This window comes from Lacisediminihabitans sp. FW035 (assembly GCF_054880895.1).
In genome coordinates this window covers 676,323-732,595 of record NZ_CM142187.1, presented here as the reverse complement: position 1 = coordinate 732,595, position 56,273 = coordinate 676,323, and the positions used below count along the sequence as shown (strand labels likewise).

At 67.3% G+C, this 56,273-nt stretch carries 52 protein-coding genes and 1 riboswitch (2 of these 53 cut by a window edge); of the genes, 26 read left to right on the top strand and 26 right to left on the bottom strand.

Features of this window, described 5'->3' with window-relative positions:
* Positions 1 to 220, top strand: partial view of a GtrA family protein gene (locus tag ACVXZ4_RS03595; protein WP_461796868.1) — the final stretch only. The gene continues 335 nt to the left of window position 1, outside the view; only the last 220 of its 555 coding nucleotides appear in the window; the start codon falls outside the window, past its left edge; the stop codon is at positions 218 to 220.
* Positions 221 to 222: 2 nt separating this feature from the next.
* On the opposite strand, the gene ACVXZ4_RS03590 is transcribed toward ACVXZ4_RS03595, so the two are convergent.
* Genes ACVXZ4_RS03590 through ACVXZ4_RS03580 form a run of 3 tightly spaced genes read right to left on the bottom strand, consistent with a single transcriptional unit; the run spans position 223 to position 2,935 of the window.
* A complete protein-coding gene (locus tag ACVXZ4_RS03590; protein WP_461796867.1) occupies positions 223 to 1,530 on the bottom strand; it encodes a UDP-glucose dehydrogenase family protein in 1,308 nt (435 codons plus the stop codon).
* 37 nt (positions 1,531 to 1,567) lie between these two features.
* A complete protein-coding gene (locus ACVXZ4_RS03585; protein ID WP_461796866.1) occupies positions 1,568 to 2,119 on the bottom strand; it encodes a PH domain-containing protein in 552 nt (183 codons plus the stop codon).
* A gap of 3 nt (positions 2,120 to 2,122) precedes the next feature.
* Entirely contained in the window at positions 2,123 to 2,935 is an 813-nt protein-coding gene (locus ACVXZ4_RS03580) for a biotin--[acetyl-CoA-carboxylase] ligase (protein WP_461796865.1), read from the bottom strand.
* A 640-nt stretch (positions 2,936 to 3,575) separates the two neighbouring features.
* On the opposite strand from ACVXZ4_RS03580, the gene ACVXZ4_RS03575 reads away from it, so the two are divergent.
* The gene (locus ACVXZ4_RS03575) at positions 3,576 to 5,177 is read left to right on the top strand and encodes an acyl-CoA carboxylase subunit beta (protein ID WP_461796864.1); all 1,602 of its coding nucleotides are present in this window, start codon (positions 3,576 to 3,578) and stop codon (positions 5,175 to 5,177) included.
* The gene (locus tag ACVXZ4_RS03570; RefSeq protein WP_461796863.1) at positions 5,174 to 5,422 is read left to right on the top strand and encodes an acyl-CoA carboxylase subunit epsilon; all 249 of its coding nucleotides are present in this window, start codon (positions 5,174 to 5,176) and stop codon (positions 5,420 to 5,422) included. Before ACVXZ4_RS03575 ends, ACVXZ4_RS03570 begins: the two co-directional genes overlap by 4 nt.
* Positions 5,423 to 5,974: 552 nt before the next feature.
* Here the strand turns inward: ACVXZ4_RS03570 and ACVXZ4_RS03565 are convergent.
* From ACVXZ4_RS03565 to ACVXZ4_RS03555, 3 genes are all read right to left on the bottom strand, one after another.
* A complete protein-coding gene (locus ACVXZ4_RS03565; protein ID WP_461796862.1) occupies positions 5,975 to 7,024 on the bottom strand; it encodes a hypothetical protein in 1,050 nt (349 codons plus the stop codon).
* On the bottom strand, positions 7,021 to 8,226 hold the full coding sequence (locus ACVXZ4_RS03560) for an ATP-binding protein (protein WP_461796861.1): 1,206 nt from the start codon (positions 8,224 to 8,226) through the stop codon (positions 7,021 to 7,023). The genes ACVXZ4_RS03565 and ACVXZ4_RS03560 overlap by 4 nt, the downstream gene beginning before the upstream one ends.
* A gap of 76 nt (positions 8,227 to 8,302) precedes the next feature.
* A complete protein-coding gene (locus ACVXZ4_RS03555; RefSeq protein ID WP_461796860.1) occupies positions 8,303 to 9,007 on the bottom strand; it encodes a response regulator transcription factor in 705 nt (234 codons plus the stop codon).
* Between the two features lie 108 nt (positions 9,008 to 9,115).
* Here ACVXZ4_RS03555 and ACVXZ4_RS03550 point away from each other — a divergent pair, with 108 nt between their 5' ends.
* Positions 9,116 to 11,017 carry a DUF2207 domain-containing protein gene (locus ACVXZ4_RS03550; protein ID WP_461796859.1) on the top strand — a complete coding sequence of 634 codons (1,902 nt, stop codon included), beginning with the start codon at positions 9,116 to 9,118 and terminating at the stop codon, positions 11,015 to 11,017.
* Positions 11,018 to 11,031: 14 nt separating this feature from the next.
* On the opposite strand, the gene ACVXZ4_RS03545 is transcribed toward ACVXZ4_RS03550, so the two are convergent.
* Positions 11,032 to 12,306: a class I SAM-dependent RNA methyltransferase gene (locus tag ACVXZ4_RS03545; protein WP_461796858.1), complete on the bottom strand. Its 1,275-nt coding sequence runs from the start codon at positions 12,304 to 12,306 to the stop codon at positions 11,032 to 11,034.
* Between the two features lie 65 nt (positions 12,307 to 12,371).
* Here ACVXZ4_RS03545 and ACVXZ4_RS03540 point away from each other — a divergent pair, with 65 nt between their 5' ends.
* Positions 12,372 to 12,983 (top strand): Maf family protein, encoded by a 612-nt coding sequence (locus tag ACVXZ4_RS03540; protein WP_461797919.1) that lies wholly within the window; start codon positions 12,372 to 12,374, stop codon positions 12,981 to 12,983.
* 87 nt (positions 12,984 to 13,070) lie between these two features.
* Positions 13,071 to 14,831 carry an acetyl/propionyl/methylcrotonyl-CoA carboxylase subunit alpha gene (locus tag ACVXZ4_RS03535; RefSeq protein WP_461796857.1) on the top strand — a complete coding sequence of 587 codons (1,761 nt, stop codon included), beginning with the start codon at positions 13,071 to 13,073 and terminating at the stop codon, positions 14,829 to 14,831.
* A 149-nt stretch (positions 14,832 to 14,980) separates the two neighbouring features.
* Here ACVXZ4_RS03535 and ACVXZ4_RS03530 read toward each other — a convergent pair whose 3' ends face one another.
* Both ACVXZ4_RS03530 and ACVXZ4_RS03525 read right to left on the bottom strand, forming a co-directional pair.
* Positions 14,981 to 15,937 carry a hypothetical protein gene (locus tag ACVXZ4_RS03530; RefSeq protein ID WP_461796856.1) on the bottom strand — a complete coding sequence of 319 codons (957 nt, stop codon included), beginning with the start codon at positions 15,935 to 15,937 and terminating at the stop codon, positions 14,981 to 14,983.
* 199 nt (positions 15,938 to 16,136) lie between these two features.
* Positions 16,137 to 17,573 carry an NAD(P)H-quinone dehydrogenase gene (locus ACVXZ4_RS03525; protein WP_461796855.1) on the bottom strand — a complete coding sequence of 479 codons (1,437 nt, stop codon included), beginning with the start codon at positions 17,571 to 17,573 and terminating at the stop codon, positions 16,137 to 16,139.
* Between the two features lie 91 nt (positions 17,574 to 17,664).
* Between ACVXZ4_RS03525 and ACVXZ4_RS03520 the strand changes: the two genes are divergently transcribed.
* Both ACVXZ4_RS03520 and ACVXZ4_RS03515 read left to right on the top strand, forming a co-directional pair.
* On the top strand, positions 17,665 to 18,486 hold the full coding sequence (locus ACVXZ4_RS03520) for a purine-nucleoside phosphorylase (protein WP_461796854.1): 822 nt from the start codon (positions 17,665 to 17,667) through the stop codon (positions 18,484 to 18,486).
* On the top strand, positions 18,486 to 20,153 hold the full coding sequence (locus ACVXZ4_RS03515; protein WP_461796853.1) for a phospho-sugar mutase: 1,668 nt from the start codon (positions 18,486 to 18,488) through the stop codon (positions 20,151 to 20,153). The genes ACVXZ4_RS03520 and ACVXZ4_RS03515 overlap by 1 nt, the downstream gene beginning before the upstream one ends.
* Here the strand turns inward: ACVXZ4_RS03515 and ACVXZ4_RS03510 are convergent.
* The 5 genes from ACVXZ4_RS03510 to ACVXZ4_RS03490 all read right to left on the bottom strand — a co-directional run bounded on the left by ACVXZ4_RS03510 (position 20,133) and on the right by ACVXZ4_RS03490 (position 23,971).
* Entirely contained in the window at positions 20,133 to 20,867 is a 735-nt protein-coding gene (locus ACVXZ4_RS03510; RefSeq protein WP_461796852.1) for an IclR family transcriptional regulator, read from the bottom strand. The two genes, ACVXZ4_RS03515 and ACVXZ4_RS03510, sit on opposite strands and share 21 nt — an antisense overlap.
* 5 nt (positions 20,868 to 20,872) lie before the next feature.
* Positions 20,873 to 22,051 (bottom strand): adenosylhomocysteinase, encoded by a 1,179-nt coding sequence (locus ACVXZ4_RS03505; protein ID WP_461796851.1) that lies wholly within the window; start codon positions 22,049 to 22,051, stop codon positions 20,873 to 20,875.
* Between the two features lie 74 nt (positions 22,052 to 22,125).
* On the bottom strand, positions 22,126 to 22,398 hold the full coding sequence (locus ACVXZ4_RS03500; RefSeq protein WP_461796850.1) for a PTS sugar transporter subunit IIB: 273 nt from the start codon (positions 22,396 to 22,398) through the stop codon (positions 22,126 to 22,128).
* Entirely contained in the window at positions 22,395 to 22,841 is a 447-nt protein-coding gene (locus tag ACVXZ4_RS03495) for a PTS sugar transporter subunit IIA (protein WP_461796849.1), read from the bottom strand. The genes ACVXZ4_RS03500 and ACVXZ4_RS03495 overlap by 4 nt, the downstream gene beginning before the upstream one ends.
* Entirely contained in the window at positions 22,841 to 23,971 is a 1,131-nt protein-coding gene (locus tag ACVXZ4_RS03490; protein WP_461796848.1) for an adenosine deaminase, read from the bottom strand. The genes ACVXZ4_RS03495 and ACVXZ4_RS03490 overlap by 1 nt, the downstream gene beginning before the upstream one ends.
* A 42-nt stretch (positions 23,972 to 24,013) precedes the next feature.
* Between ACVXZ4_RS03490 and uriH the strand changes: the two genes are divergently transcribed.
* Positions 24,014 to 24,961: a uridine-preferring nucleoside hydrolase UriH gene (uriH, locus tag ACVXZ4_RS03485; protein WP_461796847.1), complete on the top strand. Its 948-nt coding sequence runs from the start codon at positions 24,014 to 24,016 to the stop codon at positions 24,959 to 24,961.
* 137 nt (positions 24,962 to 25,098) lie between these two features.
* On the opposite strand, the gene ACVXZ4_RS03480 is transcribed toward uriH, so the two are convergent.
* From ACVXZ4_RS03480 to ACVXZ4_RS03445, 8 genes are all read right to left on the bottom strand, one after another.
* Complete coding sequence (locus ACVXZ4_RS03480; RefSeq protein ID WP_461796846.1) at positions 25,099 to 25,392, bottom strand: hypothetical protein; 294 nt, start codon at positions 25,390 to 25,392, stop codon at positions 25,099 to 25,101.
* Positions 25,392 to 26,690, bottom strand: a complete 1,299-nt coding sequence (locus ACVXZ4_RS03475; RefSeq protein WP_461796845.1) for a thymidine phosphorylase — start codon at positions 26,688 to 26,690, stop codon at positions 25,392 to 25,394. Before ACVXZ4_RS03475 ends, ACVXZ4_RS03480 begins: the two co-directional genes overlap by 1 nt.
* A gap of 36 nt (positions 26,691 to 26,726) precedes the next feature.
* Positions 26,727 to 27,134, bottom strand: coding sequence for a cytidine deaminase (locus ACVXZ4_RS03470; protein WP_461797918.1), 408 nt, complete (start codon positions 27,132 to 27,134; stop codon positions 26,727 to 26,729).
* Between the two features lie 2 nt (positions 27,135 to 27,136).
* Complete coding sequence (locus tag ACVXZ4_RS03465) at positions 27,137 to 28,432, bottom strand: ABC transporter permease (RefSeq protein WP_461796844.1); 1,296 nt, start codon at positions 28,430 to 28,432, stop codon at positions 27,137 to 27,139.
* Positions 28,429 to 29,724, bottom strand: coding sequence for an ABC transporter permease (locus tag ACVXZ4_RS03460; protein WP_461796843.1), 1,296 nt, complete (start codon positions 29,722 to 29,724; stop codon positions 28,429 to 28,431). The genes ACVXZ4_RS03465 and ACVXZ4_RS03460 overlap by 4 nt, the downstream gene beginning before the upstream one ends.
* Positions 29,721 to 31,241 carry an ABC transporter ATP-binding protein gene (locus ACVXZ4_RS03455; RefSeq protein WP_461796842.1) on the bottom strand — a complete coding sequence of 507 codons (1,521 nt, stop codon included), beginning with the start codon at positions 31,239 to 31,241 and terminating at the stop codon, positions 29,721 to 29,723. The genes ACVXZ4_RS03460 and ACVXZ4_RS03455 overlap by 4 nt, the downstream gene beginning before the upstream one ends.
* 137 nt (positions 31,242 to 31,378) lie before the next feature.
* Positions 31,379 to 32,485, bottom strand: a complete 1,107-nt coding sequence (locus ACVXZ4_RS03450) for a BMP family lipoprotein (RefSeq protein WP_461796841.1) — start codon at positions 32,483 to 32,485, stop codon at positions 31,379 to 31,381.
* Positions 32,486 to 32,661: 176 nt separating this feature from the next.
* Positions 32,662 to 33,783 carry a mannose-1-phosphate guanylyltransferase gene (locus ACVXZ4_RS03445; RefSeq protein ID WP_461796840.1) on the bottom strand — a complete coding sequence of 374 codons (1,122 nt, stop codon included), beginning with the start codon at positions 33,781 to 33,783 and terminating at the stop codon, positions 32,662 to 32,664.
* Positions 33,784 to 34,030: 247 nt separating this feature from the next.
* On the opposite strand from ACVXZ4_RS03445, the gene sdhC reads away from it, so the two are divergent.
* From sdhC to ACVXZ4_RS03425, 4 genes are read left to right on the top strand one after another with little or no spacing between them, the layout of a single operon-like run.
* Complete coding sequence (gene sdhC / locus ACVXZ4_RS03440) at positions 34,031 to 34,447, top strand: succinate dehydrogenase, cytochrome b556 subunit (RefSeq protein ID WP_461797917.1); 417 nt, start codon at positions 34,031 to 34,033, stop codon at positions 34,445 to 34,447.
* A 2-nt stretch (positions 34,448 to 34,449) separates the two neighbouring features.
* Positions 34,450 to 34,896 (top strand): succinate dehydrogenase hydrophobic membrane anchor subunit, encoded by a 447-nt coding sequence (locus ACVXZ4_RS03435; RefSeq protein WP_461796839.1) that lies wholly within the window; start codon positions 34,450 to 34,452, stop codon positions 34,894 to 34,896.
* A gap of 14 nt (positions 34,897 to 34,910) precedes the next feature.
* Positions 34,911 to 36,731 (top strand): succinate dehydrogenase flavoprotein subunit, encoded by a 1,821-nt coding sequence (sdhA, locus tag ACVXZ4_RS03430; RefSeq protein ID WP_461796838.1) that lies wholly within the window; start codon positions 34,911 to 34,913, stop codon positions 36,729 to 36,731.
* Positions 36,732 to 36,734: 3 nt separating this feature from the next.
* Entirely contained in the window at positions 36,735 to 37,490 is a 756-nt protein-coding gene (locus ACVXZ4_RS03425; protein ID WP_185202502.1) for a succinate dehydrogenase iron-sulfur subunit, read from the top strand.
* Between the two features lie 210 nt (positions 37,491 to 37,700).
* Here ACVXZ4_RS03425 and ACVXZ4_RS03420 read toward each other — a convergent pair whose 3' ends face one another.
* Positions 37,701 to 39,245: a sigma-70 family RNA polymerase sigma factor gene (locus ACVXZ4_RS03420; protein WP_461796837.1), complete on the bottom strand. Its 1,545-nt coding sequence runs from the start codon at positions 39,243 to 39,245 to the stop codon at positions 37,701 to 37,703.
* Positions 39,246 to 39,637: 392 nt separating this feature from the next.
* Positions 39,638 to 41,278 carry a phosphoenolpyruvate--protein phosphotransferase gene (gene ptsP, locus ACVXZ4_RS03415; RefSeq protein ID WP_461796836.1) on the bottom strand — a complete coding sequence of 547 codons (1,641 nt, stop codon included), beginning with the start codon at positions 41,276 to 41,278 and terminating at the stop codon, positions 39,638 to 39,640.
* Positions 41,279 to 41,361: 83 nt separating this feature from the next.
* On the opposite strand from ptsP, the gene ACVXZ4_RS03410 reads away from it, so the two are divergent.
* From ACVXZ4_RS03410 to ACVXZ4_RS03390, 5 genes are read left to right on the top strand one after another with little or no spacing between them, the layout of a single operon-like run.
* Complete coding sequence (locus tag ACVXZ4_RS03410; RefSeq protein WP_461796835.1) at positions 41,362 to 42,330, top strand: YihY/virulence factor BrkB family protein; 969 nt, start codon at positions 41,362 to 41,364, stop codon at positions 42,328 to 42,330.
* Between the two features lie 28 nt (positions 42,331 to 42,358).
* Positions 42,359 to 43,207 carry an exodeoxyribonuclease III gene (locus ACVXZ4_RS03405; protein ID WP_461796834.1) on the top strand — a complete coding sequence of 283 codons (849 nt, stop codon included), beginning with the start codon at positions 42,359 to 42,361 and terminating at the stop codon, positions 43,205 to 43,207.
* Positions 43,208 to 43,235: 28 nt separating this feature from the next.
* Entirely contained in the window at positions 43,236 to 44,243 is a 1,008-nt protein-coding gene (trpS, locus tag ACVXZ4_RS03400; RefSeq protein ID WP_461796833.1) for a tryptophan--tRNA ligase, read from the top strand.
* A gap of 2 nt (positions 44,244 to 44,245) precedes the next feature.
* Positions 44,246 to 44,800 carry a GNAT family N-acetyltransferase gene (locus tag ACVXZ4_RS03395; protein WP_461796832.1) on the top strand — a complete coding sequence of 185 codons (555 nt, stop codon included), beginning with the start codon at positions 44,246 to 44,248 and terminating at the stop codon, positions 44,798 to 44,800.
* A gap of 34 nt (positions 44,801 to 44,834) precedes the next feature.
* Entirely contained in the window at positions 44,835 to 46,631 is a 1,797-nt protein-coding gene (locus ACVXZ4_RS03390; RefSeq protein ID WP_461796831.1) for a hypothetical protein, read from the top strand.
* Between the two features lie 217 nt (positions 46,632 to 46,848).
* Here the strand turns inward: ACVXZ4_RS03390 and ACVXZ4_RS03385 are convergent, their stop codons facing one another.
* The gene (locus ACVXZ4_RS03385) at positions 46,849 to 47,739 is read right to left on the bottom strand and encodes a hypothetical protein (RefSeq protein ID WP_461796830.1); all 891 of its coding nucleotides are present in this window, start codon (positions 47,737 to 47,739) and stop codon (positions 46,849 to 46,851) included.
* A 389-nt stretch (positions 47,740 to 48,128) separates the two neighbouring features.
* Positions 48,129 to 49,835, bottom strand: coding sequence for a glycerol-3-phosphate dehydrogenase/oxidase (locus tag ACVXZ4_RS03380; protein WP_461796829.1), 1,707 nt, complete (start codon positions 49,833 to 49,835; stop codon positions 48,129 to 48,131).
* Between the two features lie 56 nt (positions 49,836 to 49,891).
* On the opposite strand from ACVXZ4_RS03380, the gene ACVXZ4_RS03375 reads away from it, so the two are divergent.
* The 8 genes from ACVXZ4_RS03375 to ACVXZ4_RS03340 all read left to right on the top strand — a co-directional run.
* Positions 49,892 to 50,863: a sugar-binding transcriptional regulator gene (locus ACVXZ4_RS03375; RefSeq protein WP_461796828.1), complete on the top strand. Its 972-nt coding sequence runs from the start codon at positions 49,892 to 49,894 to the stop codon at positions 50,861 to 50,863.
* A 69-nt stretch (positions 50,864 to 50,932) separates the two neighbouring features.
* Positions 50,933 to 51,088: riboswitch (FMN riboswitch) on the top strand.
* A 90-nt stretch (positions 51,089 to 51,178) separates the two neighbouring features.
* A complete protein-coding gene (ribD, locus tag ACVXZ4_RS03370; protein WP_461796827.1) occupies positions 51,179 to 52,243 on the top strand; it encodes a bifunctional diaminohydroxyphosphoribosylaminopyrimidine deaminase/5-amino-6-(5-phosphoribosylamino)uracil reductase RibD in 1,065 nt (354 codons plus the stop codon).
* Entirely contained in the window at positions 52,243 to 52,863 is a 621-nt protein-coding gene (locus tag ACVXZ4_RS03365; protein WP_461796826.1) for a riboflavin synthase, read from the top strand. The genes ribD and ACVXZ4_RS03365 overlap by 1 nt, the downstream gene beginning before the upstream one ends.
* Entirely contained in the window at positions 52,860 to 54,212 is a 1,353-nt protein-coding gene (gene ribB, locus ACVXZ4_RS03360) for a 3,4-dihydroxy-2-butanone-4-phosphate synthase (RefSeq protein WP_461796825.1), read from the top strand. Before ACVXZ4_RS03365 ends, ribB begins: the two co-directional genes overlap by 4 nt.
* Positions 54,209 to 54,679: a 6,7-dimethyl-8-ribityllumazine synthase gene (gene ribH / locus ACVXZ4_RS03355; RefSeq protein WP_461796824.1), complete on the top strand. Its 471-nt coding sequence runs from the start codon at positions 54,209 to 54,211 to the stop codon at positions 54,677 to 54,679. Before ribB ends, ribH begins: the two co-directional genes overlap by 4 nt.
* Before the next feature lie 34 nt (positions 54,680 to 54,713).
* On the top strand, positions 54,714 to 54,860 hold the full coding sequence (locus ACVXZ4_RS03350) for a hypothetical protein (protein WP_461796823.1): 147 nt from the start codon (positions 54,714 to 54,716) through the stop codon (positions 54,858 to 54,860).
* 1 nt (position 54,861) lies between these two features.
* A complete protein-coding gene (locus ACVXZ4_RS03345) occupies positions 54,862 to 55,296 on the top strand; it encodes a hypothetical protein (RefSeq protein WP_461796822.1) in 435 nt (144 codons plus the stop codon).
* 90 nt (positions 55,297 to 55,386) lie between these two features.
* A protein-coding gene (locus ACVXZ4_RS03340) for an MFS transporter (RefSeq protein WP_461796821.1) crosses the window boundary here: on the top strand, positions 55,387 to 56,273 show its 5' portion. It continues 388 nt past the right edge of the window; only the first 887 of its 1,275 coding nucleotides appear in the window; the start codon lies at positions 55,387 to 55,389; the stop codon falls past the right edge of the window.

Below are 56,273 nucleotides of genomic sequence, written 5' to 3'. Positions count from 1 at the left end.
GCACTACCTGCTCGGCTTCACGTCTCTGCTCGCCGACAACATCTCCTCGAACCTCGTCGGGCTCGTGCTCGGCACGTCGTTCCGCTTCCTGCTCTATCGCTTCTGGGTCTACGGTCATCACCGGGCCGACGGCCTCACCGCGCGCGAGCACAAGGCCGAGGCCGCGCGCCTGGCTATCTTCGAAGACGAGCAGAGCGCGAGCGAGGCCGCCGCGAACTGACGCTACGGTCTGCCGAGCGCCCGGTAGGTCCAGCCCGCTGCCCGCCAGGCGACCGGGTCGAGGCAGTTGCGCCCGTCGAGGATCGCCTTCGTTCCGACCAGCTCGCCGAAGGCCAGCGGATCGAGGTCGCGGTATTCGCGCCACTCCGTCAACAGCAGCACGGCATCCGCCCCGGCCGCTGCTTCGGCAGCGGAGGTGACGTACTCCATGTCGGGGAAACGGCGTCGTGCTGTCTCCACCGCCTGGGGGTCCGTCGCGAGCACCGTCGCCCCGGATTCGACGAGTCGGAGCGCCACGTCCAGGGCCGGTGAGTCCCGCACGTCGTCGGAGTCGGGTTTGAAGGCCAGCCCGAGCACGGCGATGCGCTTTCCGACGAGCGAGCCGCCCACGACCTCCTTGGCCAGGTCGACCATGCGTTCACGCCGACGATTGTTGATCTGGTCCACCTCGCCGAGAAAGGTGAGCGCCTGGTCGACGCCGAGTTCCTTCGCGCGGGCCATGAAGCCGCGGATGTCCTTCGGCAGGCATCCGCCGCCGAAGCCGAGGCCGGCGTTCAGGAAACGGCGGCCGATCCGGGCGTCGTAGCCGATGGCATCCGCAAGCTGGGTGACGTCGGCACCGGTTGCTTCCGCGACCTCCGCCATGGCGTTGATGAACGAGATCTTCGTGGCGAGGAACGCATTCGCGGCCACCTTCACCAGCTCGGCGGTGGCGAAATCCGTCACGACCTTCGGGGTGCCGCCGGCCAGCGCCCGGGCATAGACGGCGTCGAGGGTGGCCTCTCCCCGGCCATCGCTCGCATCGAGCCCATAGACGAGGCGGTCGGGCGCGAGAGTGTCTTTCACGGCGAAACCCTCGCGCAGGAACTCCGGATTCCAGGCGAGGGTGGCGCCGGAGCCGTGGTCGGCCACGATGTCGGCGAGAGTGCGCGCCGTTCCCACCGGCACGGTCGACTTGCCCACGACGAGGTCTCCCGAGGCGAGATGCGGCAGCAGCGCGTCGATGGCCGCCATCACGAAGCGCAGGTCCGCGGCATCGCTGCCCGGGAGCTGGGGGGTGCCCACCGCGACGAAATGAACATCGGATCCGCGAACATCCGAGATATTGGTGCTGAACCGCAGTCGCCCGGTGGCGACGGCGCGCGACAGCAGTTCCGGAAGGCCCGGCTCGTAGAAGGGCGGCGTGCCCGCATTCAGGAGGGCGATCTTCTCCGGATCGACGTCGATGCCGACGACTTCGTGGCCCAGCTCGGTCATGCACGCGGCGTGCACGGCGCCAAGGTAGCCGCAGCCGATCACAGATATCTTCATGATTCCCCTCGGGTAGGTGAGACAAACGATACTGAACTCAGCGCTGTCCCCACGCGGTCGTCTCGTCGCTCGGCGCCGGGTCCCGGCCCGGTCGGGAGGCCTCGGCTTGGCGTCGAGCCGCGATCGGGTTGAGGCTCTTCTCCATGAGGTCGTGCAGCGCGGCTTGCACCAGGTCGGCGCCCGGCACATCCTTCAATACGACTGGTTGGTCGAGACCCGTGTTGATGAGGATGTTGCCACTGCGGAACATGCTCTGCAGCCCGTTCTGGCGCACCGTCACGTCGTAGCCCCGACTGTGCAGCAGCTCCTGCCTGATGCGGATGAAGAAGCCGGTGCGCAGGATGATGCGGCGGGTGGTGATGACATAGCGCTTGCCGAGCCAGGCCACGAGCGGCAGCAGCCAGAGCAGAACGACGAGGAGCGCGGCCCCAGCGAGGAGCGCGATGTTCTCCCAGGCCTGCGGGAAACTGCCCTGGAAGTAGCCGACCGCTGCCGCGATAAGGATGAGCGCGACGCTCGGCCAGAACAGCACGCGGCCGTGCGGGCGGAGCCGGGCAACCACCCGTTCGCTATCCTGTGTGTCGCTCATCACCTATTCATACCGCAGATGCGTCACGTCACCGGCGGCGACAGCCATTACCCGGCCATCCGACGACCGCTTGACCGAGAGCCGTCCGCTGAAGTCGATGCCGATCGCTGTGCCGAGGAGGTCGTCGCCGGCCGGGAGCAGCACCCTCACCTGGCTGCCGAGGGTGCTGCAGAGGTCGCGCAGCTGCTCGGCGATGCCGCTGGACTCCGGGTCCGCGCCGAAACGCAGGAAAGCCGCGGTGAGCCGACCGAGCTCCGTGAGGTACCCGGCGAGCACGCGATCGGCGAGTTCGGCATCCGGCACGATCGGATCGTTGAGGGTGAGGGATGTCGAGGTCTCGGTCGGCAGATCCGCTTGGGCGATCGTGAGATTGACCCCGGCGCCCATCACGACGGCGCGGCCCCCCGGCAGCAGCTCGGCGAGCAGTCCCGATACCTTGAGGCCGTCGACCTGCACATCATTCGGCCATTTGAGTCGCACCGAATGCGTCGGCACGAGGGGGGCGATCGCGGTGGTCATGGCGATGCCCGCGATGAGGGGCAGCCAGCCGTAGTGGTCGAGCTCGAGGGGTTCCCCCGCGGGAAGTCGCGGGCGTAACAGCACCGAGATCGCCAGGGTCTGCCCGGGGGGAGCCACCCAGGAACGGCCGAGGCGACCGCGGCCATCGGTCTGGCTTCCCGTGACGAGCACCGAGAAGTCCGGCCAGCTCTCCGCATCAGCCCCGGATGCCCGGGCCACGAGCTCGGTGTTCGTCGAGCCGCATTCGTCGAGGATCTCGAGGCGGGCGGCCACTGCGGTGCTCAGGGGAAGCTGCATCCAACAAGGGTACGGGCAGGGCGATGTCGCTGGCCGGGCCCCGTGCGAAAGCGGCACCCCTGCAAACACCCGTTCCGTGCGGAGCACCGCGGCGGCCTCTGTTCGCCCGTGGCCGGGTTGCCGGGTTGCCCGTTCGCCCGTTCACGGGTTGCCCGTTCGCGGGTTGCCCGTTCGCCCGTGGCCCGTGGCCGGGTATCCCGTTCACGGATCAGGAGTTTCGGGGCGGATGCGGCGTGTCGATGGTCCTCCGCACGGGGTGTCGCCCGTGCTTCCTGATCCGCGAACCCGGTCTTCGGATTTCGTGGGCGCGAGGACACGATGGCGGTGGCCCGGGCGCGCTCAGGGCGCTCGGCCCCGAGGCACCGCATCCGCCTCCCTGAAGTCCGCCCACCCACCGAGCGACAGCCATCTCCCGTTCGCGGATCAGGAGTTGCGGGGTGGATGCGGCGTGTCGAGGGTCCTCCGCACGGCGTGTCGCCCGTGCTTCCTGATCCGTGAACAGGGTCTTCCTCGGGTGGAGCACCCCTCGGTTACTCGAGCAGAGACTCGCACACCCGCCGACGCCGATACCGGCCATGCGCGCCAGCTTTGTAGGTATCCACCACCGGGCCGGTCAGATGGCCGACGGTAAAGTGAACGCGTGACTGCTGATACGAACGCCACGAATGACCTCTACACGACCGCGGGCAAGCTCGCCGACCTGAAAGTGCGCTATCACGAAGCCGTGACCGCCAGCGGTGAGGCGGCAATCGAGAAGCAGCATTCCAAGGGCAAGAAGACCGCGCGCGAGCGCATCGAGCAACTGCTGGACCATGGATCCTTCGTCGAGCTCGACGAATTCGTGCGCCATCGCACCCACGCGTTCGGCATGGAGAAGAAGCGGCCGTACGGCGACGCGGTCGTCACGGGCACCGGCACCATCCACGGCCGCCAGGTCGCGGTGTACAGCCAGGACTTCACCATCTTCGGCGGATCGCTCGGCGAAGTCGCCGGTGAGAAGATCATCAAGGTGATGGACCTCGCCCTCAAGACCGGTGTGCCCATCATCGGCATGCTCGACTCGGGAGGCGCCCGCATCCAGGAGGGTGTCGTCGCGCTCGGCAAGTATGGCGAGATCTTCCGCCGCAACACCGCCGCCTCGGGGGTCATCCCCCAGATTTCGATCATCATGGGACCGGCGGCCGGCGGCGCGGTCTACTCGCCCGCCCTCACCGACTTCGTGATCATGGTCGACAAGACCAGCCAGATGTTCGTCACCGGGCCCGACGTGATCAAGACCGTCACGGGCGAAGACGTGGGCATGGAGGAGCTCGGTGGCGCCCTCACCCACAACAAGATCTCCGGCGTGGCCCACTGGCTCGCCGCGGACGAGGATGACGCGCTCGACTACGCGCGCACCCTTCTGAGCTTCCTGCCCGACAACAATCTCGCCGAGCACCCCGTATACGAGAGCGATGTGGAACTCGAGACGACGGATGCCGATCGCAAGCTCAACACCGTGATCCCAGACAGCCCGAACCAGCCCTACGACATGAAGACGATCATCGAACACATCGTCGACAACGGCGACTTCCTCGAGACGCAGCCGCTCTTCGCGCCCAACATCGTCGTCGGCTTCGGGCGGGTCGAGGGGCGCGCAGTGGGCGTCGTGGCCAACCAGCCGAACGCTATGGCCGGAACCCTCAACATCGAGGCGGGAGAGAAGGCCAGCCGATTCGTGCGGTTCTGTGACGCCTTCTCGATCCCGATCCTCACGCTGGTGGACGTGCCGGGCTACCTTCCGGGCACCGACCAGGAATGGACCGGCGTCATCCGCCGCGGTGCGAAGCTGCTCTACGCCTACGCCGAGGCGACCGTGCCGCTCGTCACGGTGATCACCCGCAAGGCCTACGGCGGGGCGTACATCGTGATGGGTTCCAAGCAGCTCGGTGCCGACCTCAACTACGCCTGGCCCACGGCCGAGATCGCGGTCATGGGCGGCCAGGGCGCCGTCAACATCCTGTACCGCAACGAGATCAAGGCCGCGGAGGCAGCCGGAGAGGATGTCGCGGCGGTGCGCACGAAGCTCGCCAACGAGTACACCTACAACGTCGCATCCCCCTTCCTCGCCGCAGAGCGAGGCGAACTCGACGGCGTGATCGAGCCGGCCGCGACGCGGGTCGTGGTGATCAAAGCGCTGAGAGCCCTCAGGACGAAGAGGGCGACCCTTCCGCCCAAGAAGCACGGGAACATCCCCCTGTGACCTCCCTGCAGCCCGCCGGGGACGACGGAGACGCCGGCACGGCCCCGGAGTTCGACGTGGTCGCGGGATCGCCGACCGCGGAGGAGCTCGCGGCGGTCACCGCGGTGATCACCTCGATGATCGAGGAAGTCGAAGACGGGCGACGAGCTGAGGGACCCCGCGTGAGCGCCTGGCAGCGCAGCCAGCGGAGCATCCGCGCGCCCCTTCACCCCGGTGCCGGGGCATGGCGTTCGTTCTCCGGGTAGCCGCCTGCCGAGATTGACCCCCATTCGGGTGTGATACTTCGATATCCCTCTAATCCGGTCCTAAAAACTACGGATTCCGCAACCGATGCTGCGGAATCAGCGGTGTTGGACCATTGCGACGGTGCAATCGGTCCCTGAATGGTGAAATGTACCCCGAGATCCGTCGTGTCCCCCATTGATATATCGCCCCTGACGGGCGTCTTTTCCAATCAGGGGTACAAAACTGTCCCCCGAATGTCCCCCGAAGTGTCGACTTTGCGGCGGCCCTCTCCGGACGCATTATTGATCTTGCTAGGTGTTCCTCTTCGAGTTACACCACCAACCATGGACCGACTAGGGTAAGCGGGTTCATGGCTTGGGGGCGGGTCAGGGCAATATTCGGGTTATTGCCCTGACCCGGAGCTTGAAACGGGACCGGCCTTCGGGGGCCGGTCCCGTTTTCCATGTCCGGGGTCGTCCGATCACGCCAAGGATGAATCGCGCGACCCGCCAGAAACGGACTCCCCGCCGGGCAGGGCTCAGCCCGCGGCAGGACTCAGCCGGTGGCGGGGCTCAGACGGTAGCAGGCACTTCCGTGCGGGGGATCTCGAGCCAGAGGTCGACCCGGTCCTCTTCGTCATCGATGCCCTGGCTGCCGAGCGCGCTCGAGTGTCCGTCGTCGAGGGAGGACAGCCCGACCACGGTCACGGCGATCTCGGATCCCTCCGGCACAGTTCGGGCGATGAGCTTGCCGGTCTGGGTGTCGCGGATCGCATCGGCGAGACGATTGAGCACACGGTCGAGATCGCCATCGGCGAGATCGTCGATGCCTCCCTCGTCCAGGAGGGTGACGGTCGTGCCGTTGCGGCGCGCGATCATGATCTGCTCACGGACTCGGTCGTTGAGAAGTTTGCGCCCGCGGATCTCGTCGCGGATCGCACCCTCGAGGTAGAGGCACTCCAGCCGTTGGGCATCGGTGAGCTCTCCCCCGACCGCCACGATCTGCCGCAGCATCGGCAGCGACATGCGGCTCGTCTGCCCGAGTCGGAACTGCCGCTCCGAGACGTGCGCCTCCTGGGCGGCTCGCCACTCCACCGCCTCGCGCTCGGCGAGGGCGTACTGCCGGGTATCCCGGCCCGCCTTGGCGAGAGACAGGGAGAGGGCATGGGAGACGGCGACCCAGCCGACGCTGCCGATCACTCCATAGGCGACGAGCCCTCCCGGTCCCGCCCAGGCCACCGTCTGCACGACGAGGGCGGCCGTGCCGATCCACGCGAAGGTGTGGCGCCGACGGGTGGAGGTGATGACCATCAGGGTGCCGATGGCCGCCGTGTGCCAGGCCGCATAGGTGCCTTTGGCTGCTGCCTCGTCGAACTGGCTCGTTACGAGCAGCGGCACGACAACCGCGACGGCCACGTCGAACGCGGCTATCCAGGTGGGCATGCGCTGGGTGCGCGACAGCATGAGGCTCAACACCGTCGCGATGCCGTACAGCACCATCGCGGCGATGTACGGCCCCTTGAGCCGGGGCACATCGATCGACACGGATGCGAGCAACAGGTGATAGGCCGAGAAGATGGCGGCGAGTCCGATGATGAGAACCCGGGGAACGGAGACGATCACAGGGGCTGTCCTTCCCGCGTGGCCGCAGTGACGCCGTCGAGCCGGGTGCCCTCGACCGACGCGACGACGATGCTCGGCCAGGTGATCCAGATCACGGTACCGCGATCGATGCCGGCATCGACCTCGACCGACCCGCCGGCGCTGGTGACGCGCTCGATGATCGAGACTCGAAGACCGAGGCGCTCACTCGGCACGGTGTCGAAGGCGAAGCCCGCTCCGTCGTCGCCGATGCCGATCCGGATGCCTCCGCCCTCGGCCTCCTCGACGACGAGCCAACGGTGCACCTCGTCTCCGGCGCCGGCGTGCTGCAGGCTGTTGACCATCGCCTGCATGGCCGCCGAGTACACCGCCTCGGAAGACTGCACAGGGATGCTGCCGGACCCGACCCTGCCGGCTCGCAACTCGAAGGGCCCGGAGAGGGTCGACAGGGAATCCGTGATCCGCTGCGCAAGCTGCTGGAGAGTGACGGTGGCGTCGTCGTCCGGTGAGGCGGCCGCGGCATCCTTGAGGTGGCCCATCGCATTGCGAGCCATGCGGGTGGCGAGCTCCTTGGCCTCCGGGGTGTAGGCCCGTGCCGCCGAGAGCAGCGTGGTGAGCACGCTGTCGTGGACGATGGAGTCCACCTGCACCCGCTCGACTTCGGTGGCATGCTGTCGCACGGCATGCGCGTACCGGTCGAGGGCCGTGCCCTGCGCGTTGTCGACGGAGGCGGCCGCCTGGCGGAGAAGGGTGATCAGGATCAGCACCGCGCCACCGAGAATGATGGCGTAGGCCATGTCAAGGGACGCCGACGGGATGGTGGCGCCACCACCGGCGGGGGTGATCCGCACGATCCCGTAGATGACCGGGGTCACGAAGAGGTAGGCAGTCGCCTGCCAGGTGGTGAAGGCGATCGCTGCGGTGGACGTCGCGACGGTGCAGAGCAGCCAGAGCCAGGGTCGCTCGGTCGACAGGGAGAGAGGTTCGTCCACGACGAATGGCCAGCCCGCCAGCGCCAACAGATAGGCGAAGGACACGTAGGCGTTGACTCCCCGGACCCACCGCTTCACGAAGGAGGCGACGAGAGTCGCGACGATGCCCCCGTAGATGCCCACACCGAAGATGAGTGCCCACACCGTCTGGGCTGCTGGCAGTTGTTGGAGCACTGAGGGCACGGCCTGCAGGCCGAACACCAACCCGAAGATGGCCACCGAGCGAGACACGACAGTCTCGATCTGCGGTCGACTGATCGGATTGTGTGGTTGCCGGGCCAGCGATCCGGGCGGCGGCGACCCTCCCTTAGCGGCCATCACCACCGTCCGGGTCGAGACCCGGCAGGATGCCGTCTTCCACGGCGCGACGGAGGAGGTCGACCTTGGTGGGCGCGGGGCGACCCACCTCCACGTACTTGACGCGGATGCGATCCAGATATTCCCGGGCGGTGGAGTAGCCGATCCCGAGCTGCTGCGCTGCGAGCTTCAGAGGGAGGCCGGAGGCATAGAGATGCAGGATCTCGCGCTCCCGGCGCCCGAGCTGCGCCTTTGCGAAATCACGGTCCGCGTCGATCGCGGTCGCCCACTCGAGGTTGTTCAGTACCTCGCCGCGCGCGACGGTCTCGACGGCGGACATCACCGTCTTCGTCGCCGACGACTTGGGGATGACCCCGGCCGCCCCGGCGGCGAGCGCCTCACGAACGGAGGCCACCCGGTCGGCGATCGAGTGGATGAGCACGGCGGATCCGGTGGCCTGCACCCGCTTCACGTTCTCGGTGACGGTCGAGCCGTCGCCGAGCGACAGGTCGAGCACCACGACGTCGTTCTCGCGCCCGTCGAGATTGTCGACGAACTCCTGAACCGATGCCGCGGCGAGGATGAAGTCGAAGCCCGCATCGATACAGGCCGCCTTAAGCCCGAGCCGAACGGATTCATGGTCGTCTACGACCGACACCCGCACAGCACTCTGGTGTACGGCGGGTGTGGATTGCTCTGTTGTGGTCTGCGCCATCGTTGATCCTGTCTGCCCCCGTGGTGCTGAAAATCAGTCATTCCCCCGGTGTCCATGGTACCGGCAGCGCAGCGCCCCGAGCGCTAGAGTCGCCGCATGGGAGCGCGTGTGTCGAAAATCATCCTGGGGCTCGCCCTCTCAGCTCTCGCGCTCACGGGGTGCTCCGCCGGGGCGACGACCGGCGTCGAACACATCGCCGACTTCGGGATCAAATACACCATCGAACCGAGCGGCACCGTGCACGCCGTCGAGACGATCCGCTACGACTTCGGGGGCCAGTCGGGCAAGCACGGCATCGACCGCTACCTCGCGACGAGGTTCAGCACGGATGACGGGCAAGAGCGTGTCTACCGCTACACGAACCTCGCCGTCTCCAGCCCGAGCGGAGCGCCGGCGCTCTATTCCACCTCGGAGCAGTACTCGTTGCATATCCGGGTCGGCAATGCGCACGAGACGGTGAGCGGAACGCAGGTCTACCGCCTCAGCTACGACATCGTCGGCGCGCTCAACCGCACGACGCAGGACGACGGCACGACCCTCGACGAGTTCTACTGGAACGCGACCGGCACCTATTGGGACGTGCCGATCAGTCGGGCGAAAGTCACCGTCACCGGTCCGGCCGCAGTGAGTCGCGTCGCGTGTTTCTCCGGGGTGAACGGATCGACCGCCCCGTGCGGCGCCGCGACGATGGAGGGCACGCGTGCAACATTCACGGCGAGCGACCTGGTCGAGCAGGGCGGAGTCACCATCGATGCCGGCTTCCCGGCGGGCACCTTCGCGGCGACCGATGCAGTACTCGAGCCGCCGATGCAATCCGGCTCGCCGATCATCACGACCGGGTCGAACGATGGCCCCGACCCGTTCTGGAGCCCAGGCAACTGGGGCGTCGGGCTCGCCCTGGCCGGCGGCATCCCGGCCCTGTTCGGCCTGCTGGTGGTCGCGCGTCGGCGCGACCGGGAGTTCGTGGGCGTGACGCCCGGCGTGATCCCGGATGACCCGGCCACCGCTCCGACCGGACCGGCGCCACGCGACGAGACGATAGTCGTCTACTACGCGCCGCCCACCGGATTCCCTGTCGGCGCGGCAAACACCGTCCTGGTGAAGAAGCGCAAGACCGTGGACATCACGGCGACCCTCGTGGACCTTGCAGTGCGGGGGTATGTGCGCATCGAAGAGGTCGAGGGCGGCAACCGCCGCAAAGCCAAGGACTACCTCATCGTGGCCACCCCCGAGCGTGCGGAGGCCCGGACGGCGCGGTACGCCGCCGAGCCGTCGCTTCTGCCCCATGAGCAGCTCCTCCTCGCCAAGCTCTTCAAGGGACACGGCACCTCGGTGGCGCTCTCCACCCTCAACAACACCTTCGCGTCCGAGATGCGCACCATCGTCGCCTCGCTGGACGCCTGGATCGAGAGCCGCAAGTATTTCGTCGACAAACTCACCAGGGTGCATCCGCTGATCGGAGGCATCTTCGCCGGGTCGATCGTGCTGTTCATCGCGATGAGCTTCGTGCAGGAAGCCTGGTTCCTGATCCCGGTGGGCGGGTTCGTCGGGGCCGCTCTCGCGATGGGGTCGTCGGCCCGCGCGGCACGGCGCAGCGCCACCGGCCACGCGTTCTACCTGCAGATCGAAGGATTCCGCCAGTACATCGCGACGGCAGAGGCAGACCGCATCCGCTTCGACGAGACCGAGGATGTCTTCAGCCGCTACATGCCCTGGGCGATCGTCTTCGGCGAAGCGGACCGCTGGGCCCGGGTCTTCTCCGAACTCGCCGCCCAGGGCCGCTTCACTGCGCAGCCGGACTGGTACGTGGGCAACTCCGGCTTCTCCTCCGGCTATCTCGCCGGATCGATCGCGTCCATCGCATCGATCGGAGCCGCGGTGTCGAGCTTCAGCGAGGTCGCGAACAGTTCGATGACCTCCACCCCGTCATCGAGCGGAAGTTCGGGGTTCTCGGGCGGCGGCGGTTTCAGCGGTGGCGGAGGTGGCGGAGGAGGAGGCGGAAGCTGGTAGCCGCCGGCGGATGACTAGGCCTTCGTGAGGGTCGCGACCGCTTCCACATGGTGCGTGTTGGGGAAGAGGTCGAACGCCCGCACACGCGTGAGCGCGTAGCCTCCCGCGGCGAACAGCGCGACATCCCGGGCCAGCGCCATCGGGTCGCAGGCGACATAGACGACCTGCGCGGGATCGAGAGTGAGCAACTCGTCGACGACCCCCTTGCCTGCTCCCGCGCGAGGGGGATCGAGGATCACCGTTCCCGCGCCGAGACGGATGCGCTCCGCCGGGCTCGCGGTGGACCGCAGATTGCGCAGGAAGTTGTCGACACGGGCGGTGACGGCGGCCGCACCCACCCACTCCGAGAGGTTCTCTGCCGCGTGGTCCGTCGCGAGCGGGTCACTCTCGACGGTGGTGATGCGCAGGTGGTTACCGAAACGATCCCCGACCGCGGCGGCGAGGAGCCCGACACCGCCATAGAGGTCGAGGTTGGCGGCGCGCGGATCGAACAGGCTCGCATCGATCGCCTCCTGCACGGCGAGCGTGAGGGTCTCGGCGGCGTGGCGGTGCACCTGCCAGAAGCCGCGGGCATCCAGTCGGAACTCGCGGTCGCCGACCCTCTCGACGATGCGCTGCGGTTTCGGTCGTTCGGCCTTCTCGCCCTTCCCCCGTTCCCGACTGGGCTTGGGGGTGTTGCCGGTGAGCACGAACGGATTTCCGGCGCTCGGCACGACCACGTCCACATGGTCGAATCCGGGGAACTTCTCGTCGAGGGGCGTGATCGCCGCGACCTCCGGGGTGGCAAGTGGCAGGTCGGTGACCGCCACGACGTGGTGCGACCGGGCGGCATACGGGCCCGGCGTGCCATCAGCGGCGACATGCAGCCGCAGGCGGGTGCGCCATCCGGTGCCGTCCGCTTCGCCGGGGATCGCATCGACCGTGACGTCGCTGTCTATGCCGGCCATGCGGCTGAGCGAGTCGGCGAGCACCTGTCGCTTGAGTTCGCGCTGGTGCCCGATCTCGATGTGTCCGAACTCCGCGCCGCCGGCACGCTCGTGCGGTGCGCGATCGATGGATGCCGCAGACCAGATGTGCGGTCGGCGGTGTTCGGATGCCGTCACCACCGCCAGCGTCTCGGCGCGCCAGAAGGATTTCTTCGAGTCATCCGTGATCCGTGCGAGCACGCGCTCGCCGGGAATCGCGTCGCTCACGAAGATCACGCGGCCGTCGTGCCTGGCCACCGAGACACCCCCGTGGGCTACATTTGTTACGTCGATCTCGACCTCTGCGCCCAGCAATTCACCCATCCCTCGAGCTTGCCACAGGAGGCGCTGTGCCCGATTCACCCCGCCCCGACTCCCCACACTCCCCCGTGCGCCTGTACCTGGCGTCGACCTCGCCGGCCCGGCTGGCCACCCTTCGGGCTGCGGGAATCGAGCCGGTCGTCGTCCCGTCCCACGTCGACGAGGATGCCGCTGTCGAGGCCGCAGGCCCACTCACCCCGGTCGAGATGGTGCTCCTGCTTGCCAGGCTCAAGGCATCAGCGGTGCTCGGTGCCGACGTCGACGGATTCGTGCTCGGCGGCGACTCTGTGTTCGAGCTCGACGGCACCGTCTATGGAAAGCCGCACCTCCCCACCGTCGCACGCGAACGCTGGATGCTGCAGCGCGGCCGCACCGGCCACCTCCATTCCGGCCATTGGCTGATCGATCACCGCGGCGGAGTCGCCCGTGGCGCGGTCGGCGATGTCGCGACCGCCGGGGTGACCTTCGCCCCCGACATCTCCGACGAAGAGATCGATGCCTACATCGCCACCGGCGAGCCGCTGGAAGTCGCGGGTGCCTTCACCATCGACAGCCTCGGAGCGCCTTTCATCACGGCGGTCGACGGCGACCCGCACGCCGTCGTGGGCCTGTCGCTGTCGACCCTGAGGTCGCTCTTGCTTCGTTTCGACGTGCGGTGGCCATCGCTGTGGAACCGGTGACCTTGTGGAACCCGTCACTGAGTCGACCGTCATTTTTGTAGCCCACCACCAAAGGGCGCCAGTCTGCGCCCCATAGGCTAAAGGACTATGTCCCGCATCACGAAGGTCCTGGTCGCCAATCGCGGCGAAATCGCCGTTCGAGTCATCCGGGCCGCAAAGGACTCGGGAATCACCTCGGTGGCCGTCTACGCCGACCAGGATCGGGATGCCCGCCACGTCAAGCTCGCAGACGAGGCCTACGCACTCGACGGGGCAACGAGCGCCGACACCTACCTGCGCATCGACAAGGTGCTGTCGATCGCCCGCCGCGCCGGAGCGGATGCCGTGCACCCCGGCTATGGCTTCCTGGCCGAGAACGCCGAGTTCGCCCGTGCGGTCATCGACGCCGGGCTCACCTGGATCGGCCCGTCCCCGGATGCCATCGAGAAGCTCGGGGACAAGGTCTCTGCCCGCCACATCGCCGAGAAGGTCGGCGCACCTCTCGCCCCCGGAACCCTCAATCCGGTCTCCGGCGCGCAAGAGGTCCTCGACTTCGTCGACATCCACGGTCTCCCGGTGGCGATCAAAGCGGCCTTCGGTGGAGGCGGCCGCGGCCTCAAGGTCGCGCGCACCCGCGAGGAGATCCCCGAACTGTTCGAGTCTGCGACCCGGGAGGCCATCGCTGCCTTCGGCCGCGGAGAGTGCTTCGTCGAGAAATACCTCGACCAGCCCCGGCACGTCGAGACGCAGTGCCTCGCCGACGCTTTCGGCAAGGTCGTCGTGATCTCCACCCGCGACTGCTCCCTGCAGCGCCGACACCAGAAGCTCGTCGAGGAGGCGCCCGCGCCCTTTCTCACGGACGAACAGAACGCCCTGCTCTACTCGGCATCGAAGGCCATCCTCCAGGAGGTCGGGTACCTCGGCGCCGGCACCTGCGAATTCCTCGTCGCAAAAGACGGCACCATCTCCTTCCTCGAGGTGAACACGCGGCTCCAAGTGGAGCATCCCGTCTCCGAAGAGGTGACCGGCATCGACCTCGTTCGCGAGCAGTTCCGCCTCGCCGAGGGCGGCGCGCTCGACTACGACGACCCGGTCGCCGAAGGGCACTCCTTCGAGTTCCGTATCAACGGCGAAGACCCCGGACGCAACTTCTTCCCCGCTCCCGGCCCCGTGCAGGCGCTGCGGTTCCCCGGCGGACCGGGAGTCCGTGTCGACAGCGGGGTGACCACCGGCGATGTGATCAGCGGAGCGTTCGACTCGCTACTCGCCAAGCTCATCGTCACCGGCTCGTCGCGCGAAGACGCCCTCGAGCGCTCCCGCCGCGCGCTCGACGAGTTCGAGATCGCCGGCCTCCCCACCGTGCTGCCGTTCCACCGCAAGATCGTGCGCGACCCGGCCTTCACCTCGTCGCCGTTCTCCATCTACACCCGCTGGATCGAGACCGATTTCGTCAACGACATCGAGCCGTGGAGCGGATCCCTCGCCGACGCGGCCTCCGCCCCGGCTCGGAACACCATCGTCGTGGAAGTCGACGGCAAGCGCATCGAGGTGTCGCTTCCGGCGCGACTCGCCGCGGCATCCGGGGGCGCATCCGCAACACTCGGTGCGGCTCCCAAGCGTCGCGGGGGCGCCGGGGCCGTCGTGACCGCCACCGGCGACTCGGTGAAGGCGCCGATGCAGGCCACGATCGTGAAGCTCGCCGTCGCCGAGGGCGACTCCGTGGTGAAGGGCGACCTCATCCTCGTGCTCGAGGCGATGAAGATGGAGCAGCCCATCGCCGCCCACAAGGACGGCGTCATCGCCAATGTGAACGCCGCCGTCGGCGAGACCGTCTCTTCGGGTTACCTGCTCCTCGACATCACCTCCTGACCCTGGCGGCTCCCCTCCTGCCGCTCCCCCTCCCGTTCTACTGGGCCGCACCGCCTCCCGTTCTACTGGGCCGCACCGCCTCCCGTTTTTACGACCACTCCCCTGTTGTGACGAGTGGGTGGTCGCAAAAACGGTAGGTGGTGGTGGTGTCAGCGCACTCCGGCAGAATTCAGCAGCTGCCGAAGTCGCTGGGGAGAGAGTGCCACCTCCCAGGTCCACCGGCTCATGCCCCGCCCGCCTGCGCGGAGGTCGTCTTCGCGTTTCTTCTCGTCGAGCAGCGCCTGCTGCGGAGTGCGTCCGCGAAGGAACTCGGGATCGGAGTATTTGAAGCGACCATCGAATTCCCCGACGTGCCCGAACTCGGGCCACCAGAAGTCGACGACGTACCAGCGACCACTGGCTCCCTGCAGTTCGACCTGCAATTGCGGAGCGGTGATACCGGCGATCGACATCGAGACACGACTCATCGACTCGCCCGGCCGATCAGCACGCCCGTCGGCGAAATCGATGGCCCGACTCGCCTTTGCTCGGCCATGCGTGAGCGGGATCCGCTGAAGCTCGACGGCGAGATCTTCGAGTGTCAGGAACGTTCTCGGTACTCCGCCCGTCGGATGCAGGGTGCGCCTCAGCGCAGCGTCGAGGGTGACGACACCTTCGACGAAGGAGTTTGTCGCTGCGACGTCCACCGACGTGCGCGCGAGATCCGTCGCCCGGATGCCGTCGAGCCTCACCGCCTGCCGCGGCAACCCGACCGGATGCCGGACCACCTTCGAATTGACCCGACCGGCGCCGCCGGCTCTCTCGAGAATGTGAACTCTCGTCGGCCAGGCGCCGATGCGCGGCAAGCGCCAGAGCGAAGCCGCCGACTCGTGGGATACGACGAAATCCTTGTCGGTTGCGAGCGCAACTGCCTCGATTCTCAGCCGGTATTGCGCGTCGCGATCCAGCGATATCCACAGTTCCGATTTCGCATAGATGCCGGGAAAGAGTCGCACGAGATCGCCGCTCCTCGCGCGGGCGAGGAGTGCGGCCTTATCGGTTGCAGCAACCTGTTCTCGCGACAGCAGGAAGGGACTGCGCCACTCGGCTTCGATTAAGGTGGTCATCCCGTGAGCGTGGATGCTGGGTCAGCCGCCCGAGGTGAATTCACTCGTTCCGTGGACAACATCCATCCGCTGATGCTTGTGAAGAAGCAGTCGTCCCGACCACCCCGCGTTTTTGCAACCGCCAACGACCGCGCACACGGCGGTGGTCGTAAAAACGGGAGGCGGTCGAGTGGCGAAGGGTGGGCGGGAGGCGGCAGGGTCAGTTGACGATGTGCATCGCGCGGGCGGCATCCGTGATGCTGTCCGAGAGGGAGGGGTAGACGGCGAAGGCCCGGGCGACCTGGTCGACAGTGAGACGGTGTTCTACGGCGATCGCGATCGGCAGAATGAGCTCGGATGCCCGGGGTGCGACGATAACACCGCCGATGACGGTACCCGATCCGGTGCGGGCGAACAGCTTGACGAAGCCGTCCTTGATGCCCATCATCTTCGCGCGCGGGTTGGATGCCAGCGGCAGCTTATAGATCACTCCCTGCGCGATCCCGTCCTCGATCTGCTTCTGCGACCACCCGACGGTCGCGATCTCGGGCTGCGTGAAGATGTTCGAGGTGACGTTGCGCAGCTCGGTGGGGTTCACGGCATCGCCCATCGCATGGAACACAGCCGTGCGACCCTGCATGGAGGCGACGGATGCCAGCGGCAGGAAGTCCGAGCAGTCGCCGGCCGCGTAGATGGACGGCATCGAGGTGCGCGCCACCCGGTTGACGCGGATGTGGCCGGAATCGGTGAGCTGCACTCCCGCCTCCTCGAGTCCGATACCGGCGGTGTTCGGCACCGAGCCGACGGCCATGAGGCAGTGGCTGCCCTCGACCGTGCGGCCGTCCGAGAGCGTGGCGACCACTCCATCCGTCGTCCGCACGATCGAATCGGCGCGGGACTTGGAGAGCACGGTCATCCCGTTGCGCTTGAAGACGTCTTCGATGACCCGGGCGGCGTCGGCATCTTCTCCCGGCAGAACCTGGTCGCGGGAGGAGATGAGGGTCACCTTCGAGCCGAGCGCCGTGAAGGCGGAGGCGAATTCGGCACCGGTCACACCGGATCCGACCACGATCAGGTGCTCGGGCGTCTCCTTGAGGGTGTAGAGCTGGGTCCAGGTGAAAATTCGCTCGCCGTCGGGAATCGCCGAGGGGAGGATGCGCGGACTCGCGCCGACCGAGACGACGATGGTGTCCGCATTGATCTCGTCGAAGTCGGTGCTCGTCTTGCCCTTGCCGGTCGACACGATCACGCGGTTGGGACCGTCGAGCCGACCGTCGCCCTGGATCACGGTGACGCCGGCCTTGATGAGCTGCGACTTCATGTCCTCGGACTGTTGGCGGGCCAGCCGCAGCAGTCGCTGGTTCACGGCCGCGAGGTTGACCGTGACCTCCGGACGAACCGGTCGGCCGGAGTCGCCTCGCACGAAGAATTGCACGCCGAGGTCTGCGGCCTCGCCGATGGCGTTCGCTGCCTCGGCGGTGGCGATGAGGGTCTTCGAGGGAACCACGTCGGTGAGCACCGCCGATCCGCCGACACCGACGCGCTCGACGACGGTGACCTCTGCACCCATCTGGGCTCCGGTGAGCGCCGCCTCGTACCCCCCCGGGCCACCCCCGACGACAGCGATGCGTTGCTTGCGCTCGAATTCATAGGCCATGCGCCCATTCTCCCGTAGACAGCGGCGGCGCCGCCAATCACGGCTCTCGGCAATCGATCGAGGATCGGCGTCTCTCCCATAGGCTGGACGGATGCCGAATCCTCTCGACGACACCGCTGCCGACCCCTTCGAGATCGCTGCGATCGCAGCGGCCGAGATCGCCGAGCGCACGGGTGTCGATCACCACGACATCGCCCTCACCCTCGGGAGCGGCTGGGGCAAGGCCGCCGACCTCATCGGCGAGACCACCGCCACGATCCCGGCGGCGGAGATCACCGGGTTCTCGAAGCCCGCGCTCGAAGGGCACGTCGGCACTCTCCGGTCGATCCGCCTCTCCGACGGTCGGAACGCGCTCATCATCGGTGCGCGCACACACTATTACGAGAACCACGGGGTGCGGCGTGTCGTCCACAGCGTGAGGACTGCGGCTGCCACCGGTGCGAAGATCATGATCCTCACGAACGGTGCCGGCGGCATCCGCGAGACCTGGAAGCCGGGCACTCCGGTGCTGATCAGCGACCACATCAACCTGACGGCGGACTCACCGTTGGAGGGTGCGACGTTCATCGACCTCACGGACCTCTACAGTGCGCGCCTGCGGGCCATCGCGAAGGCCGTCGATCCGAGTCTGGATGAGGGCGTGTACACGCAGTTCCGCGGCCCGCACTACGAAACTCCGGCGGAGGTGCAGATGGCCAAGATCATCGGCGGGCACATCGTCGGGATGTCCACCGCTCTCGAAGCCATCGCGGCGCGCCAGGCCGGAATGGAGATCCTCGGACTGTCATTGATCACCAACCTCGCTGCGGGCATCCAGAAGACTCCATTGAGCCACGCCGAGGTGCTCGAGGCCGGCCGGGATGCCGAACCCGTGATCTCCGCCCTGCTCGCCCGCATTGTGGAGGAGTTGTAGTGTCCGTGATCGACGCCGCCCGGGCCTGGCGCGACCAGGATCCCGATGACGAGACACGGGCGGAGCTGGATGCCCTACTGGCATCCGCCGGGGCCGGGGTGGCGGATGCCCTCGCCCAACTCCACGACCGTTTCGACACCAGGCTCGAGTTCGGTACGGCCGGCCTTCGCGGCCGGATAGAGGCCGGATCCAACCGCATGAACCGGGTGCTCGTCGCCCAGGCTGCCGCGGGTTTCGCACGTTTCCTCACGGCAAGGGGTGGCACCCCGAGCATTGTCATCGGCTACGACGGCCGCAAGAACTCCCAGGTCTTCGCCACCGACACCGCCGAGCTGATGGCCGGCGCCGGTGTGCGCGCGGTGCTGCTCCCCCGCCTGTTGCCCACTCCCGTGCTGGCGTTCGCCGTGCGCGAGCTGGACGTGAGCGCCGGGGTGATGGTCACGGCGAGCCATAATCCCCCCGCTGACAACGGCTACAAGGTGTACCTCGGCGATTCCGACGAGGGGTCACAGATCGTCCCGCCGCTCGATGGCGAGATCGCGGCGCACATCCTGGAGGTCGCGGCCTCGCAGAGCGTGCTCGAGCTTCCCCGCTCCACGGACTACGAGCTCGCCGACGAGCGGGTGATCGACGAATACGTGCGCCGAACCGCCGCTCTCGCCGGGCATCCGGGCACTCCGCCCCGCTTCGTCTACACGGCCATGCACGGCGTGGGCTGGGAGACCGCCCATCGGGTGTTCGTCGAGGCGGGATTCGGCGCTCCCACCGTCGTCGCAGCGCAGATCGAGCCGGATGCCGCGTTCCCCACCGTCGCCTTCCCCAACCCCGAAGAACCCGGCGCGATGGACCTCGCGTTCGACACGGCCATCACCGCGGATGCCGAACTCGTGATCGCGAACGATCCGGATGCCGACCGCCTGGCCATCGGCATCCCCGACGTGGACGGCGAGTGGCACCGCCTCAGCGGCAACCAGGTCGGCGCCTTGCTCGGGTGGCGTGCGGCTGAGCGACTCGCCGCGGCCGGCACCCCCGGCACGCTCGCCGCGTCGATCGTGTCGTCCCCCGCGCTCGCGGAGATCGCCCGGCAGTACGGCCTCACTTACGTCGACACGCTCACCGGGTTCAAGTGGGTATCCCGGGTCCCCGGCCTGTCCTACGGGTTCGAGGAAGCCCTCGGATATCTCGTCGACCCGGGGAAGGTGCGCGACAAGGACGGCATCTCCGCGGCGGTCGAGTTCCTCGGCCTCGTCGCCGACCTGAAGCATGCGGGCCGCACAGTGACAGACCACCTCACCGACTTCGCCGAGCGGTTCGGTGCGTTCGCCTCTGCCCAGGTGTCGATCAGGGTTACCGACCTTGCGGACATCCCGCGCCTGATGGCCGCGCTGAGGCAGACGCCGCCCGACCGGATCGGCTCGACGGCCGTCAGTCGGGTCGATGACTTCTCGGCGGGCTTCGCCGGGCTGCCGGCCAGCGACATCCTGCGCTATCAGCTCGACGACGGCTCGCGTGTGATCGTGCGCCCGAGCGGCACCGAACCGAAGGTCAAGGTGTACATCGACGCATCCAGTGTCGAGGGCACCGCGGCGCATCGGCAGGCCGCGGCACAGGGCACCGTCGATCGACTCGAGTCCGGAATGCGCGAGCTACTGGCCCAGCGCGCCTGAGATCGCCCCGGCCGCTTTCCGCGCCCGATCCTCGACCGCCTGGGTCTTGGCGGCGCTGAAGCTCGTGGCGACGTAGGGGACGGTGAGAGCGGCGACTGCCGTGCCGGCGCGCCCGAAGACCGGGAAGACGATGTCGGTGATCCCGGGTTGGAGGCTGTCGTCCGCCCGCTCGAAACCTCGGGCGTGGATGCGGTCGATCCGCGCGCGAGTCGGCGTGGAAAGACCGGCCAGCCACGGTTGCACTGCAGCCGGATCGGAGAACGCCAGCAAGACCGCTCCGGTCGCCGTGCCATCGATCGGGAATTCCGAGCCGACTCTCACGCGGAATCCGAAGTTCGCCGGGCTCTCGATTTGGGCGAGCACGAGCACCCGGCCCGCCGCGAGCACGCCGAGGTTGCATGACTGCTGCACGTCATCCACCAGCGCCCGCATCGCGGGGAGTGCTGCCGCCTCGAGGCCGCGAAGAGGCTCCTGCCGATGGGCGAGTGCGAAGAGTTGCATCGACAGTCCATAGAGGCCGGACTGCTCCTCGCGCACCAGGTACCCCCGGGCCTCGAGCGTCTGGAGCACCCGGAAGACCTGACCGACCGACCGACCGACCGCATCGGCGATCGCGGCCTGGCTGAGCCCACCGGATCGCCCCGCGAGGAGTTCGAGGATATCCAGGCCCTTATCGAGGGCCGGAACCGAGTAGTCGGGTCCAGGTGTGGACACCGCGCTCACCGGGACGAGGACATCGCCGCGACCATCCGCCTGGCGATCAGGCGGTTGAGGTCGTCGGGTACGGGCTGGGCACCGTCGGGCAGGTCGGCGGCGGATCGGGCGATCCGTTCGAGGGACAGCGCCTGGAGGAGAAAACCGAGATCCATCGATTCGAGGGAGTTGCCGCGGGGGTCGCGGCCGGCCAGGTTGACCATGCGGCCACCGGCGAGCAGCACCACGTGGCGCCCATCCGCGAACTCGACCCGCTCGATGGCATCATCCACCGGCACGATCCGGCTGGCGGATGCCGTGAGGGCCGGCACGTCGATCTCCCAGTCGAAGTGCCCGCTGTTGGCAAGCACCGTGCCGGATTCGAGCAGCGCGAACTCGGACGGGCCGAGCACGCCCGGGCGGCCCGTGGCCGTCACGATCGTCTGTGCCCACCCCGCGAGCTCCCCGATCGGGGCCACCCTGTAGCCGTCCAGCGCTGCCTCGAAGGCCTTGAGATCGTCGACCTCTGCGATCGCGACCCTCCCGCCGAGTGCGCGAAGGTACTGGGCGATACCCCGGCCGCACCAGCCGTACCCGACGACCACGAACCGACGGCCGGGCACCATGAGACCGGTGATCCTCATCAGGCTCTCGACCACCGACTGCCCGACCGCGTGGCGGTTCTCGCCGATGGCCTTGAGCGGACTGTCGTTGATCACGATCACCGGGAAGGGGAGGCTTCCCTGCAGTTCGCCGCGGAGGCGGTCGGCACCGGACGTCGTCTCCTCGGTGGCTCCGACGATATGCTCGGCCACTCCACGCTCGACCACTCCGGCGATGAGGTCGGCGCCGTTGTCGAGGATCATGTCCGGCTTCGCATCGAGCACGCTCGCCACGTTCGCGCGGTGCTGCTCGATGGAGTCGTCCCGTCGGCCGAAGACCACGAGGCCCTGCTCCCGCAGCACGGCGACCATGTCGTCCTGGGTGGAACCGTGGTTGCCGGTGGCGATCACTTCGGCACCGCCGGCGGCGAGCACCTCGAGCAGCACGGCGGTCTTCGGGTCGAGGTGGATCGCCACCCCGATCCGCCGCCCGGCGAAGGGCAGGCTGGCCTCGAACTCCTCGCGCGCCGCGGCGAGCAGGCTCATCCGCGATCGGATCCATTCGAGCCGCTGCCGGCCCCGTTCCACAAGCTCACTGGACATGATCATTCCTTTACCCGGTCGGAATCGACCCTGCCGAGTGTACGCCAGTAAACGTTACTTTCATATATGAAAGGTTAGCCGAGTGCCGCTTCCAGCTTCCGTGCCAACTCCTCAGTGTCGAAATAGTTCTCGATCACGATCACGTCGGCGTTCGTCGGGCCGATTGCATCCACGAATTCGGCGGAGGTGAGGATGACCTGGGCATCCGCGGCATCCGTGCTGAGGCTCGCGAGGTGGGCGGCCGTCACGTCCGCCTCCAGGCCGAGGCGCTTGAGCACGCGTTCGGCGTTGACCTTGAGGATGCCGGAGCTTCCGATCCCTGCCCCGCAGATGGCGACGATCTTCACGATGCCCTCCCCATGATGTCCAACACTTCGTCCACGCTCGACGCGGACGCGAGACGAGAGATCGCGCTGGAGTCGTTGAAGACGTTGGCGAGCTCCGCCACCGTCTCGATGTGCGCATCCGCCGACTTGATGGCGAGGCCGAGCACCACACTCACCGGATCGTTGTGCGGATGCCCGAACGACACCGGCGTGGCGAGGGTCACGACCGCGAGCCCGTCGGCCAGTACGTCGGGACCGGGCCGGGCGTGCGCGAGCGCAAGTCCCGGTGCGATCACGACGTAGGGACCGTGCTCGTCGATCATGCGGATCATCTCGTCGGCGTAGCCCGGCTTGGTCGCACCGGACGCCGTGAGCGCCCGGCCCGCCAGTCTCACCGCGGCGCGCCAGTCCTCGGCTTCGGCTCCGACGATGATCGCCGACTCGGCGAGTATGGGTAGCGCCATCAGGCTCGCTCGAACCCGGCGCTGATCTGGTCGGCCAGCTCTTCGCGCTCCTCGAAGGGGAGGAAGCTCGATCCGGCCGCGTTCAACTGGAACACCTCGAGGTCGGTCAGGTCATAGTCGAAGGTCTCGGCGAGCAGCGCGAGCTCGCGGCTGAGCGAGGTACGGCTCATCAGGCGATTATCGGTGTTGACCGTGACACGGAAGCCGAGCTGGTACAGCAGGTCGAAGGGATGGTCGATCAGTTCGTCGCCCCACTGCGCGATCGCGCCGGTCTGCAGATTCGACGACGGGCTCAGCTCGAGTGCGATCTCGCGATCCTTCACCCACTGCGACAGACGCCCGAGCTCCACGTAGGTGTTCTCGTCGTCCGAGCGGTCGACCGTGATGTCCTCCGCGAGACGCACCCCGTGGCCGAGGCGCAACGCGCGACCGTCGAAGAGCGCCCCCCGGATGCTCTCAAGGCCGTCGGCCTCGCCGGCGTGGACCGTCGTGGGGAAGTAGTGCGTGGCAAGGAAGTCGAAGGCGTCGCGGTGGTTGCCGGCGGGGAACCCCGCCTCGGCTCCCGCGATGTCGAAGCCGACGACTCCACCGTTGCGGTGGCGCACGGCCAGTTCGGCGATCTCGAGCGCTCGATCGGCGTGCCGCATCGCCGTGACGAGCTGGCCGATCCGGATGCTCCGGCCCGCTCGGCTCACGGAGTCGATGCCATCCTCGATGCCCTCCTGTACCGCCTCGACGGTCTCATCGAGCGTGAGGCCGCGCGCGAGATGCTGCTCCGGGGCCCAGCGGATCTCGCCGTAGATCACGCCGTCGGCAGCCAGGTCCTCGACGAACTCGCGGGCGACGCGGGTGAGACCCTCCTTCGTCTGCATCACGGCCGTGGTGATGTCGAAGGTCTTGAGGTACTCGACGAGGGAGCCGGAGTCCGACTTCTCGGCGAACCAGTCACCGAGCGCCGCGGCATCCGTCTGCGCTCCGTTCGTTTGGGGAAGGTCGAACCCGATCTCGCCGGCGAGTTCGATGATCGACTGGGGGCGGAGTCCGCCGTCGAGGTGGTCGTGGAGCGAGATCTTGGGGAGCGCGGTGATGTTCGCGCCGCCACCGGGCATGAAGAAGTCTGAGGGGGTCATGCCCCAAATCTATCGGGTGCGACCGGCCGCTAACCTGACCCAATGGCGAACAAGATCATTCTGGATTGCGACCCCGGGCACGACGATGCGATCGCGCTGATTCTGGCACACGGCAATCCCGAGATCGAGCTCGTGGCGGTGACGACCGTTCACGGCAACCAGACGATCGAGAAGGTGACACGCAACGCACTGGCCGTGGCCCGGATCGCCGGGATCACGGGCATCCCGTTCGCCGCCGGGGCCCACCGTCCGCTCGTGCGAGCCGCCGAAGTGGCCGATTCGATCCACGGCGAATCCGGGTTGGATGGCCCGGTGCTGCCCTCGCCCTCGTTCGAGCCGGATCCGCGCCACGCCGTCGATCTCATCATCGACACGATCCTGTCGTCCCCTCCCCAGACGATCACCCTCGTGCCCACCGGCGCGCTCACCAACATCGCCCTCGCCGTGCGCAAGGAACCGCGCATCGCGGCTCTCGTCAAGGAGGTCGTGCTGATGGGCGGCGGCTACCACGGCGGCAACTGGAGCGCCGCGGCGGAGTTCAACATCGTGATCGATCCCGAGGCCGCCCACATCGTCTTCAACGAGAGCTGGAAGCTCACGATGGTCGGACTGGATGTCACGCACCAGGCCCTGGCCACCCCGGACGTCGTCGCGGCCATCGCCGCCGTCGACACGGCGCCTGCCCGCTTCGTGGTCGAACTGCTGGAGTTCTTCGGCAGCACCTACCGGGAGGCCCAGGGCTTCGAGCATCCGCCCGTTCACGATCCCTGCGCCGTGGCCCTCGTGATCGACCCGAGCGTGATGACCGTGGTGCGGGTGCCCCTCGACATCGAGCTCACCGGCAGCCTGACCCTCGGGATGACCGTCGCCGACTTCCGTTCCGTGGCGCCTGATGACTGCACCACCCATGCCGCGACCGGCCTCGACCACGCCCGATTCTGGGCCCTCATCGTGGACGCCCTCGAGCGCATCGGCGATCCGCCCCAGTAGCGAGCCGCCGCCGGCGAGCCGCCGCCGGCGAGCCGCCCTACCACCTCCCGTTTTTGCGACCACTTCGCGCTGCAAACAGCGTTGTGGTCGTAAAAACGGGAGGGGGATGGGCCACGAGGGACGGGCGAGCGGATGCCTCAGGCGCGCGGCCGGCGGATGGCGAGCCAGGCGAGCCCCCCGAGCGCCACCCCACCCATGATGCGGCGGAAAGGGTTCACTCCCCGGGCGATCTCGTCGGCCGCCCAGACCAGCAGCGCGAGCACCGCCACGACGCCAACCCCCGTGCGCAGTTTCGACGGGGGAAGCAGCACACCGACGAGTGTTGCGCCGGAGAAGACGCGCTGCTCGAGGTTGGCGGGCTGACCGATGGTGATCCTGCCGGTCTCGCGGCTGCGGAACATCCAGTCGATGCGTTCTCTTCGGCGGGACATCAGGCTCCAATCCGTTCGGCGATGAGCGGGCCACCATCGAGGATCTGGTCGCCCGCCTCCCCGACACGGTACGCGCCCTCCAGTGCTTCGAGCGCGCGAGCGAATCTCTCCGGCTCGTCGGCGCTGAGGGTGAAGAGCGGCTGGCCGGCCGTCACCCGGTCGCCCGGCTTCGCGAGCAGGTCGATGCCGGCGGCGTGCTGCACCGGATCCTGCTTCCGGGCGCGCCCCGCACCGAGCCGCCAGGCCGCGACACCGAAGGGAAGCGCCTGCTGCTCGACGAGCACGCCATCCCGGTCGGCCGTCACCACGTGGGTTTCTCGAGCCACCGGCAGTGCGGCAGTCGGATCTCCCCCTTGAGCGCGGATCATGCGGTTCCAGCTGTCCATCGCGCGCCCGTCGGCGAGGGCGGCCTCGACATCCGCATCGGGCTGGCCGGCGTGCCGCAGCATCTCCCGTGCCAGCGCGACCGTAAGGGCGACGACATCGGACGGGCCGCCTCCGGCGAGCACCTCGACGGACTCCCGCACCTCGTTGGCGTTGCCGATCGCGCGGCCGAGCGGCACGTTCATGTTGGTGAGCAGTGCGGATGTCGCCACTCCGGCATCCTCACCGAGAGCGACCATCGTCTTGGCGAGTTCGCGCGACTGGGCGATGTCCTTGAGAAAGGCCCCCGAGCCGAACTTCACGTCGAGCACGAGGGCTGCGGTGCCCTCGGCGATCTTCTTGGACATGATCGACGAGGCGATGAGCGGGATCGACTCGACGGTGCCGGTGATGTCCCGAAGCGCGTAGAGCTTGCCATCGGCGGGCGCGAGACCCGACCCGGCCGCACAGACCACGGCGCCGACCTCGTCGAGGATCTGCCGCATGCGATCCCCGGAGATGTTCGCCTGCCAACCGGGGATCGACTCGAGCTTGTCGAGCGTGCCGCCGGTGTGGCCAAGCCCACGGCCGGAGAGCTGGGGTACCGCGACACCGAAGGAGGCCACGAGGGGGGCGAGCGGAAGGGTGATCTTGTCTCCGACGCCGCCGGTGGAGTGCTTGTCGGTGGTCTTCTTCGAGAGCCCGGAGAAATCCATCGTCTCGCCGGAGGCGATCATCGCGAGAGTGAGATCGCGGATCTCACGACGCTCCATGCCGTTGAGGAAGATGGCCATCGCCATCGCCGCCATCTGCTCGTCGGCGACGTAGCCGCGGGTGTACGCGTCGACGATCCAGCGGATCTGCTCGGTCGAGAGCACCCCTCTGTCGCGCTTGGTGTGGATGAGGTCGACGACGTCGAAGGCTTCGATGGCCATGGTGGGAGTCCGATCAGGGAGGGTGGAAGAAAGGTATCAGTCCGCGTCGCGGTACTCGGCGAGCTGACGCGGGCCGAAGGCATCCGGGATCACTTCGTCGATGGTCTTCACGCCGGAGACAGTCTCGAGAAGCATGCCGGGAGCGGAATGTTCATAGAGCAGCTGCCGACACCGGCCACAGGGCATCAGGATGTTGCCGTGGCCGTCGACGCAGGTGAACGCCACGAGGCGTCCGCCGCCGGTCATATGCAAGGAAGAGACCAGTGCGCATTCTGCACAGAGGGTGAGCCCGTAGGACGCGTTCTCCACGTTCGCCCCGGAGATGATCCGGCCGTCGTCGACGATCGCGGCGACTCCTACCGGGAATTTCGAGTACGGCGCATAGGCATGGGTATTCGCCTCGTTCGCGACGAGTCGCAGAGCCTCCCAGTCGACATCCGACATCATCAGCCCTTCACGTACGCTTTGCCCGATGCGGCGGGTGGTCGTACAGAACCGACGAGCCCGGCGACGGCGAAGATGGTGATCACGTAGGGGAGCATCAGCATGAATTCGCTCGGCACCGGGGAGCCGATGGCAGACAGCACGCTCTGGAGGTTTGTCGCGAACCCGAACAGAAGGGCGGCGAGGGTTGCCCGGATCGGATCCCAGCGGCCGAAGATCACCGCCGCGAGGGCGATGAACCCGGCGCCGGCCGTCATCTCCTTGCTGAAGCTGCCGACCGACCCGAGAGTGAAGTACGCTCCACCGAACCCGGCGATGGCTCCGGCGAGGGAGACGTTCCAGAAGCGGGTGCGGTTGACGTTGATGCCGACGGTGTCCGCCGCCTGCGGGTTTTCCCCCGAGGATCGGAGCCGAAGTCCCCACTTGGTGTGGAAGAGCGCGTACCAGACGGCGAAGACCGCGACGTACATGAAATAGATGATGATCGTCTGCCGAAAGAGCGTCGGTCCGATGATCGGGATCTCGCTGAGCAGCGGGATGTTGATGCGCTGGAACCGCTCCGGGGAATTAAGAGTCGTCTGGTTGGGGCTCAACAGCGTCGTGTACAGGAAGCTCGTGAGCCCGGTGACGAGCACGTTGAGGACGACACCGACGATCACCTGGTCGACGAAGTACTTGATCGAGAAGGCTGCGAGCACGAAAGACACCAACATGCCGGCGACCATGGCTGCAAGCAATCCGAGAAGCGGAAGACGGGTGGCGGATGCGACGAGAGCCGAGACGAAGGCACCGGCGAGCAGTTGGCCCTCGATGGCCACATTGACAACACCGACCCGCTCCGAGATCACGCCGCCGAGCGCTCCGAAGATCAGTGGCACGCTGAGGCCGACCGCGCCGACCAGCAGGCCGGCCACCGGGATCGACCGAAGGCCCGCGGATGCCCAGACCAGGAATGTGAACAGGAACAGCACCGCGAAGACGGCGGTGAGCCACAGCGGAACTTTCCGCGCATGCTGCGCGAGCCACGCCGCCCATCCGGCGATGAGCAGCAACAGCACTGACGTGACGATCGAGGCAGGGCGGGCATCGACGGGGATGGGAGGGATCTGGAAGAAGTCGGTGTCGGTGGACAGCCGGAAGGTGCTGGTGCCCGACCGGCCGAAGACGCCGAAGAGCACGAGAGCCAGCACCGCGAAGAAACCCAGCGCGATGGGCGCCTTCCAGCTTTTCACCACAGCCGACTCGAGCGTGAGGGGGGCGCTGCTCGGAGCGCCCTGCTTGCCTGTCACGGTGGTCATTTGGTCACCACAGCCTTCTTGCCGGAGATCTTCGACGTTCGGGTTCTCGGGATGCCCGACGGTTTCGGCAGGCGGAAGACCGCTCGCACCAGCGGAGGAGCCGCGATGAAGAGCACGATGAGCGACTGTACGACCGACACGATCTCGATCGGGATTCCCTGGGAGGCCTGCATGGTGAATCCCCCCGCCTTGAACGCACCGAACAGGATGCCGGCCACGAAGACTCCCCACGGCCTCGACCGCCCGAGGAGCGCGACGGTGATGGCATCGAATCCGATGCCGGCATCGATGCCCGATCCGAATCCCGTGGTGATGGCGCCCTGCACCTGGTTCGCTCCGGCGAGGCCGATGAGCCCACCCGAGATGAGCATCGCGTAGACGTACATGTTCTTCACGTCGATGCCGGCGACACGCGCGGCATGGGGATTCTCGCCGATAGCCCGGAACTTGAAGCCGAGGCTCGACCTGTTGAGAAGGTACCAAACGAGCACCGTCACGATGATCACGAGAATGAACCCGATTGTGAGGTTGTAGTTCGGTCCAAGCAGGTCGGGGAAGATCGCGGAGGGCTTCATCGCCGGCGATTTCGGATTGCTCGACCCCTTGGCCTGAAGGAGGCCCGGCGTGCGAAGCATGTAGGCGAGGAGGTAGTACGCCACGTAGTTGAGCATGATCGTGACGATCACCTCGTTCGCGCCGGTGCGAGCCTTGAGCAGACCGACGATGCCGCCCCAGATCGCACCGCCCGCGATCCCCGCGAGCAACGCCACGATGAGATGGAGGGGGAAGGGCATGTCGAACGAGAACCCGACCCAGCCGGCGGCCGCCGCGGCGATGAGCATCTGCCCACGCCCGCCGATGTTGAACAGGCCCACTCGAAAGGCGAGTGCCACCCCGAGTCCGGCCGCGATGAGCGGCGTCGCGAAGGCCAGGGTCTCGGTGAACGGCTTGATTCCGCTGGCGAAGTCTGGTCGGCCGAAGTTGTAGATCGACCCCTGGAACAGCGCGGTGTACGCGCCGGAGACAGCGGTCCAGATCGCCTGCAGCGTGTCGGTGGGGCGGGAGAAGAAGTAGCCGGATGCCGTCTTGACGCCCGGGTCCGTCAGGGCGATGAGAATGCCCCCGGCAACCAGCGCGAGCACCACGGCCAGAACAGAGATCACGGCATTGCCGGTGGTGATCTCCCGCAGCACGCCGGAAAAGCGTGAGGTGCCTTCGACGGGCGATGCGGTCTGGGACGCGGAGCCGGGAGTCGGCTGCCCGACCGGGGTGGGCTCCTGCGAGTCGGTCATGCCGCCACCTCCGCCGTTCCGGGCAGCTCGCCCGCCATCATGAGTCCGAGCACTTCACGGGGGGTGTTCCCTGGCACGATTCCCACTATCCCGCCCCGGTACATCACGGCGATGCGGTCTGCGAGCGCGACGACCTCGTCGAGCTCGGTCGAAACGACGATCACCGCGGTGCCCGCATCGCGCGTGGCGACGATCCGCGTGTGCACGAACTCGATCGAGCCGACATCCAGTCCCCTGGTGGGTTGGGCCGCCACGAAGAGCCGGAGATCTCGACTCAGCTCGCGGGCGAGAACGACCTTCTGCTGGTTGCCCCCGGAGAGTTTGCCGGCATGGGTGCCGATGCCCTGGGTGCGGATGTCGAACTCCACGATCTTCTGCTCGGCGAACTCCGCGAGATCGCCGAGCTGGAGCGAACCCGCCCGCACGAACGGAGCCCCGTCAGAACGGTCGAGCATGAGGTTCTCGGCGATGGTGAACTCGGCGATGAGTCCGTCTTCTCCGCGGTCCTCCGGAACGAAACCGACCCCCGAGTCGAGGACCTTCTTTGTCGATTCGCGACGCAGTTCCGTGCCGTCGAGCACAATGGATCCGGTGACCCGGGGCTGGAGACCCATGATCGCTTCGGTGAGTTCGGTCTGGCCGTTGCCCTGCACCCCGGCGATCGCGAGGATCTCGCCCGACTTCACCTCGAAGCTCACGTCGTTGACCACGAGCTGGCCGCGGTGATCGATCACCGACAGGTGGCTGATCACGAGGGCGGCGTCGCCGGGCTTCTCCGGGCCCTTCTGCACCGTGAGTTCCACGGGCCGACCGACCATGAGCGACGCCAGTTCCGTATTGGTGGCGGTGGGGGATGCCTCACCCACCACCTTGCCGAGCCTGATGACGGTGATCCGGTCGGCGACCTCGCGCACCTCGCGCAGCTTGTGGGTGATGAAGACGATGGAGGTGCCCGCGGCCTTGAGCTGTCTCATGATCACCATCAGCTCATCCGTCTCTTGCGGGGTGAGCACCGCGGTCGGTTCGTCGAAGACGAGCACCTTGGCATCGCGGGAGAGGGCCTTGATGATCTCCACCCGCTGCTGGACCCCGACGGGGAGGTCGTCGACCAGGGCGTCCGGATCGACGTCGAATCCGAACCGGCTCGAGATCTGGCGCACCTGCTCGCGCGCCGCGGCGAGGTCGAGCCGGCCGCCGAAGGAGGTCTGCTCGTGCCCGAGCATCACGTTCTCGGCCACGGTGAAGACGGGGATGAGCATGAAGTGCTGGTGCACCATTCCGATGCCGGCGGCCATCGCGTCTCCCGGGCCAGCGAAGTGCTGCACGACATCGTCGAGCAGGATCTCGCCCTCTTCGGCCTGGTACAGCCCGTAGAGCACGTTCATCAGGGTGGATTTGCCGGCACCGTTCTCACCGAGGAGGCAGTGGATCTCCCCCGGTTCGACGACGAGGTTGATGTGATCGTTGGCCACAAGGGCACCAAATCTCTTGGTGATCCCACGGAGTTCGAGCTTCATGCGTCCCAATCTATCCGGCAACGTTGCGGGGGTTGTAGCCACCAGTCAATCAGGTGGTCGAGCACTTAAGCAGGGCGGGGAGACCAGCGTCGCTGGCCTCCCCGCCCTGGTGCTGCCTTCTCTTCGCTACCGGAGTATCAGCTGCCGGAGAGGTAGGACTTCACGACCAGCTTGCCGCTGATGATGTCGGCCTTGAGCTTGTCGAGCTCGCCCTGCAGGCCAGAGTCGACCTTCGACTTGAAGTCGTGGAACGGGGCGATGCCCACTCCGTCGTTCTTCAGGTTGCCGACGTAGGCCACGTTGTCGAAGGTGCCCTTCGCCTGCTTGGCGCTCGCCTTGACGACGGCCTGCGTGGCCGGGTCGATGCCCTTGAGCACCGAGGTCAGATACAGCTTGTCGTACTGCGGGAAGGTGTTGTACACGTCGGCGTCGGCTCCGAGGAGCGCGATGTCCTTACCGGAGTCGGTGATTGCCGCTCCCGCACTCTGGAAGATCGGGCCACCGACCGGGAAGATGACGTCCGCGCCCTGATCGATCAGGTTCTGGGCCGTGCTCTTCGCGGTGTCGTTGGCGTCGAATCCACCGGTGAACGAGCCCTTCTGGCTCGCGACATCCCAGCCGACGACCTTGACGTCCTTGCTCTTGTCCTTGTTGAACTGCGCGACGCCGTCGGCGAAGCCGTCCATGAAGATCGTGACGGTCGGGAACTGCATGCCGCCGAAGGTGCCGACGATGCCCGACTTGCTGTAGCTCGCCGAGGCGTAGCCCGCGAGGAATGCGGCCTGGGCGGTGTCGAAGAGGATCGGCTTGATGTTCGGCTCGTCGACCTTGCCGTCGAAGTTGGCATCCGCCGCGTCATCGATGATGGCGAACTGGATGTCGGGGTTGGCCTTGGCGGCGGCGAGCGTTGCGGCCGAGAGGTTGAATCCGACGGTGATGATCAGGTTGCAGTTCGCGGCGATCATGCTGTCGATGTTGGGCGCGTAGTCGGTGTCGGCGTTCGACTCCGCCTTCTTGTAGGACGCACCGAGCGACTTGGCGGCGGACTGCAGGCCCTCGAGGCCGAGCTGGTTGAAGGACTTGTCGTCGAATCCACCGCTGTCGGAGACCATGCACGGAAGGAATTTCGTGGTCGCCGCGGTGGTGTTGTCGGCTTTGGGAGCTGCTGCGCAGCCGGCGAGCAGGGAAACTACGCCGACCAATGCAAGGCCGCCGAGGGCGGCCTTACGTGAGGTGATTCTCAAGATGTCCTCCAAGAAGGTGCAGCCACAGCAGCGGTTGCCGTGGCCATAGTGGTGTCAGGTTACCGAATGTTACGGCAGCGGATGATCCATCCGGGGGGCGGGAGACCCAATGGTTACAAAGATGCGATGGTCAGGAAATGTTGCAGAAATAATCACCCTGACCGGGCATCGACCAATCAGAGGACGTCGCTGCGTCCTGAGAGTTTGAGGGCGTCGACGACGGACTTGACCCGCTGGGCGTTCGCGCTCGTGGTGACGAGGAGCGCATCCGGGGTATCGACGACCACGATGTCGGTCACTCCGATCAGCGAGATGAGCCGCCCGGTCTGGCTGATGACCACGCCGCTCGAGGCATCCGCGAGCACGCGGGCGTTCTCCCCGAGGATCGCGAGGTCGGACTTGCGGCCCCCGGAGTGCAGTTTGGCGATCGCGGCGAAGTCGCCGACGTCGTCCCAGTCGAAGTCCCCGGGGATTACGACGAGCCGACCCGCTGCTGCGGCGGGCTCGGCGACGGTGTAGTCGATCGCGATCTTCTTCAGCTCCGGCCAGACCTTGTCGACGACGGCCCCGCGGCGGGGGGTGTCCCAGGCTTCGGCGAGTTCCTCGAGCCCCGCGAGCAGCTCCGGCTCCGTCTCGCCGAGTTGGCGCAGAAGCACGTCGGCCCGGGAGATGAACATGCCCCCGTTCCAGAGGTAGTTGCCGTCGTCGAGGTAGGACTGGGCCGTGACCTGGTCCGGCTTCTCCACGAAGCTGTCGACGCTGACCGCGCGCGGGGCATTGGGGATCTCGAGGGCGGCGCCGCAGTGGATGTAGCCGAAGCCGATCGCCGGATCCGTCGGGGTGATGCCGATGGTCGCGATGTACCCGGCCTCCGCGGCCGCCACCGCCTCGACCACCGCACGACGGAAGCCGCGCTGGTCGGAGATCACATGGTCCGCCGCGAAGGAACCGATGATGACCTCCGGCTCCCGCCTCACCAGGATCGCCGCCGCCAGCCCGATCGCCGCCGAGGAATCCTTCGGCTCACTCTCGAGCACCACGTTCGGATCGATCAAGTCGGGGAGTTGCGCTTCCACTGCGGCCCGGTGGGCACGCCCGGTGACCACCATGATGCGTTCCGGTCCCGAGATGGGTGCGAGGCGATCCCAGGTGGCGCGCAACAGCGTGCTGCCTGAGCCAGTGAGGTCGTGCAGGAACTTCGGGGCGTCGGCACGCGAGAGAGGCCAGAGCCGGGAGCCGATTCCGCCGGCCGGGATGACACTGTAGAAGCGGTCGAGTGGTTCCGAGGGTGTGGCCATGCCGCCAGACTATCCGCAGCCCCGCGCCGACGACTCGGGGTCGGAACCGGTCCCCCCGTTGTCACAAGCTGGGAAATATCTCGATACCGAGACAATCGGATGCCCGCATGGCACGGTGCGCTCGATCGCCGGGAATAGAATCGTGTGAGTTCGACTGCGAACATTCCCAGCTTCTGTTACGGGAGCTGACCGACGCCAAGGAGGGTTGCTCGTGCCAGAGAAGTCGGCGGGGGCCCTGGCTGCTCCCATGCCAGACAAGAAATTTCCGACGCCAAGGATCTCGTCTCCACGGGTTCCCCGAGGCACGCTGTACCGCGGTCGGGAAGGCATGTGGTCGTGGGTGCTCCACCGCATCACGGGCGTCGCGATCTTCTTCTTCCTGCTCGTGCACATCCTCGACACCTCACTGGTGCGGCTGAGCCCCGAGGCCTACAACGCGGTCATCGACCAGTACAAGACGCCCATCATGGGGCTCGGCGAGGCCGGCCTGGTAGCGGCGATCGGGTTCCACGCTCTCAACGGGCTCCGCATCATCCTCATCGACTTCTGGAGCGTCGGCACCAAGCACCAGCGCCTGATGTTCTGGATCGTCATCGGCCTCTGGGTCGTGCTCATGGCGGGCTTCCTGCCGCGCCAGCTCATGCATATCTTCGGAGGGGCGTGATCATGACCGCGACCATCGAATCCCCGCGCGCTCCCCGCACGCGCCAGCAGTCCCGGTTCAACCTGGAGAAGTGGGGCTGGATCTACATGCGCGCGAGCGGTGTGGTGCTTGTCGTGCTCATCTTCGGGCACCTCTTCGTCAACCTCGTCGCCGGCGAGGGCGTCAAGGCCATCGACTTCGGCTTCGTCGGCGGCAAGCTGTCGCAGCCGTTCTGGAAGATCTGGGACACGCTGCTGCTCTGGCTCGCCCTCATCCACGGCGCCAACGGCATGCGCACCATCGTGAACGACTACGCCTCCAATCCACTCGTCCGTCGCATATTCAAGGGCGCACTCCTCGCGTCCGCCGTACTGCTGATCCTGCTGGGAACCCTTGTGATCTACACCTTCAATCCATGTCCTGCGGGATCGCCAGCCGACCTGCTCCCGTCCTTCTGCCCGGCCAAGTAAGGCCGGAGCAGACAATGGGCACAGACGCAGCAGGCACCTCCTCGATCGTCGACGGCGTGCACTACCACCAGTTCGACATCGTGATCGTGGGCGCCGGCGGCGCCGGGATGCGGGCGGCCATCGAGGCCGGACCGCACGCGAGCACCGCGGTGATCTCCAAGCTCTACCCCACGCGTTCCCACACGGGCGCGGCGCAGGGCGGCATGGCTGCTGCCCTCGCCAACGTGGAGGAGGACAACTGGGAGTGGCACACCTATGACACCGTCAAGGGCGGTGACTACCTCGTCGACCAGGACGCCGCAGAGATCCTCGCCAAGGAGGCGATCGACGCCGTCCTCGACCTCGAGAACATGGGCCTGCCGTTCAACCGCACGCCCGACGGCAAGATCGACCAGCGCCGATTCGGTGGTCACACCCGGGAGCACGGCAAGGCTCCGGTGCGTCGCGCCTGCTACGCGGCGGACCGTACCGGCCACATGATCCTGCAGACGCTGTTCCAGAACTGCGTCAAGCTCGGAATCAACTTCTTCAACGAGTACTACGTGCTCGACCTGGTGATGACCGAGGTGACGGATGCCTTCGGCAAGACCCAGGAGCAGCCCTCCGGCGTCGTCGCCTACGAGCTCGCCACCGGCGAACTCCACGTCTTCCAGGCGAAGGCGATCATCTTCGCCACCGGCGGGTTCGGCAAGATCTACAAGACCACCTCGAACGCCCACACCCTCACCGGTGACGGCGTCGGCATCATCTGGCGCAAGGGCCTGCCCCTCGAGGACATGGAGTTCTACCAGTTCCACCCCACCGGCCTCGCCGGGCTCGGCATCCTCCTCTCCGAAGCGGCCCGGGGAGAGGGAGCCATCTTGCGCAACAGCACCGGCGAGCGCTTCATGGAGCGCTACACCCCGACGCTGAAGGATCTCGCTCCGCGCGACATCGTCGCGAGATCGATGGCGACCGAGATCCGTGAAGGGCGAGGCGCCGGTCCGAACAAGGACTACCTCTACCTCGACATCACCCACCTCGAGCCCGCGGTTATCGACGAGAAGCTGCCCGACATCACCGAGTTCGCCCGAACCTACCTCGGCGTCGAGCCGTACACCGAGCCGGTTCCGGTGCTTCCCACCGCGCACTACGCGATGGGCGGCATCCCCACCAACGTGAAGGCCGAGGTGCTGCGCAGCAACACCGAGGTCGTGCCCGGACTGTACGCCGCCGGCGAGTGTGCTTGCGTGAGCGTGCACGGCTCGAACCGGCTCGGCACCAACTCGCTGCTCGACATCAACGTCTTCGGCAAGCGGAGCGGTCAGAACGCGGTCGAGTACGTGAAGACCGCCGAGTTCACACCGCTTCCGGAGGATCCGGCGGCGGGGGTGCGCAAGATCCTGGACATGGTGCGCAGCGGCAATGGCTCCGAGAACATCGCGGCCATCCGCAAGGAGCTGCAGGACTCGATGGACCGCAACGCCCAGATCTTCCGCACCGACGAGAGCCTCGCCGAAGTGACGGTCCTGATCGAGAACCTGCGCGCGCGGTACAAGAACATCGCACTGCGCGACAAGGGCAAGCGGTTCAACACCGACCTGCTCGAGGCCGTCGAGCTCGGATTCCTGCTCGACCTCGCCGAGGTTGTCGTCTACTCCGCCCGCTCCCGCAAGGAGAGCCGCGGCGGGCACATGCGCGAGGACTATCCGAACCGCGACGACGAGAACTTCCTCGTGCACACGATGGCCTACCTCGTCGGCGACCCGGAGTCCGCGGATGCCGGCGAGCACATCAAACTCGGCTGGAAACCGGTCGTCATCACGAACTATCCTCCGATGGAAAGAAAGTACTGAGATATGAGCAACGCAGTCCTGGAGAACCGTCCCTCGGTGCCGGAAGAGATCCCGACCTTCACCGCGACGCTGATAATCCGTCGCTTCGATCCCGAGGTAGACCTCGAGCCGCGCTGGGAGGACTTCGACGTGGTCATGGGCGGCACGGATCGCGTGCTCGACGCGCTGCACAAGATCAAGTGGGAGCAGGATGCCTCTCTCACCTTCCGTCGCTCGTGTGCGCACGGGGTCTGCGGGTCCGACGCGATGCGTATCAACGGCCGTAACCGTCTGGCCTGCAAGACGCTGCTGAAGGACCTCGACCTGTCGAAGCCGATCTACATCGAAGCGATCAAGGGCCTCCCGCTCGAGAAGGACCTGATCGTCAACATGGACCCGTTCTTCGAGAGCTTCAAGGAGGTGCAGCCGTTCCTCATCGCTTCGTCGAAGCCCGAGAAGGAGCGCCTCCAGAGCCCGGCCGAGCGAGCCCGCTTCGATGACACCACCAAATGCATCCTCTGCGCGGCCTGCACCTCGAGCTGCCCGGTGTTCTGGACGGACGGCCAGTACTTCGGACCCGCCGCTATCGTGAACGCCCATCGGTTCATCTTCGACTCGCGGGACGAGGGATCGCAGGTACGCCTCGACATCCTCAACGACAAGGAGGGGGTGTGGCGGTGCCGCACGACCTTCAACTGCACCGAGGCCTGCCCCCGCGGCATCCAGGTGACCCAGGCGATCGCCGAGGTCAAGGCGGCCGTGCTGCGCGGAAAGCCGTAACGCTCCTTCTACCGGAGAAATCGCCGACTGCCCACCCGAAGGGCAGTCGGCGATCTTTATCCTCGGGTGGCACTGCCGTTTTCCCCCGGCAACCCTCCCCTATTCCTCTGAATCTGGGGAGGTGGGAAGAGGATCTCTCCGCTTCTTACCGGAAGAGACCGCGATCAACCCCGACTATGACGCGGATCGAGGAGGCAATTCCCGTAGGCGTCAGTGGAGCACGTCGAGGGTCACGCCGAGACTGTTCGAGAGCACCGTCAGGGGGATGCCGAGGTCGATGCCGAGAAGGGTGGCCACGGTCTGCTTCACCTGCAGCCCGGCCGCGGAGGTCGGGAGCGCGGTGACATGAATCGCCCAGGTGCCCTCAGGGGTCACTCGTGTCGTCGCATAGACGGCACCGGCAGTCTGGAGCGAGACCGTCGCACCGGGAATCCCTGTGCCCGCCAGGTCGAGGGCTGCGGACGCGCCGACGACCCCGGGAGGCGCCGAGTGTGCGGGTACCGCGCCCGGACCGATGGCGATGCCGGGGAGGAGGGAGTTCACCGGGTTCGTGATGTCTTTCACCACGGAGTCGACGGTGGAGCCGACACCCGCGACGGTGCTGTTCACGGTGGACCCGAGAGCACCCGGCTCCGGCATGAGGCTGTCGGTCGCCGAGTCGAGCGTCGACCCCGCTGCATCCGCCTGCTTCGAAGCCGAGACGGCAGGGACCGAGCCGGCCTCCTGGGGCTGCGTGATCGATGTCGAGACCGGTGCCGGTGACGGTGGAGCGGCATTGCTCGCGGCGAGCCCTCCGGAGATGGCGATGGCGATGGCGAGTGAGCCGATGAGGGGCGCTGCGATCGGGGTGGCGGTGAGCCCGGCGGTGACCGCCGGTGCGGCGACCGCAGATGCCGCGAAGGCGGGCGGGATGGCCGGCGTGAGGGTCGCGGCGGCCGCGGAGCTCGGCGCGCTGAGGGAGGCGAGCAACCCGCCTCCGGCGATGCCGCCGAGCAGGAGGGGGAGCATCACGAGGGCGAGGCGTGAGCCCACCTCATCCACTTCCTCGCTGATGATCGAGCAGCGTGCACAGGTGGCGAGGTGGTCGCTGACTCTGGTGCGTTCGCGGGCCGTCAGTCCGTTGCGGGCGAAGTCGCCGAGCCGCGCGATCGCCCACTGGCATTCGCCGGAGGCCGTGGCATCCGAGACATGAGCCTGCAGCCACGCCTTGCGAAGGCCTTCGCGGGCACGATAGGAGAGCGCGGCGACCCCGTTGGCGGTGAGACCGAGGATCGGGGCGACCTCGTGCGGATCCATCCCCTCCACCTCGGTGTACCAGAGCACCGATTGCCAGCGCTCGGGCAGGGCCCGGAATGCCCGCACCGTGAGGGTGCGGTCGAGGGCTATGGCGGCCGGGTCTTCTGCGGCCGTCGGGTCTTCGAAATCGCCGATGTCATCGACGTTGACATCGTGGCGATCGCCACCCCACCGGCTCGCGAGATTGCGGATGGTCGTGTACAGGTAGGGGCGGAAGGCCCCATCGGGGCCTCCACCGGCGAGCACCCGCTGGTAGATCCGCACGTAGGCCTCAGACACGAGGTCGTCGGCGTCGATGGAGGAGGTGAACTGGCGGGCCACTCGGAGTCCGGATCGGGCGTGGCGCTGCCACAGCTGAGCGAAGGCACCACGGTCGCCGCCACGCGCCAAGGCGACAAGGGACTCGTCGGAAGCCGTCGCGCCCGGATCCGCTCGACTGTCAGTTTCCTCATTCTTCATGGCCCGATCCCCCCGTTCCGGCCCCGATACGGCGTCCGACCCCGTTGTCGAATGCGTTCCCGAGTCATTCCAGTATGAACGCCGGGCGACCGGATGGCCAATGGTCGCGGGGTTTCAGAGCATGCGCCGCCGCGGTATCCCGCCGCTGGATCGCGGCGCTCCACGGCTCGAGTGGGCGGTTATGGCGCCAAGACGCTGAATATGGCGCCACTCTTGCCCACTCGCGACGTCGGGCTTCTAACCCTCGGGCTTCGGGCGGTTGCCCGTGGAGACACGCTTCCGTCGAGGAGACCACGATTCCAACGCTCGAGTGGGCGATTCTGGCGCCACAGCGGCGAAAATAGCGCCACAATTGCCCACTCGCAGGCTTGGCGGATCCGGGGATCCGGGGATCAGGCGGATGCCGCTGCGCGCGCCCCCGCCGCCGTGCGCGCGCCGAGAGCCGCCGCCGCTTTCTCCCGTGCCTGTTCGAGAGTGACCGTCGCGAGCTCGGCACGGACGTCGGCGAGAGCCGCCGGAGTCATGCTGAGGGTGGTCGCGCCGAGCCCGACGAGCACCACGGCGAGCTGCGGGTCGGCAGCAGCCTCACCGCAGATTCCGACCGGCTTGCCGCTCGCCGCGCCCGCGTCTCCGATGAGCTTGACGAGGCGGAGCACGGCGGGGTGCCAGGGGTCCTGGAAGTGCGCGACCGATCCGAGCATCCGGTCCGCCGCGAGCGTGTACTGGGTGAGGTCGTTGGTGCCGACGCTCACGAAATCGGCGCTCTCCAGCACCTGGTCGGCCAGCACGGCCAGGGACGGCACCTCGGCCATGACGCCGACGATCGTCAACCCGAGCTCCTTGCCGAGGCCGACGAAGTACTCGGTCTCCTCGGAGTCGGACACCATGGGAGCCATCACCCAGAGCTCCGCCTCCGTCTCGGCGTCGGCCAGGGCGAGGGCCGTGAGCTGGTCACGCAGGATCGGCTCACTCGCCCGCAGGGCGCGCAGGCCGCGGAGTCCGAGGGCGGGGTTCTCCTCGTGGGCGTCATTGAGGAAGCTGAGCGGCTTGTCGGCGCCGGCATCCAGTGCGCGCACCACCACCTTCTTGCCGGGGAAGTGGGAGAGCAGCTCGGCGTACTGCACCCGCTGCTCCTCGACGGTGGGAGCCGATTTCGAGTCGAGGAACAGGAACTCGGTGCGGAAGAGCCCGACACCCTCGGCACCGAGCGCGACCGCCGCCGCGGCATCCTTCGGAGAGCCGAGGTTGGCGAGGAGCGGCACCTTCGTGCCATCGGCGAGCACGCCGTCGGTGATCGGCGCGGCGGCTGCGGCCGCGCGGTCGGCGATGCGTTGCCGGGCATCGGACACCTCGGAGTCGGTCGGCGAGACGCGCACACCGCCGGTGGCGGCATCCGCGATCACGACGGTGCCGTCGGTGAGGTCGAGAGCGCCGGAGACGCCGACGATCGCCGGGATCGACTTGGACCGGGCGAGGATCGCCGTGTGGCTGGTGGGGCCACCGTCCCTGGTGATCAGCCCGAGCACCTTCTCGAGGTCGAGGAGTGCCGTGTCCGCCGGTGCGAGGTCGGGGGCGACGAGGATGAACGGGCTGTCTGACGACGGCACGCCGGGGGCGGGAACCCCGCGGAGGGTGGCGATGATGCGCTGGGACACGTCTCCGAGATCGGTGGCCCGCTCGGCCATGAGCCCTCCCATGCCGGCGAGCATGTCCTGGAAGGCGCCGAAGGCCTCGAAGACGGCGCGCTCGCCCGTCTTGCCCGATTCGATGCGGGCGCTGACGTCATCGATCAGCGTCGGGTCCTGAGCCATCAGCGACGCGGCCTCCAGCACGTCCTTCGCCGCTCCTCCGGCCTTCTCTCCCCGAGCGCGCAGCTCGGCGGCGACTGTCGACAGCGCGGAGGTGACCGTCGCGAGCTCGGTCGTCGCGTCCGCGCTGCGGGCGGAGTCCTGGGGTTCGGGAAGGGGATCCGGCATCCTCAGGATCGGGCCGACGGCCACTCCGCGTCCTACGCCGATACCGTGCAGGTCCATGCGTTCCTCTTCCTCGAGCCCATGCTGTTTCCACAGAACTCTACCGGCGCGCTGGTTAGGCTTGAACTGTCGAAAGGGAACGGATGCTGACCTCACTGCAGGCCCTCATCGCTCGGGTCATGAAGCTGCGCCCGGTGCGGGTCTTCCAGCGCTATTCCGAGAAGAACGGGCCGATCCTCGCCGGCGGACTCAGCCTCACCGCCCTCTACAGCGTCTTCGCCGGGATCTACGTGGGGTTCGCCCTCCTCGGCCTGTCGATCGAGTCGAATTCGGACCTGAAGAACGCGGTCGTCAACACACTGTCGAGCTCGGTCCCCGGCCTGATCGACTCGGGCAACGGTGGTGGCGGAGCGATCGATCTCGATGCCCTCTTCAAGTCCCGCGTACTCGGCTGGAGCAGCATCGTCGCCGCGGCCGCCCTGCTTGTCACTGCGCTCAGCTGGTTCGCCTCCGCCCGGTCGGCGGTTCGCGCAGTCTTCGATCTCGCGCCCGACACCACCTTCTTCCTGCTGCTCAAGCTGCGGGACCTGGCCCTCGTCGTGGCCTTCGCCATCGTGACGCTGGCCTCCGCCGCGATCTCCGTGTTCTCCACCAGCGCGCTCTCCGCCCTGTTCGACCTTCTCCACCTCGACAACCGCTCGTTCTTCGCCAAGGCGGTCGGGCACATCATCGGCCTGCTCATCGTGCTGGTGATCGACACCCTGGTGCTCGCTGCGCTCTATCGCGTGCTGCTCGCGGTGCGGATCCCGTGGCAACGCCTGCTCACCGGCTCGCTGCTCGGGGGGATCGCGCTCGGCGTCCTCAAGGTGCTCGGCGCCACGATCGTGGGCGGCGCCGGGAAGAACCCGCTACTCGCGTCGTTCGCCGTGATCCTCGGATTGCTCGTCTGGTTCGGACTCGTCTGCCAAGTGATCCTGATCGCCGCGACCTGGATCTCCGTCGACATGGCCGACCACGGGCAGACCGCTACCGCGACCGCCCGGCGCCAGGGCTCGAGCCCGCCTGGCCGTCACCCGCGCCCGAGGGTGCGGCCGATCGCACGCCTCCGGTGACGTCGGCCGTCTTCGCTAGGCTCGATTCATGAGCACTCCCCTTCGTATCGCCAGCGTCAATGTCAACGGGGTGCGCGCCGCATTCCGCAAGGGCATGGGCGACTGGCTCGCGGCGCGGGATGTCGACATCCTCGCCCTGCAGGAGGTGAGAGCCGCAACCTCCGACCTCGAAGACCTGCTCGGGCCGGAGTGGAACATCCTCCATGACGCCGCGACAGCGAAGGGTCGCGCCGGTGTAGCGCTCGCCAGCCGCGGAGGAGCCGAGATCCATCGGGTCGAGCTCGGTGATGAAAAGTTCGACAGCGCAGGCCGGTGGCTCGAAGCGGACTACCGGGTCGGCGATTCGATCGTCACCGTCGTGAGCACCTACGTGCACTCCGGCGATGCCGAGACCCCCAAGAAGATGATCGAGAAGTACAAGTTCCTCGACGCCATGACCAGGCGCCTCCCCGAACTCTCCGCGCACACGCCGCTCGCCGTGATCGTAGGCGACCTCAACGTGGCGCACCGCGAACTCGACCTCAAGAACTGGCGGGGCAACCGCAGGAGTGCCGGCTTCCTGCTCAAGGAGCGCGCCTACTTCGACAAGTTCTTCGGTCCGGCGGGCAAGAACGTCGCCTGCGTCGATGGCAAGACGCGACGCGGGCTCGGCTGGGTCGACGTCGGCCGGCAGTGGGCCGGCGAGGTCGACGGGCCCTACACGTGGTGGTCCCAGCGTGGGCAGGCCTTCGACACCGACACCGGTTGGCGACTCGACTACCACATGGCCTCACCCCAGCTCGCGGCATCCGTCGTGCACTATGCGGTGGACCGCGCGTCGGCGTGGGACACCCGCTGGTCGGACCATGCCCCGGTGGTCGTCGACTACGTCGTCTGATCGGCTCCCTCTCTGGAAGACTGGATCCATGAGTTCCAAACCCCGCCTGTTCTCCGGTATGCAGCCCTCGGCCGAGTCCCTCCACATCGGCAACTACATCGGCGCATTGCTGCAGTGGAAAGAGCTGCAGGCCAGTCACGACGCCATCTTCTGCATCGTCGACCTGCATGCCATTACCGTCGCCCAGGATCCGGCGGCACTTCGCGAGAACACCCGCCGCACCGCCGCGCAGTACATCGCCGCGGGAATCGACCCCGAGGTCTCGACCCTCTTCGTGCAGTCGCATGTGGCGGCGCATCCGCAGCTCGCCTGGGTGCTCAACACGATTACCGGCTTCGGCGAAGCAAGCCGCATGACCCAGTTCAAGGACAAGGCCGCCAAGCAGGGATCGGATGCCGCGTCGGTCGGCCTCTTCGCCTACCCCACGCTCATGGCCGCCGACATCCTGCTCTACAACGCCGTCGCCGTGCCGGTGGGCGACGACCAGAAGCAGCATGTCGAGCTCACCCGCGACCTGGCGAACCGCTTCAATACCCGCTTCGGCCCCACTTTCGCGATGCCGGAGGCGATGATCCTGAAGGAGACAGCGCGCATCTACGACCTGCAGAATCCCGGGTCGAAGATGAGCAAGTCCGCAGAGTCCGCCGCGGGCGTGGTGTGGCTGCTCGACGAGCCGACGGTGACCGCGAAGAAGATCAAGTCCGCCGTGACGGATGCCGGCCGCGAGGTGCGCTACGACACCGGCGAGAAGCCGGGGGTCTCCAATCTGCTCACGATCTTCTCTGTGCTGGCGGAGCGGTCGATCGACTCTCTCGAATCCGACTACGAAGGTCGCGGGTACGGGGACTTCAAGAAGGATCTCGCCGAGGTTGTCGTCGAGACCTTCGCACCGATCCGAGCGCGAACGCTCGAGCTTCTCGACGACCCCGCGGAACTCGATCGGGTGCTCGCCGGCAACGCCGATCGAGCCGCGGCGATCGCCGATGTGACTCTCGCGACGGTCTACGACCGCATCGGCCTCCTGCCGAAACGGTGACCGTGAAGCCGACAGTGCTTCGAACCGAGCGACTGTGGCTCGACGCGCCGGTGCTCTCCGACCGGTTCGCTGTGGCCGAGTATTGTCGGGATCCGCTGTTCGAGACGCTGATGACACTGCCGTGGCCCTACGAGCAGCGGCACGCCGACTTCTTCCTCTACCGGGTCGTACCCGGCGGCTGGCTCTCCGGTGACGAACTCACCTGGGCTGTGCGCGAGAGCGAGGGCGGCCCGCTTCTCGGGATCATCGGCTGGCGCCGCGAATTCGGCGATATCGGCTACTGGCTCGGCGCGCCGCACCGGGGCCGCGGGTTGATGACCGAAGCTGTCGTCGTGGTGACGGACTGGCTGATGACCGACTTCGGGCGCGCGGAGGTCGCGTGGGAGTGCGTGGTCGGCAACGCGGCATCCGTCTCGGTGGCCCGCAAGGCGGGCTTCACCTTCACCGGGGAGCGCCCGACCGGGCTGACCTTCCGAGACGGCAGTCATCCTCTGGCCTGGCATGGCATGCTGCGGGCCGGCGAGCCTCGCGTCGAACGGCCAGGGTGGCCAGCCTGAGCGCGAACGGCCCGTTCCCCGAGGGGGACCGCCGATGATCCTCATCTTCGTGGCGCTCGCTCTCGGAAGTGTGCCCTGGCTTCTCGCGCTGAGCAAGCGTTTCGGACTCCTGATCGCCGTTCCAGGAACGGCGGCGGCGGCCATCCTGCTTGCTCTCGCCATGCTCGTGGTCGGTCGTGCGGCGTCTTTCGACATCGTGGTCACGCAGGTTGTCGGCGCGGCGCTCTTCGCCGTGGCAGGCCTGCTCCTGCTTCGCCGCACGCCGGGCGCGGTCCGGCTACCCGGTCGCTACGCGCTGGCACTGTGGATCTCCCCCCTCCTCGGCGCTCTCGGCTGGATCGGCACCCTTGTCGCCGCCCAGTTCGTGCCGGGCGCGGCAAGGCTCAGCTGGGCCATGAACGGCGACGGGTTCAACAACATCTTCTACGGCGATGTCATCGTCTCCGCCAACGGCCTCGCTCTCGGCCAGTCCGAGAATCCGGTGCCGCTGCCGGCCTCCCTGCTGGCCCTCACGATGGCACCCGGTCGGTCGGCCGTCGCCGCGCAGAACCTGCTCGGCCACGACCTCGCGGCGTTCACGGTCGTCTGGACGCTGATCCTCGCCGCCACGTGCATCCTGACCGGGGCCGCCGTGGCTTCCGCGATCCCGAAGCGGTCGCTTCGCACCGTCGCGGTAACCAGCGCGCTCGGTTCGCTGCTGCCGCTCACCTGGTTCGTCGCGGGACTTCCGGTGCAGTGGGGCTACTTCAACGCGAACGTCGTCCTGCCGATCCTCCTCGCCACCTGGCTCGCCTTTCTCGCCTCGCGGCGTTTTCCCATCGCCGCCCTCGTCGTGATCACGGGGCTCACGACGCTGGTGCTCGCCACCTGGGCTCCCCTGGTGCTCGTGCCCGGGGCGCTCGGGATCGTGATCCTCCGGCGGGACTGGGGGCGCATCCGTTCGCTCTCTGGGGTCGCCGCGCTCATCTTCCTGCTCGGTGCCGCGCAGGTACTCGCCTGGGTGGGCATCGTCACCGTGCCCACCTTCCTCGCCCAGGGGGATGCCCTGGAGATCCCCGGCCACGGATTCCCGTCGTCCTGGCCGGCCATCCCGGTGCTGCTCGTCGCGCTCGTCGCGCTCGCTGCAATGGTGCGCAAGAGGACGGCGTTGCCCGTGCTTCCCGGTGGCATCGCGATCACCTGTGCTGCGATCGCGGCCACGGGGATGCTGATCTATCTCGACCACGGACAGGGCGACCCGTGGACGGCCTACTACCCGACGAAGCTCGCCTGGATCCTCTCGGTGTTTCTCCTGATCGTGGCGCTCTCCCTCGGCCTGGCGGTTTTCGCGGTGCGTGGATCCCGTCGCCGGATCGTCCTCGCGGGTATCTCGACAGTGACTGTCGCCGTGCTGCTCGCCTGTGCGGCGATCCCGCTGGACGGACTGTCCGAGACCGTGGTGCGGCAGCCGATGACCCGGATCCTCAGCGGATCGATCTGGCACACCGGCGACCGGGCGGTCGAAAAGATACTGCGCCTGTCCGACCCGCGGGCGGCCGGAATACTCTGGCAGTCCGGCGACCCCGATGAGGCGATGATCGATTTCTGGGTGCTGGTCACGAGGGGCGGTGATCTGGTGGGCGACCCGGAGCTGCGGGCGATCGCCTTCGTCGCCTACCGGGAGTACCGCGCGACGGGCACCTTCGATGACTCGGACATCGCACCCCTGTGCTCGATCCTGGAGCGGATGAAGCCCACTCCGACCGTGCAAACCGTGAACCCCGAACTCGAGTCCCAGCTGCGCGATTCCTGCCCGGCGGTGTCGGCTCGGGTGCTGGTGGACTCGCGATGATCGACCCGGCAGCGATCTGCTTGCTCGACGGATTGCCGAGACAGCTGGACTGACGGGCGGTCTCACGCTTTCATCCGGGCCGGGCCTGCCGGGTTCACTGTGCATAACTCCGGCAAACCGGCAGCGGCCTGCAGAGTTCACGCGAAACCCCGGCGAGTCAGAGACCTCCAGACAGAATCTGCAGGAGTTATGGTCGTCGCACAGGGTGGCGCCGCAGCTACAGGATGTGCACCCGATGGTGGTTCCACGCCGCCAGGAGCGCGAGGACGGCCTCCTGGACGGCAGCGGGGTCGAACATGGTGCGCTGGTAGGCCGGCCTAAGGCTCATGTACCCCTGCCGTGCCGCGTCGATGTCCCGATTGCGATCCCGCACATGCATTTCCCAGCCCTCGTGGGCGAGCCTGCTGTCGGCTTCGAGAATGAGGATGCCCTCGACGATCATGTCGACGCGCCCGACGCCCCGCACCTCCACCTGCAATTCGCAGTGCAGACCGATTTGCCACATCAATAACCGCAGGATCGACTCCTGGCCGGCCTCCGCTCGGCCGTCGAGCTGGCCGAGTAGCGGTAGGCAGCGTTCCGGCAGCTGGCGGAAGAGCGCATCGAGCTCGTCGAGCGAGAGAAGCCCCAGGTGGAGGACGCTGTCGAGTGTGGCAATGGCATGCCAGGGCATTTGGCAGCGGACTGCCTGGGCAACCGCCTCGCGGACCCCGACGGCGTGTTCCGAGACGTCGGTGCTGTCGAGGAGTGGCCACCAGTGCAACACGGAGTCGCCCCTCGCGCTCTCGCCAAGGGCGATCGACCGCGAGTGAGGTGACCGCAGTCGGGATGCCGACCGCAGGAGATGGATATGCGGGACAGCGGAGTCCATGGCGAAGGCACCACGCAGATGAAGAGCCGAGACACAGCCGAGGCGGCCACCGACGCGAACCGCCTGGATCACGCGCGTCGGTGTGCCGGGGAGGGCGTAGTGGTCCCGGCGCGGCCGCAGCAGGTAGCCGCCCCGCACCGCACTAGTCAGTCCCGCTCCTGTTGCACCGAAAGCGAGCAGCGTGCGCCGATCCGCCACCGTCAGGTTCAGTTGTTGGAAGATTTCGTTCCACGTCATGGCGGGATGGTGGCCGATGCGGTCGGCACGGTTGGGGGAGCCGCCCAGATCGGTGCATAACGTTGTGCGCGCGTGCTCGGTGCACAACTCCGGCTCAGCGCCTTGCAAGGGTCAGTCTGGCCCGGAATTTCGGGCGTCGCGAACACCGTGTCCGCGAGGAGCAGGAGTTATGCCGAACGGCGTTCGCCGAGACGCCTCAGGTCCGATCGATCGCCGGGGCGACTCCGGCGTGTCAACTCCGGCCCGACTGCTCACGCCGCCGACGCATAAGTCCTGCAAACTGCGCGCCAGCCCTCAGCCTCTGTGCGAGACCGCCGCCGATCCGGGGCCAGCAAAGCAGCGGGACACGAACTGCAGGAGTTATGCCGAGGGGGACGGCACAAGCGGGATCAGTGAGCGACCGGCGCGGGCTGCTCGGTGAAGACCTGGCCGTGCAGTGTCGTGAGGGTCTCACGGGTTGCGGCGACCTCGGTCGCGCGCTTCTCGCTCGTCCAGCCGAGGCTCGCTCCGACGACGTCCGCGATCTCGTCGATCATCTCGCCCGTGACCGCACCGGTGAAGGCGAGATCGGTGCGGCGAAGCAGCACATCGTCGAGATGCACGACACTCTCCGTGCGTACGAGATGGTCGAGCTCGGCAGTGGTCAGCAGCGTGGTCGTCTGCAGCGTGGAGTCGTCACCGGCGGTGATCGCGGCGATCACCTCGGTCGCGCGGGTGCCGTAGCGTGTGAGCAACTGCTCCACTCGCGAGCGGGTGACTCCCACCGCGTGAGAGTGGATCCAGGCGTTCCGGGTGGGTTCCGTGGTCGGGAACCCGGCCCCTCCGCCGATCGGGAGTGAAGTGGTGGATGCCGTGCGCTCACGCTTCAGCAGGGCGAGCACCTCGTTGGTCATGTGCTCACCGAGTGCGCGGAAGGTCGTCCACTTGCCGCCGACGAGGCTGAGCAGCGGGGACCCGCCGAAGCTGCCCTTCTCGATGCGATAGTCGCGGGAGACGAAGCCGGGAGCCTCGTCGTCGTGCCGCGGCAGCGGACGGATGCCCGCATAGGTGAACACGATCTGCGAGCGGTCGACGGGCACAGTCGGGAACACGTGGGAGACGAGCTTGAAGAAGTACTCGGTGTCGTCGTCCGTCTCGATCATCGGATCGCGCGGGTCGGCATCCATGTCGGTGGTTCCCACGAGCACGCGGCCCTTGATCGGGTAGATCAGCACGATGCGGCCGTCGTCATTCTCGAAGAACAGCTCACGACCCTTGGTGGCGGCGAAGAGTTCGGGGTTGTCGAGCACGATGTGCGAACCCTTCGTGCCGCCCATGAACTTCGTGGCCGTGCCGAGAGCGTCGTTGGTGAGGTCGGTCCAGGGGCCGGAGGTGTTGACGACCACGTCGGCGGTGAGCACGAATTCGTCTCCCGTGACGCGGTCCCGCACCAGCACTCCGCCATCGACGGCGCCGATCGCCTCGACGTAGTTGGCGCTTCGACCGCCTGCTGCCACTCCGTCGAGCAACACGTCGAGTCCGAGACGCTCCGGGTTGACCATCGCCGCGTCATAGTAGGTGGCCGTGTACTTGAGGTCGGGGTTCAGCGCGGGCTGGTCGGCCAGCGACTTGCGTCGACCGTGGAACTGGTGGCGCGGAACGCTGCCACCGTCGCGCGAGAAGGAGTCGTACAGGATGAGCCCCACCTTGATCAGCAGCGCGCCACGCTCAGTGGTCGTGCTCTGCTTGTGTGTGAGGAAGCGCAGCGGTGCGGCCGCGATCCCGGAGAAGGTGGAGAAGATCGGGATGGTCGTCTGCAGCGGCTTCACGTAGTGCGGCGCCGTCTTCAGCAGGCGATTGCGCTCCTGCACCGCCTCGCGTACGAGACGGAATTCCCCGTTCTCCAGGTAGCGGATGCCGCCGTGGATCATGTGCGACGACGCGGCGGAGGCGCCGGAGATGTAGTCGCCGCGCTCGATCAGCGTGACGTCGACGCCCTGGAGGGCGAGCTCGCGGAAGGTCGCGGCACCGTTGATGCCACCTCCGATCACGAGCACCTGAGAGTGGGGGTGCTCGGTGAGGGAAACGACATCGGTTCGAGGAGTTGAAGTGGTCATACACTCATAGTGCGCCGCAGAGAGAGACTTTTCATGGCCAGTGAACGGATGTGCAGATGAACGTGTCGGAAAGCGACGGCGCAGCGCGCACTGCGGATGCGCTCCGGGCGGCTCATCTCTACTACATCCAGAACCTGACGATGGATGCCATCGCCTCCGAGCTGGGGATCTCCCGGTCATCCGTCAGTCGCCTGATCTCCTTCGCCCGTGATTCCGGGCTCGTGGAGATCAGGCTGCATTCCCCCATCGACCAGCTCACCCAGCTCCAACACCAGCTGCATGACAGGTTCGGCCTCACGTCCCACATCGTTCCCGCCGGGGATGCCGCGACGGAGGTCGACCGCCTAGACCGGGTCGCTCTCTCGGCTGCACGAATTCTCACTGACTTCGTGGACTCGACGATGATCCTCGGGGTGGCCTGGGGCTCGACGATCGCCTCGGTGAGCCGGCATCTGGTACGAAAGCCCGTGCGCAACACCCAGGTCGTGCAGCTGAACGGGGCAGGTAATGCCCACACCACCGGTCTGGTCTACGCGAGCGAGATCATCGGACGCTTCGGGGTCGCCTTCGGCGCTACCGTTCAGCAGTTCCCGGTGCCGGCGTTCTTCGACGATCCGGCGACGAAAGAAGCGCTCTGGCGGGAGCGCAGCACCGCGCGGGTGCTCGCGGTGCAGCGGCGGATGGATGTCGCGATCTTCGGCATCGGATCACCGAATGCCGACGTACCGAGCCACGTCTACGCCGGCGGGTACCTCGAACGGGCCGACTACGACGCCCTCTCCCGATCCCACGTCGTCGGGGACATCGCCACGATGTTCTTCCGCGCCGACGGCAGCCATGACGACATCCCCCTTAATGACCGTTCGAGCGGGCCCGGCTTCGACGTGCTCATGAGGGCGCCCCGCCGGATCGCCGTGGTCTCTGGCCGGGCGAAGCTCCCCGCTCTCCGCGGAGCCGTCGCCACCGGCGTGATCACCGACCTGGTCGTCGACGAAGTGACCGCCGGCCAGCTGGCCGCCATGGAATAGGTGCCCGGCACTGACCTCTGGGAATATCCCCGCCCACCCGGCGTTGGATAGACTGCAAGCAATAAGAAGTACGTGCTCCGGGGTCGGTGAAAGTCCGAACCGGCGGTGACAGTCCGCGACCCGCGGCTCCAGAAGATCGGAGCAACGGTTGACTCGGTGAAATTCCGAGACCGACGGTAATGAGGTTCGAGAGAGCTTCTCAGTCCGGATGAGAGGAAGCACGCGTGTTCGCCTCCGGGCGCGCACGCACGATGTCTGCGACCGTCGACACCGTACCCGGAGTCCGTCTTCGATACGAAGATTCGAGACCACCGGATGACCGCCGCCGAGATTGGCACTGCCGCAGGGCACGAGACGCTGATGCGGCACGCGCTGTCCCTCGCCGCCCACGGCCCCGCGACAGGCGTCAACCCGCAGGTGGGGTGCGTGCTCGTGGACGCCGACGGCACGATCGTGGCCGAGGGCTGGCACCGCGGCGCGGGCACCCCGCACGCGGAGGTGGATGCCTTGTCCCACGTGGACGACGCTACCGGTCTGACCGCCATCGTCACCCTCGAACCCTGCAACCACCACGGCCTCACGGGACCATGCTCCGAGGCTCTCATCGACGCGGGCGTGGCTCGTGTCGTCTATGCCGTGTCGGACCCCGGCGAGCATTCCGGCGGGGGCGCCGAGCGGCTGCGCGAGGCCGGGGTGCTCGTCGAATCCGGGGTGCTGGCGGAGGAGGCATCCGAAGCCATGCGCGTGTGGCTGACCGCGACGCGACTGCGGCGTCCGTTCGTCACCCTGAAGTGGGCCTCGAGCCTCGACGGGAGGGCCGCGGCCGACGACGGCTCGAGCAAGTGGATCACCGGCACCGCGGCGCGGCAGCGCGTGCATGAGCAGCGCGAGCAGTCCGACGCGATCCTCGTGGGCACGGGCACGGTGCTCGCGGACGACCCGAGTCTCACCGCCCGCGGCGACGCGGGAGAGTTGATGCCGCACCAGCCGATCCCCGTCGTGATCGGCGAACGCGCGATCCCCGCCGACGCCCGGGTGCTCCATCATCCCCAGGCCGCGATCGTCACGCAGAGCCGGGATCTGCCGGCCATCCTCGCCGACCTGTTCGAGCGCGGCATCCGCCATGTCTTCGTCGAGGGCGGCCCGACACTCGCGAGCGCCTTCGTCTCGGCAGGGCTCGTGGATGAGTACCTCGCCTACCTCGCACCCGTCCTGCTGGGCGGCGGCCGGCTCGCCCTCACCGACATCGGCGTCGGCAGCATCGGCGAGGCACGACGACTCTCCATCGACACCATCGAGCGACTGGGCGACGATCTCTTGGTCGTGGCTCGGCCCGCACACGATCACCCCGCACACAATCACCACGGGAAGGCCATCTGATGTTCACCGGAATCATCGAAGAACTCGGCGAGGTCGTCGACTGGCAGGAGACGACGGATGCCGCGCGGCTCACCGTGCGCGCACCCCTCGCGGTCTCCGACGCCCGCCACGGCGACTCGATCTCGGTGAGCGGGGTCTGCCTCACCGTCGTGGACAGGGGCGACGACTGGTTCACCGCCGACGTCATGGCCGAGACCATCACGATGTCGACCCTCGCCGGCGTCAGTACCGGATCGCGCGTCAACCTCGAGCGCGCCGCCCAGGTCGGCGACCGGCTCGGCGGCCACATCGTGCAGGGCCACATCGATGGCACCAGTGTGCTCCTCAGCGTCACCGAGGGAAGCGCGTGGCGAGTGCTGCGGTTCTCGCTTGCCGCGGATGTCGCCCCCCTCGTCGCCCGCAAAGGCTCGATCGCAGTGGACGGCGTCTCGCTCACCGTGAGTGCCGTCGGACCCGACTGGTTCGAGGTCTCCCTCATCCCCGAGACGCTCAGCGTGACGACCCTCGGGCGCAAGGCCGTCGGCGACTCCGTGAACATCGAGACCGACATCCTGGCGCGCCACGTTGCGCGCCTCGCAGAACTGACATCAGCAGCACCAACCGGAAGGAGCGAGTCATGAGTCTCGCCGACATCCCCACCGCCCTCGAAGAACTGCGGGCCGGAAAGCCGATCATCGTCGTCGACGACGAGGGCCGTGAGAATGAGGGCGACGTCGTGCTCGCCGCCGAGTTCGCCAGCCAGGAATGGCTCGCGTGGCTCGTGCGCAACAGCTCCGGCTTCATCTGCGCGCCGATGACCAACGAGATCGCCGACCGCCTCGAACTGCCGATGATGGTCGTGAACAACGAAGACCCGCGCGGCACGAACTACACGGTGTCGGTGGATGCCGCTGACCGCATCAGCACCGGCATCAGCGCCGCCGATCGTGCCCACACCCTCCGCGTGCTGGCGAATCTCGACTCGACGCCATCGAGCGTGCATCGCCCCGGGCACATCATGCCTCTCCGGGCACGGGACGGCGGCGTGCGCGAACGCAACGGCCACACCGAGGCAACTGTCGACCTGCTCAAGCTCGCCGGCCTCACGCCGGTCGGAGCCATCTCCGAGATCGTCGCGGAAGACGGCGAGATGATGCGCCTGCCCGGCCTCATCCAGCTTGGGCTGCGCGAGGGCATCGCCGTGATCACGATCGAATCGCTCATCGAGTACCTCCAGGCACGGCACTGCGACACCTCCGTGCCGGATGCGGTGCCGATCCCCGAGACCTCCCGCGTCACCTTCGAGGTCGAGACCACCATCCCCACCAGCCACGGATCCTTCCGTTTCCGCGCCTACCGGGACCGGATGACCGGCGCCGATCACCTGGCCATCATCAGCGGCGAGCCGCAGAACGGCGCGCTGATCCGGGTACATTCCGAGTGCCTCACCGGGGAGGTCTTCGGTTCCCTCAAGTGCGAGTGCGGACCGCAGCTGGATGCCGCGCTCGACCAGATCCAGGCCGAAGGCGGAGTCGTCATCTACATGCGCGGGCACGAGGGTCGGGGCATCGGGCTCATCAACAAGCTGAAGGCCTACCGCCTGCAGGAGGACGGGCTCGACACCCTCGACGCGAACATCGCCCTCGGCTTCCCCGCTGATGGTCGTGACTACAGCGCCGCGGTCGCGATCCTGGAGGACCTCGGCCTCAGCGAAGTGCGGGCGATCACCAACAACCCGGAGAAGCTGCGCCAGCTGCGTGACCGCGGGATCATCGTCACCGAGCAGGTTCCGCTCGTGGTGGGAGTCGGCGACTTCAACGAGCAATACCTCGAGGCGAAGAGGGACCGCATGGGGCACATCCTCCCCGGTACTTCTGAACTGCGCGACACCTCCGAACTGCGGGGGGACCCCGCGGTCGACACCGAACTCGAACGGGCCGCTCGGGCCCACCAGCGCATCCTCGAAACCCCGAAAGGACACCTCGCATGAGCGGCGACGGAGCACCAGAGATCATCACCGACGGCACCGGCCTCAGGGTCACCATCGTTGCCGGGCAATGGCACGAGGAGATCACCAACGGGCTGCTTGCCGGCGCGCGGCGTGTGCTCGCGGCATCCGGCGCCGAGGTGACCGAGCTGCGCGTGCCCGGCAGCTTCGAGCTCCCCGTGGTGAGCAAGGCGGCGCTCGATGCGGGAGCGGATGCGGTGGTCGCGCTCGGCGTGATCATTCGTGGCGGCACCCCGCACTTCGAGTTCGTGTCGGATGCCGCGACGAGCGGTCTCACCCAGGTGGCGATCCTCACCGGAAAGCCCGTCGGCTTCGGCGTGCTCACCCTGGAGGACGAGCAGCAGGGGCTGGACCGGGCGGGACTGCCCGGGTCGAAGGAGGACAAGGGCGCCGAGGCTGCCGAAGCGGCGCTCGCGACAGCCGTCCTCCTCCGCGGGCTGGCCGGCTGACTCCCGCTCGTCCACCGAAAGGTAGGCTGGCTGCGTGAGCAACCCCTTCAAGATCCTGATCGTCCTCGCCATCGTCATCGCGGTGGTGCTCGCGGCCGGGTTCACCTATGTGGTGTTCCTGAAGGACCCGGGTAAGGTCTCGCGCAGCCTCAGCAGCCATTCCGTCGTCGAACCTGCCTGACATGCGGCCGCAGGGGCGGCCACCGCTGCGGCTGATCGCGGCGCTCGCCGGCGTCGTCGTCGTGGCCCTCGTGCTGACAATCGTCGCCCTGAGCTCCAGCCCGCGCGCCGCACTCCCCCCGATCACCGGAATCCAATACAGCCAGTCGAAGGCCGTCGAAGGATTCTCGGATTCATCGCACGAGACCTCGGATCCGGCGCGGATCGCCGCGTTCACGGCGATCGTGAAGAAGTACGGGGTCGACGTCACGAACTTCGACCAGACCCTCAATGACGTCTGCACCGGTGGGCTCGCCACCGACATCACCCTGGAGTTCGCGGATTCTAAAACGGCGGAACTGCGGGTCTACGACTGCGGCCGCACCGTGCCGCGCGGCACCTTCGTGAGCGACACCTCCGCTCTCTTCACCCGGTGGCGGGCAGAGGACGACGCGTAGAGTCCGTCGAACCGCACCCGAACTGGGGGAACGGCGCGGACGCCGATCCGGTACCCGAGCCGCTATTCTGGCGACGGAGGAGCCTGACGCATGACCGCACCCACAACACTGCCCGCCGCGTTCACTCCCTTCGCCGAGCCGCGACGCAAGGTGTCGGCGGGCTGGATCGCCCTCTTCGCGACGGCCTGGCTCGGCATCTGGATGGCGCAGCTCACCCCGATCCAACTCCTGCTCCCGCAGCAGATCGACGAGCTCTTCACGACCACCGACTGGGTATCGAGTGTCGTCGCCTTCGGCATCATCTCCGGCATCGCCGGGGCCTGTGCCCTCATCGTCTATCCGCTCACTGGAGCGCTCTCCGACCGCACCACCTCGCGATTCGGGCGTCGGCGACCCTGGATCCTCGTCGGCACCCTCGTCTTTGCGATCTCCCTCTTCCTGCTCGGCCTTCAGACCTCTATCACCGGCGTCGGTGTCTTCTGGGCGCTCGCGCTGAGCGGATTCTGCATCGTCTCCGCCGCTGTCACCGCCACCATCTCCGACCAGGTGCCGGTCAACCAGCGCGGGTTCGTGTCGGGCTGGGTGTCGGCTCCGCAGGCAGTCGGCACGGTTCTCGGTATCGTGCTTGTGCTCACCCTCGTGCTCACCACGTTCGTCGGTTACGCCCTTATGGCGGTGCTGTTGATCGTGCTGGTGCTGCCGTTCCTCCTGCTCATCCCCGACGAGGTGCTCCCCCGGGTGCTCCGGGCCCCGTTCACGTTCGGCAGTCTCGCGCGCGGATTCTGGATCAATCCGATCCGCTTCCCCGACTTCGGCTGGACTCTGCTCGGCCGCATCCTCGTGAACCTCGGAAACGCGCTCGGCACCACCCTGCTGCTCTACTTCCTGATGTACGGCCTCGGCCTCGGCAAGGCGGCGGAAGACGACCTGCTGCTGCTCACGATGATCTACCTGGTGTTCTTCATCATTGCGGCCCT

What these genes read in the sequence shown, in the direction of transcription:
- ACVXZ4_RS03385 (WP_461796830.1), bottom strand. Translation starts at nt 47,739, where the DNA reads ATGACGTGGAACGAAATCTTCCAACAACTGAACCTGACGGTGGCGGAT.
- ACVXZ4_RS03585 (WP_461796866.1), bottom strand. Translation starts at nt 2,119, where the DNA reads ATGAGCGACACACAGGATAGCGAACGGGTGGTTGCCCGGCTCCGCCCG.
- ACVXZ4_RS03405 (WP_461796834.1), top strand. Translation starts at nt 42,359, where the DNA reads ATGAGCACTCCCCTTCGTATCGCCAGCGTCAATGTCAACGGGGTGCGC.
- ACVXZ4_RS03505 (WP_461796851.1), bottom strand. Translation starts at nt 22,051, where the DNA reads ATGTCCAGTGAGCTTGTGGAACGGGGCCGGCAGCGGCTCGAATGGATC.
- ACVXZ4_RS03490 (WP_461796848.1), bottom strand. Translation starts at nt 23,971, where the DNA reads ATGACCCCCTCAGACTTCTTCATGCCCGGTGGCGGCGCGAACATCACC.
- ACVXZ4_RS03455 (WP_461796842.1), bottom strand. Translation starts at nt 31,241, where the DNA reads ATGAAGCTCGAACTCCGTGGGATCACCAAGAGATTTGGTGCCCTTGTG.
- ACVXZ4_RS03475 (WP_461796845.1), bottom strand. Translation starts at nt 26,690, where the DNA reads ATGGCCATCGAAGCCTTCGACGTCGTCGACCTCATCCACACCAAGCGC.
- ACVXZ4_RS03590 (WP_461796867.1), bottom strand. Translation starts at nt 1,530, where the DNA reads ATGAAGATATCTGTGATCGGCTGCGGCTACCTTGGCGCCGTGCACGCC.
- ACVXZ4_RS03365 (WP_461796826.1), top strand. Translation starts at nt 52,243, where the DNA reads ATGTTCACCGGAATCATCGAAGAACTCGGCGAGGTCGTCGACTGGCAG.
- ACVXZ4_RS03465 (WP_461796844.1), bottom strand. Translation starts at nt 28,432, where the DNA reads ATGACCACCGTGACAGGCAAGCAGGGCGCTCCGAGCAGCGCCCCCCTC.
- ACVXZ4_RS03460 (WP_461796843.1), bottom strand. Translation starts at nt 29,724, where the DNA reads ATGACCGACTCGCAGGAGCCCACCCCGGTCGGGCAGCCGACTCCCGGC.
- ACVXZ4_RS03375 (WP_461796828.1), top strand. Translation starts at nt 49,892, where the DNA reads ATGAACGTGTCGGAAAGCGACGGCGCAGCGCGCACTGCGGATGCGCTC.
- ptsP (WP_461796836.1), bottom strand. Translation starts at nt 41,278, where the DNA reads ATGGACCTGCACGGTATCGGCGTAGGACGCGGAGTGGCCGTCGGCCCG.
- ribD (WP_461796827.1), top strand. Translation starts at nt 51,179, where the DNA reads ATGACCGCCGCCGAGATTGGCACTGCCGCAGGGCACGAGACGCTGATG.
- ACVXZ4_RS03445 (WP_461796840.1), bottom strand. Translation starts at nt 33,783, where the DNA reads ATGGCCACACCCTCGGAACCACTCGACCGCTTCTACAGTGTCATCCCG.
- ACVXZ4_RS03580 (WP_461796865.1), bottom strand. Translation starts at nt 2,935, where the DNA reads ATGCAGCTTCCCCTGAGCACCGCAGTGGCCGCCCGCCTCGAGATCCTC.
- ACVXZ4_RS03495 (WP_461796849.1), bottom strand. Translation starts at nt 22,841, where the DNA reads ATGGCGCTACCCATACTCGCCGAGTCGGCGATCATCGTCGGAGCCGAA.
- sdhA (WP_461796838.1), top strand. Translation starts at nt 34,911, where the DNA reads ATGGGCACAGACGCAGCAGGCACCTCCTCGATCGTCGACGGCGTGCAC.
- ACVXZ4_RS03520 (WP_461796854.1), top strand. Translation starts at nt 17,665, where the DNA reads ATGCCGAATCCTCTCGACGACACCGCTGCCGACCCCTTCGAGATCGCT.
- uriH (WP_461796847.1), top strand. Translation starts at nt 24,014, where the DNA reads ATGGCGAACAAGATCATTCTGGATTGCGACCCCGGGCACGACGATGCG.
- ACVXZ4_RS03345 (WP_461796822.1), top strand. Translation starts at nt 54,862, where the DNA reads ATGCGGCCGCAGGGGCGGCCACCGCTGCGGCTGATCGCGGCGCTCGCC.
- ACVXZ4_RS03435 (WP_461796839.1), top strand. Translation starts at nt 34,450, where the DNA reads ATGACCGCGACCATCGAATCCCCGCGCGCTCCCCGCACGCGCCAGCAG.
- ACVXZ4_RS03530 (WP_461796856.1), bottom strand. Translation starts at nt 15,937, where the DNA reads ATGACCACCTTAATCGAAGCCGAGTGGCGCAGTCCCTTCCTGCTGTCG.
- ACVXZ4_RS03420 (WP_461796837.1), bottom strand. Translation starts at nt 39,245, where the DNA reads ATGAAGAATGAGGAAACTGACAGTCGAGCGGATCCGGGCGCGACGGCT.
- ACVXZ4_RS03535 (WP_461796857.1), top strand. Translation starts at nt 13,071, where the DNA reads ATGTCCCGCATCACGAAGGTCCTGGTCGCCAATCGCGGCGAAATCGCC.
- ribH (WP_461796824.1), top strand. Translation starts at nt 54,209, where the DNA reads ATGAGCGGCGACGGAGCACCAGAGATCATCACCGACGGCACCGGCCTC.
- ACVXZ4_RS03555 (WP_461796860.1), bottom strand. Translation starts at nt 9,007, where the DNA reads ATGGCGCAGACCACAACAGAGCAATCCACACCCGCCGTACACCAGAGT.
- ACVXZ4_RS03380 (WP_461796829.1), bottom strand. Translation starts at nt 49,835, where the DNA reads ATGACCACTTCAACTCCTCGAACCGATGTCGTTTCCCTCACCGAGCAC.
- ACVXZ4_RS03425 (WP_185202502.1), top strand. Translation starts at nt 36,735, where the DNA reads ATGAGCAACGCAGTCCTGGAGAACCGTCCCTCGGTGCCGGAAGAGATC.
- ACVXZ4_RS03480 (WP_461796846.1), bottom strand. Translation starts at nt 25,392, where the DNA reads ATGTCCCGCCGAAGAGAACGCATCGACTGGATGTTCCGCAGCCGCGAG.
- sdhC (WP_461797917.1), top strand. Translation starts at nt 34,031, where the DNA reads ATGCCAGACAAGAAATTTCCGACGCCAAGGATCTCGTCTCCACGGGTT.
- ACVXZ4_RS03390 (WP_461796831.1), top strand. Translation starts at nt 44,835, where the DNA reads ATGATCCTCATCTTCGTGGCGCTCGCTCTCGGAAGTGTGCCCTGGCTT.
- ACVXZ4_RS03525 (WP_461796855.1), bottom strand. Translation starts at nt 17,573, where the DNA reads ATGGCCTATGAATTCGAGCGCAAGCAACGCATCGCTGTCGTCGGGGGT.
- ACVXZ4_RS03410 (WP_461796835.1), top strand. Translation starts at nt 41,362, where the DNA reads ATGCTGACCTCACTGCAGGCCCTCATCGCTCGGGTCATGAAGCTGCGC.
- ACVXZ4_RS03545 (WP_461796858.1), bottom strand. Translation starts at nt 12,306, where the DNA reads ATGGGTGAATTGCTGGGCGCAGAGGTCGAGATCGACGTAACAAATGTA.
- ribB (WP_461796825.1), top strand. Translation starts at nt 52,860, where the DNA reads ATGAGTCTCGCCGACATCCCCACCGCCCTCGAAGAACTGCGGGCCGGA.
- ACVXZ4_RS03470 (WP_461797918.1), bottom strand. Translation starts at nt 27,134, where the DNA reads ATGTCGGATGTCGACTGGGAGGCTCTGCGACTCGTCGCGAACGAGGCG.
- trpS (WP_461796833.1), top strand. Translation starts at nt 43,236, where the DNA reads ATGAGTTCCAAACCCCGCCTGTTCTCCGGTATGCAGCCCTCGGCCGAG.